This window comes from Pseudomonas sp. E6002 (assembly GCF_013385565.1).
Taxonomy (GTDB): Bacteria; Pseudomonadota; Gammaproteobacteria; order Pseudomonadales; family Pseudomonadaceae; genus Aquipseudomonas.
Genome location: NZ_JACAPT010000044.1, coordinates 1 through 53,996 on the forward strand (window position 1 = coordinate 1; position 53,996 = coordinate 53,996).

Annotated in this window: 59 protein-coding genes and 1 tRNA gene (1 of these 60 running past the window's edge); 39 read left to right on the forward strand and 21 right to left on the reverse strand. The window is 60.5% G+C overall.

Features of this window, described 5'->3' with window-relative positions; all coding sequences use genetic code 11:
• Positions 1-189: 189 nt before the first annotated feature.
• The 4 genes from HX815_RS28105 to HX815_RS28120 all read right to left on the reverse strand — a co-directional run bounded on the left by HX815_RS28105 (position 190) and on the right by HX815_RS28120 (position 3,086).
• The gene (locus HX815_RS28105; protein WP_102368142.1) at positions 190-1,092 is read right to left on the reverse strand and encodes an alpha/beta fold hydrolase; all 903 of its coding nucleotides are present in this window, start codon (positions 1,090-1,092) and stop codon (positions 190-192) included.
• The gene (locus tag HX815_RS28110; protein ID WP_003208491.1) at positions 1,092-1,874 is read right to left on the reverse strand and encodes a class II aldolase/adducin family protein; all 783 of its coding nucleotides are present in this window, start codon (positions 1,872-1,874) and stop codon (positions 1,092-1,094) included. Before HX815_RS28110 ends, HX815_RS28105 begins: the two co-directional genes overlap by 1 nt.
• Positions 1,875-2,023: 149 nt before the next feature.
• Complete coding sequence (locus HX815_RS28115) at positions 2,024-2,710, reverse strand: LrgB family protein (protein ID WP_177029267.1); 687 nt, start codon at positions 2,708-2,710, stop codon at positions 2,024-2,026.
• The gene (locus HX815_RS28120; RefSeq protein WP_008432321.1) at positions 2,700-3,086 is read right to left on the reverse strand and encodes a CidA/LrgA family protein; all 387 of its coding nucleotides are present in this window, start codon (positions 3,084-3,086) and stop codon (positions 2,700-2,702) included. The genes HX815_RS28115 and HX815_RS28120 overlap by 11 nt, the downstream gene beginning before the upstream one ends.
• A 99-nt stretch (positions 3,087-3,185) precedes the next feature.
• On the opposite strand from HX815_RS28120, the gene HX815_RS28125 reads away from it, so the two are divergent.
• Positions 3,186-4,082, forward strand: coding sequence for a LysR family transcriptional regulator (locus HX815_RS28125; protein WP_003208487.1), 897 nt, complete (start codon positions 3,186-3,188; stop codon positions 4,080-4,082).
• Here HX815_RS28125 and HX815_RS28130 read toward each other — a convergent pair.
• Positions 4,063-4,518: a flavodoxin gene (locus HX815_RS28130; protein ID WP_003208486.1), complete on the reverse strand. Its 456-nt coding sequence runs from the start codon at positions 4,516-4,518 to the stop codon at positions 4,063-4,065. The genes HX815_RS28125 and HX815_RS28130 overlap by 20 nt on opposite strands.
• Positions 4,519-4,631: 113 nt before the next feature.
• Between HX815_RS28130 and HX815_RS28135 the strand changes: the two genes are divergently transcribed.
• Positions 4,632-5,099, forward strand: coding sequence for a PAS domain-containing protein (locus HX815_RS28135; protein WP_003208484.1), 468 nt, complete (start codon positions 4,632-4,634; stop codon positions 5,097-5,099).
• 58 nt (positions 5,100-5,157) lie between these two features.
• A complete protein-coding gene (locus tag HX815_RS28140; protein WP_003208483.1) occupies positions 5,158-5,763 on the forward strand; it encodes a hypothetical protein in 606 nt (201 codons plus the stop codon).
• Positions 5,764-5,765: 2 nt separating this feature from the next.
• Here HX815_RS28140 and HX815_RS28145 read toward each other — a convergent pair whose 3' ends face one another.
• Positions 5,766-6,722 carry a MerR family transcriptional regulator gene (locus tag HX815_RS28145; protein WP_371136011.1) on the reverse strand — a complete coding sequence of 319 codons (957 nt, stop codon included), beginning with the start codon at positions 6,720-6,722 and terminating at the stop codon, positions 5,766-5,768.
• A gap of 215 nt (positions 6,723-6,937) precedes the next feature.
• Here HX815_RS28145 and HX815_RS28150 point away from each other — a divergent pair, with 215 nt between their 5' ends.
• From HX815_RS28150 to HX815_RS28175, 6 genes are read left to right on the forward strand one after another with little or no spacing between them, the layout of a single operon-like run.
• Positions 6,938-7,498 (forward strand): antibiotic biosynthesis monooxygenase, encoded by a 561-nt coding sequence (locus HX815_RS28150; protein WP_008432309.1) that lies wholly within the window; start codon positions 6,938-6,940, stop codon positions 7,496-7,498.
• A 57-nt stretch (positions 7,499-7,555) separates the two neighbouring features.
• On the forward strand, positions 7,556-8,266 hold the full coding sequence (gene folM, locus HX815_RS28155) for a dihydromonapterin reductase (RefSeq protein ID WP_177029268.1): 711 nt from the start codon (positions 7,556-7,558) through the stop codon (positions 8,264-8,266).
• A 20-nt stretch (positions 8,267-8,286) separates the two neighbouring features.
• A complete protein-coding gene (gene folE, locus HX815_RS28160; protein WP_010176988.1) occupies positions 8,287-8,847 on the forward strand; it encodes a GTP cyclohydrolase I FolE in 561 nt (186 codons plus the stop codon).
• Between the two features lie 2 nt (positions 8,848-8,849).
• A complete protein-coding gene (folX, locus tag HX815_RS28165; RefSeq protein ID WP_003208474.1) occupies positions 8,850-9,221 on the forward strand; it encodes a dihydroneopterin triphosphate 2'-epimerase in 372 nt (123 codons plus the stop codon).
• Between the two features lie 23 nt (positions 9,222-9,244).
• Positions 9,245-9,541, forward strand: coding sequence for a DUF1244 domain-containing protein (locus HX815_RS28170; protein ID WP_008432302.1), 297 nt, complete (start codon positions 9,245-9,247; stop codon positions 9,539-9,541).
• Positions 9,534-9,875, forward strand: coding sequence for a HopJ type III effector protein (locus tag HX815_RS28175; RefSeq protein WP_177029269.1), 342 nt, complete (start codon positions 9,534-9,536; stop codon positions 9,873-9,875). Before HX815_RS28170 ends, HX815_RS28175 begins: the two co-directional genes overlap by 8 nt.
• Positions 9,876-10,057: 182 nt before the next feature.
• Here the strand turns inward: HX815_RS28175 and trxB are convergent, their stop codons facing one another.
• The gene (gene trxB / locus HX815_RS28180) at positions 10,058-11,020 is read right to left on the reverse strand and encodes a thioredoxin-disulfide reductase (RefSeq protein ID WP_003208470.1); all 963 of its coding nucleotides are present in this window, start codon (positions 11,018-11,020) and stop codon (positions 10,058-10,060) included.
• A 293-nt stretch (positions 11,021-11,313) separates the two neighbouring features.
• Between trxB and cysZ the strand changes: the two genes are divergently transcribed.
• The 3 genes from cysZ to HX815_RS28195 all read left to right on the forward strand — a co-directional run bounded on the left by cysZ (position 11,314) and on the right by HX815_RS28195 (position 13,726).
• Complete coding sequence (gene cysZ / locus HX815_RS28185; protein WP_003208468.1) at positions 11,314-12,069, forward strand: sulfate transporter CysZ; 756 nt, start codon at positions 11,314-11,316, stop codon at positions 12,067-12,069.
• 64 nt (positions 12,070-12,133) lie between these two features.
• Positions 12,134-13,321 carry a glycosyltransferase family 1 protein gene (locus HX815_RS28190; RefSeq protein ID WP_102368138.1) on the forward strand — a complete coding sequence of 396 codons (1,188 nt, stop codon included), beginning with the start codon at positions 12,134-12,136 and terminating at the stop codon, positions 13,319-13,321.
• A gap of 216 nt (positions 13,322-13,537) precedes the next feature.
• Positions 13,538-13,726 (forward strand): hypothetical protein, encoded by a 189-nt coding sequence (locus HX815_RS28195; RefSeq protein WP_177029270.1) that lies wholly within the window; start codon positions 13,538-13,540, stop codon positions 13,724-13,726.
• Between the two features lie 82 nt (positions 13,727-13,808).
• Here HX815_RS28195 and HX815_RS28200 read toward each other — a convergent pair whose 3' ends face one another.
• From HX815_RS28200 to HX815_RS28210, 3 genes are all read right to left on the reverse strand, one after another.
• Positions 13,809-14,912 (reverse strand): NADH:flavin oxidoreductase, encoded by a 1,104-nt coding sequence (locus HX815_RS28200; protein ID WP_003208465.1) that lies wholly within the window; start codon positions 14,910-14,912, stop codon positions 13,809-13,811.
• 231 nt (positions 14,913-15,143) lie between these two features.
• Positions 15,144-15,626, reverse strand: coding sequence for a glutathione peroxidase (locus HX815_RS28205; RefSeq protein ID WP_087693757.1), 483 nt, complete (start codon positions 15,624-15,626; stop codon positions 15,144-15,146).
• A 135-nt stretch (positions 15,627-15,761) separates the two neighbouring features.
• Positions 15,762-16,247 (reverse strand): peptidylprolyl isomerase, encoded by a 486-nt coding sequence (locus tag HX815_RS28210; RefSeq protein WP_003208457.1) that lies wholly within the window; start codon positions 16,245-16,247, stop codon positions 15,762-15,764.
• Here HX815_RS28210 and HX815_RS28215 point away from each other — a divergent pair.
• From HX815_RS28215 to HX815_RS28225, 3 genes are read left to right on the forward strand one after another with little or no spacing between them, the layout of a single operon-like run.
• Positions 16,216-16,554 carry a DUF3565 domain-containing protein gene (locus HX815_RS28215; RefSeq protein ID WP_003208456.1) on the forward strand — a complete coding sequence of 113 codons (339 nt, stop codon included), beginning with the start codon at positions 16,216-16,218 and terminating at the stop codon, positions 16,552-16,554. The two genes, HX815_RS28210 and HX815_RS28215, sit on opposite strands and share 32 nt — an antisense overlap.
• Before the next feature lie 60 nt (positions 16,555-16,614).
• Positions 16,615-18,714, forward strand: coding sequence for a phosphate acetyltransferase (gene pta / locus HX815_RS28220; RefSeq protein ID WP_003208454.1), 2,100 nt, complete (start codon positions 16,615-16,617; stop codon positions 18,712-18,714).
• Positions 18,715-19,614: an acyltransferase gene (locus HX815_RS28225; RefSeq protein ID WP_003208452.1), complete on the forward strand. Its 900-nt coding sequence runs from the start codon at positions 18,715-18,717 to the stop codon at positions 19,612-19,614.
• A 169-nt stretch (positions 19,615-19,783) separates the two neighbouring features.
• Here the strand turns inward: HX815_RS28225 and cysN are convergent, their stop codons facing one another.
• From cysN to HX815_RS28240, 3 genes are all read right to left on the reverse strand, one after another.
• Positions 19,784-21,682 (reverse strand): sulfate adenylyltransferase subunit CysN, encoded by a 1,899-nt coding sequence (gene cysN, locus HX815_RS28230; protein WP_008432291.1) that lies wholly within the window; start codon positions 21,680-21,682, stop codon positions 19,784-19,786.
• Positions 21,683-21,691: 9 nt separating this feature from the next.
• Positions 21,692-22,609: a sulfate adenylyltransferase subunit CysD gene (gene cysD / locus HX815_RS28235; RefSeq protein WP_003208447.1), complete on the reverse strand. Its 918-nt coding sequence runs from the start codon at positions 22,607-22,609 to the stop codon at positions 21,692-21,694.
• 256 nt (positions 22,610-22,865) lie between these two features.
• A complete protein-coding gene (locus HX815_RS28240; protein WP_003208444.1) occupies positions 22,866-23,624 on the reverse strand; it encodes a Nif3-like dinuclear metal center hexameric protein in 759 nt (252 codons plus the stop codon).
• 103 nt (positions 23,625-23,727) lie between these two features.
• On the opposite strand from HX815_RS28240, the gene algW reads away from it, so the two are divergent.
• The 3 genes from algW (at position 23,728) to HX815_RS28255 (ending at position 27,834) form a co-directional block, all read left to right on the forward strand.
• The gene (gene algW / locus HX815_RS28245; RefSeq protein ID WP_003208442.1) at positions 23,728-24,882 is read left to right on the forward strand and encodes a Do family serine endopeptidase AlgW; all 1,155 of its coding nucleotides are present in this window, start codon (positions 23,728-23,730) and stop codon (positions 24,880-24,882) included.
• Positions 24,883-24,990: 108 nt separating this feature from the next.
• Positions 24,991-27,102, forward strand: a complete 2,112-nt coding sequence (locus HX815_RS28250) for a TonB-dependent siderophore receptor (RefSeq protein ID WP_177029271.1) — start codon at positions 24,991-24,993, stop codon at positions 27,100-27,102.
• 12 nt (positions 27,103-27,114) lie between these two features.
• Complete coding sequence (locus HX815_RS28255) at positions 27,115-27,834, forward strand: DUF4198 domain-containing protein (protein WP_177029272.1); 720 nt, start codon at positions 27,115-27,117, stop codon at positions 27,832-27,834.
• Positions 27,835-28,178: 344 nt separating this feature from the next.
• On the opposite strand, the gene hemH is transcribed toward HX815_RS28255, so the two are convergent.
• Both hemH and HX815_RS28265 read right to left on the reverse strand, forming a co-directional pair.
• Positions 28,179-29,204, reverse strand: coding sequence for a ferrochelatase (gene hemH, locus HX815_RS28260; protein WP_003208438.1), 1,026 nt, complete (start codon positions 29,202-29,204; stop codon positions 28,179-28,181).
• 14 nt (positions 29,205-29,218) lie between these two features.
• Complete coding sequence (locus HX815_RS28265) at positions 29,219-30,118, reverse strand: TIGR01777 family oxidoreductase (RefSeq protein WP_177029273.1); 900 nt, start codon at positions 30,116-30,118, stop codon at positions 29,219-29,221.
• 209 nt (positions 30,119-30,327) lie between these two features.
• Between HX815_RS28265 and HX815_RS28270 the strand changes: the two genes are divergently transcribed.
• The 12 genes from HX815_RS28270 to HX815_RS28325 all read left to right on the forward strand — a co-directional run bounded on the left by HX815_RS28270 (position 30,328) and on the right by HX815_RS28325 (position 40,332).
• Positions 30,328-31,314: an NAD(P)/FAD-dependent oxidoreductase gene (locus HX815_RS28270; RefSeq protein WP_003208434.1), complete on the forward strand. Its 987-nt coding sequence runs from the start codon at positions 30,328-30,330 to the stop codon at positions 31,312-31,314.
• Positions 31,311-31,526, forward strand: coding sequence for a TIGR02450 family Trp-rich protein (locus tag HX815_RS28275; protein WP_008432289.1), 216 nt, complete (start codon positions 31,311-31,313; stop codon positions 31,524-31,526). Before HX815_RS28270 ends, HX815_RS28275 begins: the two co-directional genes overlap by 4 nt.
• Positions 31,527-31,638: 112 nt before the next feature.
• Complete coding sequence (locus tag HX815_RS28280; RefSeq protein WP_008432288.1) at positions 31,639-32,610, forward strand: DUF523 and DUF1722 domain-containing protein; 972 nt, start codon at positions 31,639-31,641, stop codon at positions 32,608-32,610.
• Positions 32,611-32,613: 3 nt separating this feature from the next.
• On the forward strand, positions 32,614-33,543 hold the full coding sequence (locus HX815_RS28285; RefSeq protein WP_008432286.1) for a MerR family transcriptional regulator: 930 nt from the start codon (positions 32,614-32,616) through the stop codon (positions 33,541-33,543).
• Positions 33,544-34,989 (forward strand): deoxyribodipyrimidine photo-lyase, encoded by a 1,446-nt coding sequence (gene phrB, locus HX815_RS28290; protein WP_177029274.1) that lies wholly within the window; start codon positions 33,544-33,546, stop codon positions 34,987-34,989. It abuts the gene before it with no gap.
• Positions 34,982-35,404 carry a nuclear transport factor 2 family protein gene (locus HX815_RS28295; protein ID WP_008432282.1) on the forward strand — a complete coding sequence of 141 codons (423 nt, stop codon included), beginning with the start codon at positions 34,982-34,984 and terminating at the stop codon, positions 35,402-35,404. The genes phrB and HX815_RS28295 overlap by 8 nt, the downstream gene beginning before the upstream one ends.
• Complete coding sequence (locus HX815_RS28300) at positions 35,401-36,183, forward strand: SDR family oxidoreductase (protein WP_177029275.1); 783 nt, start codon at positions 35,401-35,403, stop codon at positions 36,181-36,183. Before HX815_RS28295 ends, HX815_RS28300 begins: the two co-directional genes overlap by 4 nt.
• On the forward strand, positions 36,180-37,427 hold the full coding sequence (locus tag HX815_RS28305; RefSeq protein ID WP_177029276.1) for an FAD-dependent oxidoreductase: 1,248 nt from the start codon (positions 36,180-36,182) through the stop codon (positions 37,425-37,427). Before HX815_RS28300 ends, HX815_RS28305 begins: the two co-directional genes overlap by 4 nt.
• A complete protein-coding gene (locus tag HX815_RS28310; RefSeq protein ID WP_087693766.1) occupies positions 37,424-38,230 on the forward strand; it encodes a DUF1365 domain-containing protein in 807 nt (268 codons plus the stop codon). The genes HX815_RS28305 and HX815_RS28310 overlap by 4 nt, the downstream gene beginning before the upstream one ends.
• Positions 38,217-39,488 (forward strand): cyclopropane-fatty-acyl-phospholipid synthase family protein, encoded by a 1,272-nt coding sequence (locus tag HX815_RS28315; RefSeq protein ID WP_003208420.1) that lies wholly within the window; start codon positions 38,217-38,219, stop codon positions 39,486-39,488. The genes HX815_RS28310 and HX815_RS28315 overlap by 14 nt, the downstream gene beginning before the upstream one ends.
• On the forward strand, positions 39,481-39,972 hold the full coding sequence (locus tag HX815_RS28320; protein WP_177009580.1) for a DUF2878 domain-containing protein: 492 nt from the start codon (positions 39,481-39,483) through the stop codon (positions 39,970-39,972). The genes HX815_RS28315 and HX815_RS28320 overlap by 8 nt, the downstream gene beginning before the upstream one ends.
• 54 nt (positions 39,973-40,026) lie before the next feature.
• Entirely contained in the window at positions 40,027-40,332 is a 306-nt protein-coding gene (locus HX815_RS28325) for a YkgJ family cysteine cluster protein (RefSeq protein WP_003208416.1), read from the forward strand.
• A 136-nt stretch (positions 40,333-40,468) separates the two neighbouring features.
• Here the strand turns inward: HX815_RS28325 and HX815_RS28330 are convergent, their stop codons facing one another.
• From HX815_RS28330 to hemA, 6 genes are all read right to left on the reverse strand, one after another.
• Complete coding sequence (locus HX815_RS28330; RefSeq protein ID WP_003208415.1) at positions 40,469-40,987, reverse strand: acyloxyacyl hydrolase; 519 nt, start codon at positions 40,985-40,987, stop codon at positions 40,469-40,471.
• 112 nt (positions 40,988-41,099) lie between these two features.
• A complete protein-coding gene (murI, locus tag HX815_RS28335) occupies positions 41,100-41,894 on the reverse strand; it encodes a glutamate racemase (protein ID WP_008432270.1) in 795 nt (264 codons plus the stop codon).
• Entirely contained in the window at positions 41,887-42,642 is a 756-nt protein-coding gene (locus HX815_RS28340) for a molybdopterin-synthase adenylyltransferase MoeB (protein ID WP_177029277.1), read from the reverse strand. Before HX815_RS28340 ends, murI begins: the two co-directional genes overlap by 8 nt.
• On the reverse strand, positions 42,639-43,466 hold the full coding sequence (gene prmC, locus HX815_RS28345; RefSeq protein ID WP_177029278.1) for a peptide chain release factor N(5)-glutamine methyltransferase: 828 nt from the start codon (positions 43,464-43,466) through the stop codon (positions 42,639-42,641). The genes HX815_RS28340 and prmC overlap by 4 nt, the downstream gene beginning before the upstream one ends.
• Positions 43,467-44,549 carry a peptide chain release factor 1 gene (prfA, locus tag HX815_RS28350; RefSeq protein ID WP_003208405.1) on the reverse strand — a complete coding sequence of 361 codons (1,083 nt, stop codon included), beginning with the start codon at positions 44,547-44,549 and terminating at the stop codon, positions 43,467-43,469.
• Positions 44,546-45,835 (reverse strand): glutamyl-tRNA reductase, encoded by a 1,290-nt coding sequence (gene hemA, locus HX815_RS28355; protein ID WP_008432265.1) that lies wholly within the window; start codon positions 45,833-45,835, stop codon positions 44,546-44,548. Before hemA ends, prfA begins: the two co-directional genes overlap by 4 nt.
• A 274-nt stretch (positions 45,836-46,109) precedes the next feature.
• Between hemA and HX815_RS28360 the strand changes: the two genes are divergently transcribed.
• The 9 genes from HX815_RS28360 to HX815_RS28400 form a co-directional block, all read left to right on the forward strand.
• Positions 46,110-47,834, forward strand: coding sequence for a tetratricopeptide repeat protein (locus HX815_RS28360; RefSeq protein ID WP_177029279.1), 1,725 nt, complete (start codon positions 46,110-46,112; stop codon positions 47,832-47,834).
• Positions 47,835-47,838: 4 nt separating this feature from the next.
• Positions 47,839-48,456: a lipoprotein insertase outer membrane protein LolB gene (gene lolB / locus HX815_RS28365; RefSeq protein ID WP_008432261.1), complete on the forward strand. Its 618-nt coding sequence runs from the start codon at positions 47,839-47,841 to the stop codon at positions 48,454-48,456.
• 1 nt (position 48,457) lies between these two features.
• Positions 48,458-49,309 carry a 4-(cytidine 5'-diphospho)-2-C-methyl-D-erythritol kinase gene (gene ispE / locus HX815_RS28370; RefSeq protein WP_003208395.1) on the forward strand — a complete coding sequence of 284 codons (852 nt, stop codon included), beginning with the start codon at positions 48,458-48,460 and terminating at the stop codon, positions 49,307-49,309.
• A gap of 36 nt (positions 49,310-49,345) precedes the next feature.
• Positions 49,346-49,420: transfer RNA gene (locus HX815_RS28375), tRNA-Gln, on the forward strand.
• A gap of 45 nt (positions 49,421-49,465) precedes the next feature.
• Positions 49,466-50,407 carry a ribose-phosphate pyrophosphokinase gene (locus HX815_RS28380; RefSeq protein ID WP_003208392.1) on the forward strand — a complete coding sequence of 314 codons (942 nt, stop codon included), beginning with the start codon at positions 49,466-49,468 and terminating at the stop codon, positions 50,405-50,407.
• Positions 50,408-50,545: 138 nt separating this feature from the next.
• The gene (locus tag HX815_RS28385; protein ID WP_003208391.1) at positions 50,546-51,145 is read left to right on the forward strand and encodes a 50S ribosomal protein L25/general stress protein Ctc; all 600 of its coding nucleotides are present in this window, start codon (positions 50,546-50,548) and stop codon (positions 51,143-51,145) included.
• 165 nt (positions 51,146-51,310) lie between these two features.
• Complete coding sequence (gene pth / locus HX815_RS28390) at positions 51,311-51,895, forward strand: aminoacyl-tRNA hydrolase (RefSeq protein WP_003208389.1); 585 nt, start codon at positions 51,311-51,313, stop codon at positions 51,893-51,895.
• A gap of 23 nt (positions 51,896-51,918) precedes the next feature.
• Positions 51,919-53,019 carry a redox-regulated ATPase YchF gene (gene ychF / locus HX815_RS28395; protein WP_010177033.1) on the forward strand — a complete coding sequence of 367 codons (1,101 nt, stop codon included), beginning with the start codon at positions 51,919-51,921 and terminating at the stop codon, positions 53,017-53,019.
• Between the two features lie 402 nt (positions 53,020-53,421).
• Positions 53,422-53,996, forward strand: the 5' portion of a protein-coding gene (locus HX815_RS28400; protein ID WP_177009586.1) for a sigma 54-interacting transcriptional regulator. 358 nt of this gene lie beyond the right edge of the window; the window shows 575 of its 933 coding nt (coding positions 1-575); it begins with the start codon at positions 53,422-53,424; its stop codon lies beyond the right edge, outside the window.

The following is a 53,996-nucleotide window of genomic DNA, read 5'->3' on the forward strand; positions in this document are numbered from 1 at the left end:
GGGCCATGGATGGCCCGTCGCGGCGGCCCGCTTCGCGGTGCCGGAGTGAGGGAACGCCGAGCCCTAGCGAGGCGCCGACAGGCGGGGCAGAGCGTTTTGGTTACTTTTGCGCTTTTCAAAAGTGACCCGCTGTAAGAGCGGAACCATAAGCCGCCGTTACCTAAATAACGGATATGTACTCAACCCCAATCAAGAATAAGCCACCCGAGCAGCCCCAACCCCAAGCCCCTCCCGAAACGCCAAATAATGCTTCAACACCTGCACCGGCGCCTCAATCTGCGGGTAGTGCCCTATATTGGCCAGCAACACCGTATCCGCGTGCGGCACCAGCTCACGATAACGCTGAACCATATGCCCCCCGGAAATCGGATCAACCTCCCCATCGATCACCCGCAACGGCACCTCCCCCCGCTGCATGGCCGCCACCCATCGATCCCGCTGCCGCCGACGCTGAGGAATATACGCAATCAACTTGTGCAAAATCCGCGGCCCATCCTGGCTCTCGATCAAGCTCCAGAAATCATCCAGCGCACTCTCACTGGGCCGAGTCGCCGGCCCGAAAATCTGCCCAAAACTGTTAGCCAGGGCATTACGCCCAAACGCCCGCCCGATCATCCAACCCAATGGGCTCAGCAACAGCTTCTGCACCAACGCCGGACGATGCGTCTCCGGAAACAACCCACCGTTGAGAAACACACAACTGCCCATCCGAAACCGGCCTTCGTAATGCCGCGCCAACAACTCCTGCGCAACACTGTCACCGTAATCATGGGCCAACACATGCACCGGCTGCTGCACCCAAAGATGCTCCAGCAACGCCTGTTGCAAGTCCGCCTGCTCCAGCAGGCAATAGGTGTGGTCCAGCGGCTTGGCCGAATCGCCAAACCCCAGCATGTCGCAGGCAATCACTTGATAGCGCTGGGCCAACGGCTGCCAGAGGTAATGCCAATCCCAACTGGCCGTGGGAAAACCATGGATCAGCAGCAACGGCTCGCCCTGCCCCGCCACCCAGTACCGAATGGTGCGGCCGCGAAACTCAAAGCTCTGGGCACGCTGGCGCCAGATGCGCAGCGGGATCTCGGCGAGTGGCATCAGCTTTTATACCCGGGGTCGAGTGCATCGAGTTTGCGCAGCAACGCCGGCCACGCCAGCGCGCCGCCCATGCCCTGAGCGCTTTTGGTGACCCCAGCGATCATCGCCCGGGCACCGGCCAATATCTGCGGCGCAATGCTGATCAGTTCAGCGCCACCGTTCTGCGCCATCACCTGGATATCGCAGGTGCGCTGGAAGATGAACATCATCAGGAACGTATCGGCGATGCTCCCACCACAAGTCAGCAAACCGTGGTTGTGCAGCATCAGGAAATTGTTTTCGCCAAGGTCGGCCTGTAAGCGGGCCTTTTCCTCGTGGTTCAGCGCCACACCTTCGTAGGCGTGATAGGCCAGGCTGGACAACACGAACAACGATTGCTGGCTGATGGGCAGCACGCCCTGTTTCTGCGCGGAGACGGCAATGCCGGAGGCGGTGTGGGTGTGCAGCACGCAGACCACATCGTGCCGCACTTCGTGCACCGCACTGTGAATGGTGTACCCGGCAGGGTTGACCTCGTAGGGACTGTCCATCAGCTTGTTGCCGGCCTGATCGACCTTCACCAGGCTCGACGCGGTGATCTCGTGGAACATCAGCCCGTAGGGGTTGATCAGGAAGTCTTCGGTGCCCGGCACCTTGGCCGAGATGTGGGTGAAAATCAGGTCGTCCCAACCATGCATCGCCACCAGGCGATAGCACGCGGCGAGGTCGACGCGGGCCTGCCATTCGGCCGCGCTGACCTGGTCTTTTACACTGTGTGTTGATTGAACAGTGGCTAGGCTCACGGCAATGACCTCCTTGGCGCGCTTATTATTGTTTTTTTGAGTGAAGAGGCAGTCTAGTCAGACCTCGAGGCCGCCGTAGTTGCATTGGCAGCCAGCTTGATGACCGAACGGGTCAGTCCTGAGGATAGTTCGATTTTGTTCTGCGCGTGTCAGAGAAGCGACGCCAATAAAGGCGCGGCGAACAGGTTGAGCAAGCCGGTCAGCACCATTACCAGGCCCGCCACGGAGCCTTCCTCACCGCCCACCTCATGAGCCCGGCTGACACCCGCGCCATGAGCGCCCACGCCAAACAATGCGCCACGGGCCAATGGCGTGCGCAACGGCAGCCACTTGAGCAGTACACCGCCGAGCATGGCGCCGAACACTCCGGTGAACATCACGAATACGGCCGTCAGCTCCGGCACGCCACCCAGGTCGGAAGACACCGGCATGGCGAACGGCGTGGTGATCGAACGGGGCACCAACGACATTGTCACCAAGCTGTCGAGCGCCAAGGCTTTGGCCAGGCCATACGAAGTGGCGATGGACGCTGCGCTGCCCGCCACCATCCCCAGCAATAACGCTGACCAATGACGCATCAGCAACTGGCGCTGTTGCCAGATCGGAATGGCGAACGCCACGGTCACCGGGCCCAGCACCAGCATCAGCCAGTGGGTGTCGGTGGAGTATTCGGCATAGGCCGTCTTCATCGGCACGGCCACGGCCAGTAACAGCGCGGGCACCAGGATCAGCGGCGACAGCAGGTAACGCCCGGTGCGCCGGTAGATCCAGCGGCTGAAGGCGTAGGCGCCGAGGGTCAGCGCCAGCCAGAACATCGGCATCAGCTCAAGCTTCATGGCGCAGCTTCCAGCGGCAGACGAATTCCACGGTAAACGCAGTCACCAGCATCACCGACAAGGTGCTGAAGCCGATCACCAACATGATCCGCCAGCCGTCGTGCTTTACCAGGCCACCGTAGTCCAAAAGGCTCATCAAGGCAGGAATAAAGAACAGCAGCATCTCGGCCATCAGTACACCGGCGCCCAGTTGCAGAGCCGCCGGCTTGACCAGGCCAGTGGCGAAGGTCAGCAACAACAGGCCCAGGCCGATCACACCACCGGGAATAGGCCAGCTCAGCCAGGCGGCCAATTGGCAGCCCAGAAAATATATGGCCAGCAGCACAATCAGTTCAGTCAACAACCGACCGACGACTTTGAAGGTGAAACGTTTCATGAGCTTTGGGTCCTCGCAGGGCTCCCATTTTAAAGAGGCCCCTGGCATCCCCACAGCGAATTGTTAGACTGCAAGCTATTCCAAACTGGAATCATGTCGATGGAATTTAAACAACTGCGCAGCTTTGTCGAAGTGATCCACCGCGGCGGCTTTACCCAGGCCGGCAAAACCCTGCACATCAGCCAGTCCGCCGTCAGCAAGCAGGTGGCACAACTGGAGCAAAGCCTGGGCACGCCGCTGCTGGATCGCCTGGGTTCGCAGATTCGCCTGACGGCTGCCGGACAAGTGGTGCTGCAGCGGGCGGAGGCCATGCTGCGCCAGCAAACCGAATTGCTCAGTGAGCTGGATGACTTGAATCAGTTGACCCGTGGCGAGTTGCGCATGGGCCTGCCGCAGTTGGGCGGCGACACGTTGTTCGCCGGGCTGTTTGCCGAATACCGCCGCCGTTATCCGAACGTCACCATCCAGTTGCTGGAAGGCGGCAGCCGCAATATCGAGCAGGCGATCTTGAGCGGAGAGCTGGAAGTGGGCGGCAGCCTGATGCCCAGCGACCCGGCATTCGCCTGGCAGGCATTCTGCGATGAACCGCTGGATGCCCTGCTGCCGATGGACCATCCATTGGCCGATAACGCGCAGATCCGCCTGGAGGAGTTGGCTGACACGCCGTTCCTGATGTATCAGCGCAGTTTTGTGTTGAACGACCGCCTGCTACAGGCCTGTCAGCAATTGGGCTTCACCCCGAAGGAAAGCGGGCGCAGTGGCCAGGCGGATTTTCTCGCCGCATTGGTGGCCGCCGGCCAAGGCGTGGTGCTGCTGCCCAGCGTAGTAGCCCGGGGCCTGATAAGGCCCGGCGTGGTGCGCCTGACGCTCAAGGCGCCGGACTACCTGCGCTGGGACATTGCCTTTATCTGGCGTGAGGGTGCCTACCTGTCGAAAGCCGCCCAGGCCTGGCTGGCGTTATTGCGCGAGTTCCCGGTCAACCGCGCAGTGCAGTAACCAACTCGGCCAGCCACGGCTCGGCGTCGGCTTCCGGGGTCACGCTTTCGCTGGCGTCCAGGCGCAGCATCGGCAGCACTTCGTGCACGCCCAACTCGGCAAACAGCTCGCGCATTTGCTCGCCGCCGCCGCAGAACGTGTCGCCATAGCTGGCGTCGCCCAGGCCGATCACCGCGCCGGGCAAGCCTCGCCAGGCGGCCGGCAGTTGGTCGCGAATGGTCGAGTAAAGCGGCTGCAGGTTGTCGGGCAGTTCGCCCATGCCAGTGGTGGACGTCACGGCCAGGAAGGCTTCCGGAGCAAAGCCCTGTACGTCGGCGAGGGTTGCCCGCGGGTTGTGCCAGGCGTCGAAGCCGGCAGCGTTGAGGATGCTTGCAGCATGACGGGCGACTTCTTCAGCCGTGCCGTACACCGAGCCGGAAAGGATGGCGACTTTCATCAATCTGATCCTGTAGCTGACTAAAAGCCTGGGATATTAACAGCTGGGGCCCATGGACAGGCTGCCGGCATGTCTTAAACTGCAAACTCCAACTACAAGCCATGGACCGCTCAATGATTAACGCCAAGCTGATGCAACTGGTGATCAACGCTTCCAACGACGGCATCGTTATCGCCGAGCGCGAAGGCAAGGACAAGCCACTGATTTATGTGAACCCGGCCTTCGAGCGCATGACTGGCTACACCCTCGACGAAATCCTCTATCAGGACTGCCGCTTCCTGCAATCGGGCGATCGTGACCAGCCGGGGCTGATGGCGATTCGCGAAGCCCTGGAGAGTGGCGGCGCCTGCCGGGAAATCCTGCGCAATTACCGCAAGGACGGCACACATTTCTGGAACGAGCTGTCGTTATCGACGGTTTATAACCCGGCCGACAAGCAGACCTACTTTGTCGGTGTGCAGAAGGATGTGACCGTTCAGGTCAAGGCCCAGCAGCGTGTCGCGCAACTGGAAGCCCAGTTGGCTGACCTCAAGGCGGAGCTTGCGGCACTCAAGGCGACGAGCGGATCTAACAAAAACTAGAAAACGCGGTCTTTAAAGAGATAATGGCGTTTTAATACCTTTTTCTTGAGCAAGATCAATGCAACGCGACGCGCTTTTGACGCAGGACGAGCTGGATTTTATTCAGACCATGCACCATAACCCGCAACTCAATGTGCGGGACGCGTCGTCGAGCCTGACGGTCAATGGCGGTGCGCAGATTCGTGATCTGCTCACCCGCCTGGCCGCCCATGACCATGTCACCCTCCAGGCCCAATTCGACAACCAGCAAATGACGTTTCCGCTGCAATTGGTGGAAGACGAGTTTCATGCCGTGCATCTGCGGCTGGGTGTACCGAGTATTTTCGAAGACGGGCCGATGATCCGCCCGTGGCGCCTGGCGCTCGAAGAGCCGGTACCCCTGGAAAACATCAAGGGCCAGCCCGGTGCGCTGTGGGTGCATGAGGTGTCATTCAAGGGATTGCTGGTGGAAATTCGCGGGCGGATCAAGGCGCCAAGAACCTTTTCGCTGTGGTTCAGTCCGTCCGGGTACGAGCGCATTTCGGTGCGGGGCACGCTGGAACGGGAAACTGCCCGAGGATTGTTCGCCTACCGCCTGAGCCAGAACGATGTGGATGAGACCGAGCGCCTGCGCCAGTTTATCCTGCAGCAACATCGCCTTTTTCACCCCGAAGTCCACGCCTGAAGTCAGGTATCCAGGTTACCGCGCAGAAACTGCTGCAAGCGGCGCTGCATCAATCGCCCTTCGTTACCCAGGCAGCCGACGGATGAACCCGCCAGTTGTTCCTGCGCCAACTCCGCCGCATCGCCGGCCAGCAACAGCGGGCAATCCAGGGTCAGGGCCAACCGTTCAAGGCGCCGAGGCAAGCCATTGGCCGGCGAGTGATTGGAGAACACCACAAGGGCTTGTGGCCTGGTTTTTTCACAGACAAGGGTCAATTCATCCATCGGCTGGCCCACAGCCAGAACCTTGACCGCCAACTCGTCACCGCTCATCAACAGGCCTGCGACCAACAACTCCAGCTCTCGGCACTCCCCCGCAATGGCCGCCAGCAATACCCGCGGCGCCGCTGAGGCACAGCCTATCTGCAGGCGTTTCCAGGTTCGGCTGCGCAGGAATCCATCAAAAAACAGCCATTCACTGGTTTGGCCAAACAACCCCTGATGTCGCAACAGTTGCTGCCAGAGGGGCATCAGGATGTCCTGGAACACCACCGCGACCGGGTAGGCAGCGAAAATCTGGCCATACAACCGGTCCAGTTGCCGGTCGTCGAAGGCACCGACGGCCATTCGCAACTGCGCCTGCCATTGGCTCCATTCATGCTCTGCACCTGCCGGCGAAGCAGCCGCCGCTTCGACTTGATGATCGTCGCGGGCGAGGATCTTGCCGACCTTGCTCACGGCCACGCCACGCTCGATCCAGTCAAGAATGCGATGAACGGTCTCGATATCGGTGCGCGAATACAGGCGATGCCCACTTTCGGTGCGAACCGGGTGGATCAGCCCGTAACGCCGTTCCCAGGCACGCAAGGTGACAGGGTTGATGCCTGTCAATCTCGCGACTTCGCGAATCGGAAACAGCTCATCGGAATCGGCAGGGTTGCCAAGGGCCATTTCGGGACGTGGAGCAGTCATTACAGACATCAGGGCATCAATATACTGTCAGGAACTTGGATCCCATTTAACGCCCATACAGCTGTCCGATTCAAGGTCTTCGACAAGCCGACCAATGTCGCTGGTGTATTTCTGCAAAACAGGAATAATCCTTGCCTGTTTTTTCAACGTGGCTGCTTACCCCGCAGCTTCGTTCGTGCGCCGCCTACCCGGCCCAGTGCACCTGATCCTTATGGAGATACACAATGTCTACCTCCCCCGTCACCCTGATGGTTGCGCGCCGCGTGGCCAAGGGCCGCTATGAAGAGTTGATGGCCTGGCTGCGCGAAGGCGAGCAATTGGCCACGGACTTCCCCGGTTACCTGGGTTCAGGCGTGCTTGCACCGCCGCCCAACGATGACGAGTTCCAGATTATTTTCCGCTTCGCCGACGAAAAAACCCTGCATGCGTGGGAGTTTTCCGCCTCCCGTGGTGCATGGCTCGGGCGTGGCAGTGAGCTGTTTGCTGCGCCGTCGGAGCATCGCGTACGCGGTATCGACGGCTGGTTTGGCGCCGCCGCCGCACGTCCGCCGCGCTGGAAGCAGGCCGTGGCCATCTGGCTGGCATTTTTCCCGGTGTCGCTGCTGTTCAACTTCGGCCTTGAGCCGCTGCTCAGCGAGTTGGGGTTGTTGAGCCGTGTGCTGGTCAGCACCCTCGCGCTCACGCCATTGATGGTTTACTTCTTTATCCCGTTGTCGACCCACCTGCTGGCCGGCTGGCTGCATCCGGCGCCAGCCCGGGTAAAGGCCACCGAAGCCGCTGCTTGAGTACAAGGGAGGCCGCTCGCTGGTATAGTTTTAGCCTGCCAGCGATTCGAGCCTCTCATGTCTTCAACACCCGCCCCGATCCTGATCACCGGTGCCGGCCAGCGCGTCGGCCTGCATTGCGCCCAGCGCCTGCTGGACGAAGGGCAGCCAGTGATTTTCAGCTACCGCACCGAACGTCCCGGCGTGCAAGCCTTGCGCGAACGCGGTGCGATCGGTGTGTTTGCCGACTTCTCCAATGAGACCGGTATTCTCGCCTTCATCGACGAACTGAAGACGCACACCCAAAGCCTGCGGGCGATCATTCATAATGCCTCGGCCTGGGTGGCGGAAGCGCCCGGCGACGAGAGCCGCGCCTTTACCGACATGTTCAGCGTGCACATGCTTGCGCCGTACCTGATCAACCTGCATTGTGCTTACCTGCTGCAACGCTCCACGCCTGCGGATATCGTGCACATCAGCGATGACGTGACCCGCAAGGGCAGCCGCCAGCACATTGCCTACTGCGCCACCAAGGCCGGGCTCGACAGCCTGACCTTGTCGTTTGCCGCGCAGCTTGCACCGGATATCAAGGTGAACGGCATTGCCCCGGCAATGGTGATGTTCAACGAGGGCGACGACGCGGCTTACCGCGCCAAGGTCCTGGCCAAGGCGGCACTGGGCATCGAGCCCGGCCCCGAGGTGATTTACCAGAGCGTGCGCTACCTGCTGGATAACCCGTATGTCACCGGTACCACCCTGACCGTCAACGGCGGGCGGCATATCAAGTAAGCCGTTTGCGAGGATGTTGTATGACTTTGTCCCTGCCCCACCACTACCGCGAGATCCTCAAGGGCCTGGGTGAAGACCCCGAGCGCGAGGGTTTGCTCGACACGCCAAAGCGTGCCGCCAAGGCCATGCAGTACCTGTGTCACGGCTACGAGCAGAACCTGGAAGAAATCGTCAACGGTGCGCTGTTTGCCTCCGACAACGACGAGATGGTGATCCTCAAGGACATCGAGCTGTATTCGCTGTGCGAGCATCACCTGCTGCCCTTTATCGGCAAGGCCCATGTGGCCTATATTCCGACCGGCAAGGTGCTCGGCCTGTCGAAGCTGGCGCGTATCGTCGACATGTTCGCCCGTCGCCTGCAGATCCAGGAAAACCTCACGCGGGAAATCGCCGACGCCATCCAGACGGTGACCCAGGCCGCCGGCGTGGCGGTGGTGATCGAAGCCAGGCACATGTGCATGATGATGCGCGGTGTCGAAAAACAGAATTCAACCATGAACACCTCGGTGATGCTCGGCGCCTTCCGCGAGTCGAACACCACGCGCATGGAGTTCCTGCAACTGATTGGACGGAGCAAGTAGCAATGCCACAACTTCAGCCAGGCATGGCGCGCATCCGGGTCAAGGACCTGTGCCTGCGCACGTTTATCGGGATCAACGAGGATGAAATCCTCAACAAGCAGGATGTGTTGATCAACCTGACCATCCTGTATGCCGCCCAGGAAGCCGTGCGCGACAACGACATCGACCACGCGCTGAACTACCGCACCATCACCAAGGCGATCATCGCCCATGTGGAAGGCAACCGCTTTGCCCTGCTGGAGCGCCTGACCCAGGAGATCCTCGACCTGGTGATGAGCAATACATCGGTGCTGTACGCCGAAGTCGAAGTCGACAAACCCCATGCGTTGCGTTTTGCCGAATCGGTGTCGATCACCCTGGCGGCCAGTCGCTAACCCTTACCTTTGCAGTGAGCATCATGAACGATCAACAACGCCTCGAACTCGAAGCCGCCGCCTTCCGCCGGCTGGTGGCCCACCTGGACAGCCGCAAGGATGTGCAGAACATCGACCTGATGAACCTCTCGGGCTTCTGCCGCAACTGCTTGTCCAAGTGGTACAAGGCCGAGGCCGACGAGCGCCAGATCGAGCTGAGCCTCGATGACGCCCGTGAAGTGGTGTACGGCATGCCGTACGCCGAGTGGAAAGCCCAATACCAGCAAGAAGCCAGTGCCGAACAGCAAGCGGCATTCGCCAAAGGAAAAACCCATGACTGACCTGAATACCCTGCGCGCCAGCCTCAACAGTGGCAAACATGTTTTTGCCGATACCCTGGCCTTTGTGGCTGCCGGTTACGACTACCAGCCACAAGCGTTCACCAATGGCAGCGTGGAAAACGCCGCCGGGCAGAACGAAGGTTCGTGCAAGACCCTGGGCCTGGCGCTGCTGGAAGGCTTGAGCGACCAGGAAGCGCTGTTGGCGTTTGGCGAGCATTACCGTTCGGTGCTGGCCACGCCTGAAGGCAGTGACCATGGCAACATTCGTGCGCTGATCGAGCATGGGTTGGCGGGTGTGAAGTTTGCCGCACAGCCACTGACCCGCAAATCCTGAGTCAGACATAGATCAAAATGTGGGAGCGGGCTTGCTCGCGAAAGCAGAGTGTCAGTCAATACATCGGGTGACTGACACACCGCTTTCGCGAGCAAGCCCGCTCCCACATTTGGACTGCGGTGATCATCAAATCCCGTGCATAAAAAAACCGGCCTCGCAGCCGGTTTTTTTGTTTCTGCGGTTTAGAACGAAGCGTCCTTCAAACCGTCGAGGTAACGCTCGGCATCCAGGGCCGCCATGCAACCGGCGCCGGCGGAGGTGATCGCCTGGCGGTACACGTGGTCGGCCACGTCACCGGCAGCGAAGATACCTTCGATATTGGTGGCTGTCGCATTGCCTTCACGGCCGCCCTGCACGATTAGGTAACCGTCTTTGGCATCCAGCACGCCTTCGAACAACGAGGTGTTCGGAGTGTGGCCGATGGCGATGAACACGCCGTCGACTTTCAGCTCGTCGAAGCTGCCGTCGTTGTTCTTCAGGCGAGCACCGGTCACGCCCATATTGTCGCCCAGAACTTCATCCAGGGTGGCGTTGAGCTTGAGGATGATCTTGCCTTCGGCCACGCGGGCATGCAGCTTGTCGATCAGGATCTTCTCGGCGCGGAAGGTCTCGCGACGGTGAACCAGGGTCACGGTGCTGGCGATGTTGGCCAGGTACAGCGCTTCTTCCACCGCGGTGTTGCCGCCACCGACCACAGCCACTGGCTTGTTGCGGTAGAAGAAACCGTCGCAGGTCGCGCAGGCGGAAACGCCCTTGCCCATGAACGCTTCTTCCGACGGCAGGCCCAGGTAACGAGCGCTGGCGCCGGTGGCGATGATCAGCGCGTCACAGGTGTACACGCCGCTGTCGCCGGTCAGGCTGTAAGGCTTCTTGGAGAAGTCGACCTTGTTGATGTGATCAAACACGATCTCGGTTTCGAAACGCTCGGCGTGCTCTTTCATGCGCTCCATCAGCACCGGGCCGGTCAGGCCGTGGACGTCGCCCGGCCAGTTGTCGACTTCAGTGGTGGTGGTCAACTGACCGCCCGCTTGCATGCCGGTGATCAGCAACGGCTTGAGGTTGGCCCGGGCAGCGTAGACGGCAGCGCTGTAACCGGCAGGGCCGGAACCGAGAATAATCACTCGCGAATGACGGGTATCAGACATGACTCACTCCTATCGACCGCCCGGACTACAGAACGGCTGGAATAAAAAAGGACCGCGAAGCACTTGGGGAAGGCTTGAACTCGCAGATCCTGAAAATAATGGGTGCAGAGTATAGAGGGAGGCAAGATAAAGGAAATACGGATTAACAATCCAGCTCATAGGTGGTCTCTATCCCATGCCTTCTATTAATCGACACCTTTGTTACCGTTAATGTCGCGATGCGGGCCGTGCTTTCCCGGTACTCCCAAAGCCGGTAAGGTCGGCGCGTTCGCCCCTATTGCCCGGAGTTATCCATGCCCGCCCCCGTTCTTTCAGGCCCACAGTACCTGCGCGAAGGTCTCAAACTGGTACTCAGCCCCGGCCTGCGGCTGTTTGTGCTGCTGCCGCTGGCAATCAACCTGATCCTGTTCGTCGGATTGATCTACTTCGCCGGCCATCAGTTCAGCCTGTGGGTCGACACACTCATGCCGACGCTGCCGAGCTGGCTGAGCTTCCTCAATTATCTGCTGTGGCCTTTATTTGTGGTGCTGGTGGTGCTGATGGTGTTTTTCACCTTCACCATGCTTGCCAACATTATCGCCGCGCCGTTCAACGGCTTTCTGTCGGAAAAGGTCGAAGTGGTGGTGCGCGGCACCGATGATTTCCCGGCGTTCAGCTGGGGCGAACTGGCGGCCATGGTCCCGCGCACCCTGGCCCGGGAGATGCGCAAACTGGGTTACTTCCTGCCCCGGGCCATCGGCCTGTTTATCCTGTCGTTCATCCCGGTGGTCAATCTGGTGGCAGCACCGCTGTGGCTGCTGTTTGGTGTGTGGATGATGGCGATCCAGTACATCGACTACCCGGCGGACAACCACAAGCTGGGCTGGAACGAAATGCTCGCCTGGCTGCGCCAGAAGCGCTGGCAGAGCATGAGTTTTGGCGGGATCGTTTACCTGGTGTTGCTGGTGCCGGTGGTCAACCTGCTGATGATGCCGGCAGCGGTGGCCGGGGCGACGTTGTTCTGGGTGCGTGAGCAAGGCGCCGAGGCCATGGCCATTAAAAAGGCCTGAGCCGTCACAAATCCATCATCCAAAAGACACAATGACGACATGGCCCACGCCGACACTGTGGGTCATGACGACAGCTTCGCTCCACATCACCCTGATCACCGAAACCTTCCCGCCAGAGATCAACGGGGTGGCCAATACCCTTGGCCGCCTGTGTGACGGTTTGCGCGCGCGTGGGCATCAAGTCGAACTGGTTCGCCCGCGCCAGGGCAGCGACCAGAGCCGGCCCAGTGACGATGGCCTGATGCTTTGCCGCGGCTGGCCTTTGCCGGGTTATCCGGGGCTGCAATGGGGCCAGTCGTCGATGCACAAATTGCTGCGGCGTTGGACCCGCCAGCGCCCGGATGTGCTGTATATCGCCACTGAAGGGCCGCTGGGTTTGTCGGCGTTGCGGGCGGCGCGGCGCCTGGGGATCAGCGTGGTGAGTGGCTTCCACACCAACTTCCAGCAGTATTCCAACCAGTACGGCCTGGGCATGCTGAGCCGGGTGCTGACCCACTATCTGCGCTGGTTCCATAACCGCTCGACCTTGACCCTGGTGCCCAGCGCCAGCCAGCGACTGGAGCTGGAGCGGCGCCATTTCGAGCGCCTGGGCATGCTCGCGCGCGGTGTCGACAGCCAGCTGTTTCACCCGGCCAAACGCGACCCAGCCCTGCGCGAGCAGTGGGGGCTGAGCGATGAAGACATCGCCGTGCTGCACGTCGGACGCCTGGCCCAGGAAAAAAATCTCGGGCTGCTCAAGCGCTGCTTCGACTCGCTGCAAACCACTTACCCACAGCGCCGGTTGAAACTGATCATTGTCGGCGATGGCCCCCAACGGACAATGCTTGAGAAATCGCTGCCTCAGGCAATTTTTTGCGGTACCCGACGCGATGAGGAGCTGGCTCGGCACTACGCCTCAGGGGATCTGTTTCTGTTCCCCAGCCTGACCGAAACCTTTGGCAATGTAGTGTTAGAGGCCATGGCCGCAGGGCTGGGGGTGGTGGCTTACGACCAGGCAGCTGCAACCCAGCATATTCGCCATGGTTACAACGGTGTGCTGGCGATGCCTGGGGACGAGGAGGCATTTTGTGATGCCGCCAACTGGTTGTTGGAGGAGCGTGAAAGTTTGCGCAGGGTCAGGCTCAATGCCCGACAACACGCCAGTCGCCAGGGCTGGCCGGCAATTATTGAGCAGTTTGAAAGCAAGTTACTGGATGTATGCAGGGGCATATCGAGTGTGTACAAAGTCAGCAGCAACACTATGAATGTCTAGTATTCGATGTAGATATTTTTGATCTGCCCAAGCGAACACCCTTGAATGACCAGTAGACAAGCCAACTCAGTGCTGCGTGAGGGGGAATGTTGCGAGTTGCAGTTGGGAACTAGTGCGCAGGTGAACGCCACAACATCAGTGGCGGTTGTTCAGGGTCATAGGAAGAACCAGCCATAAAGCCCAAATACTCTTAGATAAAATATGTGGAGTTCTCCCATGTCGATGCCACTCAACAGCATCCAGCCTTCGTCGTTCAGTCTGCCTCCTGCGCCTTCGGGCTTAGAGAACGGGGGTATTCGCGGCAAGCGGCCTGACGATCAACAAGCAGGCCTCCTTGCATTGCAGCAGCAGCAGAAGCAGCAGGAGCAGGAGCAGGAGCAGGAAAAAAACCAGCTGAAGTTTTAATACAACTCAAGGCAACTTGGCAAAAATGCCTGGAAACTGGTTCCAGGCATTTTTTGCAGCCACGCAGTTAAACGTGTGCGCGTCAAACGAGGGTCGTCAACGCCTCACGACTGAAAGGCAGGATGTCGCCTTCACGGCCTTCGCGAACCTTCAGCGCCCAATCCGGATCCACCAGCAGCGCACGGCCCACAGCGACCAGGTCGAACTCGTCGTTGTTCAGGCGCTCCAGCAGTTTTTCCAGGCTGGCGGGTTGCGCCACTTTGTCGGTGTTGACCATGAACTGCAGGAACTCGCCATCCAGGCCGACGCTGCCCACGGTGATGGTCGGCTTGCCGGTGAGCTTGCGGGTCCAGCCGGCCAGGTTCAGCTCGGAGCCTTCGAATTCCGGTTCCCAGAAACGGCGGGTGGAGCAGTGGAAAATATCCACGCCAGCGTCAGACAGCGGCTTGAGGAATTCACCCAAGGCTTCCGGGGTTTGCACCAGGCGCGCGGTGTAGTCCTGCTGCTTCCACTGGGAGAAACGCAGGATGATCGGGAAGTCCGGCCCCACGGCGGCGCGGACGGCCTGGATCAATTCGATGGCGAAACGCGAACGGTTGGCCAGGCTGCCGCCGTATTCGTCGGTGCGCTGGTTGGTGCCTTCCCAGAAGAACTGGTCCACCAGGTAGCCATGGGCGCCGTGGATTTCAACGCCGTCCATGCCGATGCTCTGGGCATCCTTGGCAGCCTGGGCGAACGCGGCGATCACGTCCTTGATGTCTTGCACGGTCATGCCGTGGACGACGACATTGCCGTCCTTGAGTTTTTCGGTGGGGCCGTAAGCCGGGACGCTGGCATCCGGCTCGGTGCCGATGCGCCGAACGCTGCCCACATGCCACAGTTGCGGAACGATCTTGCCGCCTTCGGCATGTACCGCGTCGACTACTTTCTTCCAGCCGGCCAGGGCGGCTTCACCATAGAAATGCGGGACGTTCGGGTAGCCGTTGGAAGCCGGGTGGCCGACCACGGTGCCTTCGGTGATGATCAGGCCGACACCGGCGGCGGCGCGGCGGCGGTAGTACTCGATCACTTTGGAGTTGGGCACGCCACCCGGAGAAAAGGAACGGGTCATCGGCGCCATGACCACGCGGCTCGGCAGTTGCAGTGCACCGAGTTGGAACGGTTTGAACAAGGCTTGGACAGGCATGGGAGCACTCCATCGGAAAGGAATTTATGATGTGGATAATATGGAGTGTGCAGCGTGTTGGATAGCACTATTGATTGGGGTGATTAAGGGGTAAAAGCGGGAGGGCATGGGGCTGCTTCGCAGCCCAGCGGGAGCAAGCTCCCTCGCCACAGCAAGCTCCCTTGCCATAGGAAACTCCCTGCCACAGGAAGCTCCCTTGCCACAGAAACTCACTCGACAATGCTGAAAGTATCAGCTCAATGCTTTTTCGATCGCCTGAATAATGGAGGGGTCATCCGGCGGTGTACGCGGCGAGAAACGCGCCAGCACCCGGCCGTCCTTGCCCAACAGGAACTTCTCGAAGTTCCAGGTGATGTCCCCGGGAAATTCGGCGCCCTCGCCCGCCAGCAATCGATACAGCTGGTGGCGATCGTGGCCATTCACCTCAAGCTTGCTGCCCAGGGGAAAGGTCACGCCGTAGTTGAGGCTGCAGAATTCCTGGATTTCTTCTTCAGTACCCGGTTCCTGCCCGGCAAATTGATTGCACGGCAGCCCGAGTACGGTGAAACCCTGGTCTTTGTATTGCTGATAGAGGTTTTCCAGCGCGGCGTACTGTGGGGTCAACCCACATTTGGAGGCGACGTTGACCACCAGCACGACTTGCCCCTTGAAGGGCGCCAGAGACAGCTCCTGACCATCCAGGGCTTTGAGTTTAAGGTCGTGGAAAGCACTCATGACGAACTCCAGATATCCCATGTTCTTCGTAACGGCCATTCGAGATTACAGCCGCCAAGTCGGCAAGAATAGCCGCCAAATGAAAAAGGCGCCCGAAGGCGCCTTTTTCCAACTGACAGAGCGTCGCTCAGTCAATTAATGGTGGTGACCACCTTCGCCGTGCACGTGGCCGTGGGCCACTTCTTCCTGGGAAGCGTCACGGATAGCGACGATCTTCACCTGGAAGTTCAGGCGCTGGCCAGCCAGCGGGTGGTTGCCGTCGACGGTCACGTCGTCGCCGTCCAGGTCACGGATGGTGACGATTTGCATCTGGCCGTCCGGAGCGGAAGCGTGGAACTGCATGCCCACTTCCAGCTCGTCGACACCTTCGAACATGCTGCGGCTCAGGGTGCTGACCAGTTCGGCAGCGTATTCGCCGTAGGCATCTTCAGGTTCTACGGCAACGGTCAGTTCGTCACCGACCTCTTTGCCTTCCAGGGCCTTTTCCAGGCCCGGGATGATGTTACCTGCACCTTGCAGGTAGACCAGCGGCGCGCCGCCGGCAGAACTGTCGATGACCTCACCAGCGTCGTTGGTCAGGGTATAGTCAATGGAGACAGCCTTATTGGCGGCGATCGGCATGGGGCGAGACCTTTTGCAGAAGAATGAAGAACGGACAAGTCTAAACAAGGATTTGCCCGAAAGCGAACACAACCCGGACGGACGGGGTCGAACAACTGACCCGACGGTCGTCGGATTTCACCAGGACGAAGACCGGCACTGGGTCGTCGAGCTTTCCTGCGGCCACACCCAGCACCTGCGCCACCAGCCACCCTGGCAATCCCGGGCCTGGGTCACGGACCCGGCGCAACGCCTTGAAAAAATAGACAAGCCCTTTACGTGCGGCTGGTGTGCGCAAGGCTCAGATAAAGATAACCTTGGCACCTGATTCCCGGTAGGCAGCCAGCCATAGGCCGCCACCGAAGCCATGCACCTCCAGAGAATTCGCATGCAGACTTTTTTTATCGCGCCCACCGATTTTGGTGTGGGTCTGACCTCCATCAGCCTTGGGCTGGTGCGCACCCTTGAACGGGCCGGGCTGAAAGTCGGCTTCTTCAAACCGATTGCCCAGCCGCACCCCGGCGACACCGGCCCCGAGCGCTCCACCGAGCTGGTGGCCCGCACCCACGGCCTGAAACCGCCCCAGCCTCTGGGCCTGGCCCATGTCGAACGGATGCTCGGCGACGGCCAGCTCGACGAGCTGCTGGAAGAAATCATCACCCTTTACCAGCAAGCCGCCGTGGGCAAGGACGTGCTGATCGTCGAAGGCATGGTGCCGACCCGCAGTGCCAGCTATGCGGCCCGGGTCAACCTGCACCTGGCCAAGAGCCTGGACGCCGAGGTGATCCTGGTCTCGGCTCCGGAAAACGAAGTGCTGACCGAACTCTCCGGCCGCGTGGAATTGCAGGCCCAGCTGTTCGGCGGCCCGAAAGATCCAAAAGTGCTGGGTGTGATCCTCAACAAGGTGCGCACCGACGAAAGCATGGAAGCCTTCTCGGCGCGGCTCAAAGAGCATTCGCCTTTGTTGCGCAGCGGCGATTTCCGCCTGTTGGGCTGCATCCCCTACCAGCCGGAACTCAACGCCCCGCGCACCCGCGACGTGGCCGACCTGATGGGCGCGCAGATCCTCAACGCCGGCGATTATGAAACCCGGCGCATGACCAAGATCATCATCTGCGCGCGCACCATGCGCAACACCGTGGAGCTGCTCAAGCCCGGCGTGCTGGTAGTGACCCCCGGCGACCGCGACGACATCATCCTCGCCGTCAGCCTGGCCGCCATCAACGGCGTGCCGCTGGCGGGCCTGTTGCTGACCAGCGACACCCTACCCGACCCACGGATCATGGACCTGTGCCGTGGCGCGTTCCAGGCCGGGCTGCCGGTGTTGTCGGTGAGCACCGGCTCGTATGACACGGCCAACCAGCTCAACAGCCTGAACAAGGAAATCCCGATTGATGACCGCGAACGTGCGGAGATCATCACCGACTTCGTCGCCAGCCACCTCGACGCCCGCTGGCTGCACCAACGCTGCGGCACGCCGCGGGAGATGCGCCTGTCGCCGGCGGTGTTCCGTTATCAACTGATCCAGCGCGCCCAGGCGGCCAACAAGCGCATCGTGTTGCCCGAAGGCAGCGAGCCGCTGACCGTGCAGGCCGCCGCCATCTGCCAGGCACGCGGGATCGCCCGTTGCGTACTGCTGGCCAAGCCAGCGGACGTGGAAGCGGTGGCCCGCGCCCATGGCATCGAGCTGCCCGAAGGCCTGGAGATTCTCGACCCCGACCTGATTCGCCAGCGCTACGTGGAGCCGATGGTGGCCCTGCGCAAAACCAAAAGCCTCAACGCGCCGATGGCCGAGCAGCAACTGGAAGACACCGTGGTGATCGCCACCATGATGCTCGCTCTGGATGAAGTGGACGGCCTGGTCTCCGGCGTCATCCACTCCACTGCCAATACCATTCGCCCGGCCTTGCAACTGATCAAGACCGCGCCGGGCTGCACCCTGGTCTCGTCGGTGTTTTTCATGCTGTTCCCCGAGCAAGTGCTGGTATACGGCGACTGCGTGATGAACCCGCACCCCAGCGCGGCGGAGCTGGCGGAAATCGCCCTGCAAAGCGCCGACTCGGCCGCCGCATTCGGTATCACGCCACGGGTGGCGATGATCAGTTACTCCAGCGGTGATTCGGCCACGGGCGAGGAGGTCGAGAAGGTCCGCGAAGCTACCCTGCTCGCCCACGAAGCCCAAAGCTCGCTGCTGATCGACGGCCCGTTGCAGTACGACGCCGCCGCCAACGAAAGCGTGGCCCGGCAACTGGCGCCCAACAGCCTGGTGGCGGGCAAGGCCACGGTGTTCGTGTTCCCGGATCTCAACACCGGCAACACCACCCACAAGGCCGTGCAGCGCAGTGCCGATTGCGTGAGCCTGGGGCCGATGCTGCAAGGCCTGCGCAAACCGGTGAACGACCTGCCCCGCGGGGCGCAGGTGGACGACATCGTGTACACGATCGCATTGACCGCGATTCAAGCCGCCAACCGACCTATGGATGTCTAAATGCTGGATTTTCTACCTGCCGCCGTGCGCGGGGTGATCGCCTCGCTGTTGCTGGCGTTGAATACGATTTTGCTGTGCTCGTTCCTGTTTATCGTGGCGCTGTTCAAGGCGCTGCCGTTTGCCAAGCGCTTCAGCGAATGGCTGATGAACCAGACCCACGAGGCCTGGATCAGCAACAACAAGGCCTGGATGAACCTGGTGCGACGCACCCGCTGGCACCTGAAAGGCCTGGAAGGCCTGGACTATGAACACTCATATCTGGTGACCAGCAACCACCAGAGCTGGGTCGATATCATGGTGCTGCAATACGTGCTCAACCGGCGCATTCGCCCGCTGAAGTTCTTCCTCAAGCAAGAGTTGATCTGGGTCCCGGTGATTGGCTTGGCGTGGTGGACGCTGGGCTTCCCGTTCATGAAGCGCTACACCAAGGCGTACCTGGAAAAGCACCCGGAAAAGAAAGGCAAGGACCTGGAAACTACCCGCAAGACCTGCGCGAAGTTTCGCCACAACCCGGTGGGAATCTTCAACTTTGCCGAAGGCACGCGGTTTACCCCGGGCAAGCATGCACAGCAACAGTCACCGTTTCGCTACCTGCTCAAGCCCAAGGCCGGCGGCATTGCCTTTGTGCTGGATGCCATGGGTGAGCAGCTGAAGTCGCTGGTGAACGTGACCATTCACTATCCTGGTGGGCGCCCCGGTTATTGGGATTTGCTGTGCGGGAATGTGAAGGACGTTGTCGTGCAGTTTGAAGAGGTGCAGATTCCGGCCGAGTTTATCGGCAAGAATTATGAGCAGGATGGGGAGTATCGGTTGGCGTTCCAGGGCTGGATCAACCGGTTGTGGGAAGAGAAGGATGTGCTGCTCGCCAAATTGCACACAGATTATCCCGCCAGTCACTGATCAAAATGTGGGAGCGGGCTTGCTCGCGAATGCGGTATGCCAACCTATACATGTGGCGGCTGACACTCTGCTTTCGCGAGCAAGCCCGCTCCCACATTTGACCGAGTTGTTTCCAAGGCCCCATAAAAAAAGCCCGCCAACATGGCGGGCTTTTTTGTGCGCGGGACGCTTAGATCGCGCCGCGCTGGCGCAGCAGCTCCAGCACTTGCTTGACGCTGTCTTCCAGCGACAACGCCTGGGTGTCGATCACCAGGTCCGCATTCAACGGTACGTCATACGGGAACGACTCACCCGGGATGTTATCGCCGCCCGCCGCGTACAAACCTTGCGGGTCACGCTCGGCACACACCAGCGGCGAAGCCTGCACGTACACGGTCAGCAAACGATCACCGCCGATCAGCGCCTTGGCCTGTTCACGCCCTTCAGCATCCGGGGCAACAAACGCCGCCAACGTCAGCAAGCCGGCCTCGTTGAACTGACGCGCCACGTGCGCGGCACGACGCCAGTTCTCGGTACGCCCGGCACGGTCCTGCGGCAAGCCCTTGTTCAGGTCGTGGCGCAGGTTCTGGCCGTCCAGCACAAACACCGCACGGCCCATGTCGAACAGCTTGCGTTCAACCGCGTAGGCCAGGGTGCTTTTGCCGGCGCCCGACAAGCCGCTGAACAACACGGTCGCCGGTTGCTGGCCGAAGCGCTGGGCGCGTTCTTCGGTGGCCACGTGAGCCAGTTTGCCGTGCTGCGCCGCGCTGCCATGGGTCACCGGCGGCGCGATGATCATGCCCGCAGCCACGGTGCCGTTGGTCAAACGGTCGATGACGATGAACGAACCGGTGGTGCGGTTGCTCGCGTAACCGTCCAGGGCGATGACCGTGTCGAGGCTGACCTTGACCCGGCCAATCTCGTTCAACTGCAAGGCGCTCGCCGGGCCTTCTTCCAGGGTGTTCACATCCACGCGATGCACAATGCTGGTGATGGAACCCGGCACGTAGCTGGTGGCGCGCTTGATGTCGTATTTCTTGCCCGGCAGCATCGGTTCTTCAGCCATCCACACCAGCATGGCGTCGAAAGCATCGGTCACTTGCGGCACGTTGTCGGCATGCACCAGCAGGTCGCCACGGGAGATGTCGATTTCGTCTTCCATGGTCAGGGTCACGGCCTGGCCGGGACCTGCGTTTTCCAGTTCACCTTCAAAGGTGACGATGGATTTGACGCGGCTGCTCTTGCCCGACGGCAGCACCACGACTTCGTCGCCCTTGTGCACGATGCCGCTGGCCAGGGTGCCGGCAAAACCACGGAAGTTCAGGTTCGGACGGTTGACGTACTGCACCGGGAAACGCAGGTCGGTGTAGTTGCGGTCGTTGGCGATCTCGACGGTCTCGAGGATCTCCATCAGCGACTGGCCGGTGTACCAGGGCGAACGCTCGCTCTTGTTCACCACGTTGTCGCCCTTGAGCGCCGACATCGGCACGAAGGCCAGGGTGCTCGGCTTGAACGCGATACCGTCGGCAAACTTCAGGTAATCAGCCTTGATCGACTCGAATACGCTTTGGTCAAAGCCATTGATGTCCATCTTGTTGACGGCCACCACGATGTGCTTGATGCCCAGCAACGAGGCGATGAAGCTGTGGCGACGGGTCTGGGTCTGCACGCCGTAGCGGGCGTCGATCAGGATGATCGCCAGGTCACAGGTGGAGGCACCGGTGGCCATGTTGCGGGTGTACTGCTCATGGCCGGGGGTGTCGGCGATGATGAATTTGCGCTTGGCGGTGGAGAAGTAGCGGTAGGCAACGTCGATGGTGATGCCCTGCTCACGCTCGGCCTGCAGGCCGTCGACCAGCAACGCCAGGTCGATGTCGTCACCGGTGGTGCCGGATTTTTTCGAATCGCGGGTGATGGCTTCCAGGTGATCCTCGTAGATCATCTTGGAGTCGTGCAGCAGGCGCCCGATCAGGGTGCTCTTGCCGTCGTCGACGTTGCCACAGGTCAGGAAGCGCAACATTTCCTTGCGCTCGTGCTGGCCCAGGTAGGCGAGGATGTCCTCGCTGATCAAATCAGATTGATGCGACATGACAGCCCCTTAGAAATAGCCTTGACGTTTTTTATCTTCCATCGAGCCTGCACCATCGTGGTCGATGACACGGCCCTGGCGCTCGGAAGTTCGCGTCAGGAGCATTTCCTGAATGATGTCCGTCAGCGTCTCGGCTTCGGACTCCACCGCGCCCGTCAACGGGTAGCAGCCAAGGGTACGGAAACGTACTTTCTTTTTGACGATTCGGGCTTTGTCTTCGTCGGACAGGTGCTCGAGGATGCGGTCGTCGTCGATCATGATCAACGTGCCGTTCTTCTCGATCACTTCGCGTTCGGCGGCGAAGTACAGCGGGACGATCGGGATGCCTTCCAGGTAGATGTACTGCCAGATATCCAGCTCGGTCCAGTTGGACAGCGGGAACACACGGATCGACTCGCCTTTGTTGACGTTGCCGTTGTAGACGTTCCACAGCTCCGGGCGCTGGTTTTTCGGGTCCCAGCGGTGCTTGCTGTCGCGGAACGAGTACACGCGCTCTTTGGCACGGGATTTCTCTTCATCGCGACGGGCACCGCCGAATGCAGCGTCGAAACCATACTTGTCGAGCGCCTGTTTCAGGCCCTCGGTCTTCATGATGTCGGTGTGCTTGGCGCTGCCGTGGGTGAACGGGTTGATGCCCTGCGCCACCCCGTCCGGGTTGACGTGAGTGATCAACTCAAGACCAAGCTCTTCGACCATCTTGTCGCGGAACTTGTACATTTCCTGGAATTTCCAGCGGGTGTCGACGTGCATCACCGGAAACGGCAGCTTGCCCGGAAAAAAGGCCTTGCGTGCCAGGTGCAGCATCACGGCGGAGTCTTTACCGATCGAGTAGAGCATCACCGGGTTATCGAACTCGGCGGCGACCTCGCGGATGATGTGGATGCTTTCCGCCTCCAGCTGTTTCAGATGCGTCAGTTTGTCGACCATGGTTACTCACGGAAAAACGATCTTATGGACGGCCAGCGGGCCGTGTTCGAGCGGGGCATGCTAGCACAGCGCCTGATTCTATTGAGGGGGCTGGCTAGATCGAAACGGTATATCAATATACCGCTGGGTTTGGCCCGCAGAACGCGGTCAATGTGGGAGCTGGCTTGCCTGCGATGGTATCGCCTCGGTGTATCTGACAGACCGAGCTGTCTGCATCGCAGGCAAGCCAGCTCCCACATTTGATTGGTGGTGTTCGTTAGATCGGGTTTGGGCAATCGATGAAGAGGTGTTCGAGGGCGAAGCGCCGTGCGAGGTAATCGCCCAAGGCTTGCACGCCGTAACGCTCGGTGGCGTGGTGCCCGGCCGCGATAAAGCTGATGTCGTTTTCCCGGGCGCTGTGGAAGGTCTGCTCCGAGGCTTCGCCGCTCAGGTACAGGTCAACCCCGGCGAGCACCGCCTGGTCGATATAGCCCTGGCCGCCACCGGTGCACCAGCCCACGCGGCGGATCATCTCGCTGCCTTCGATCAGCAGGGGCTCGCGGCCCATGGCTTCCTGCACGCGGCGGGCAAAATCACGGGGCGACGCCGGCTCGGCCAGGGAGCCCACCAGGCCGACGACCTTGAGGTTGTCCGGGTCCAGCGGGCCTTCGACGGTGATGTCCAGTTGCCGGGCCAGTTGCACGTTGTTGCCGACCTCAGGGTGCAGGTCCAGCGGCAAGTGATAGGCCAGCAGGCTGATGTCGTGCTTGAGCAGGGTTTTCAGGCGGCGCTGCTTCATGCCGGTGATGCACGGGCTTTCGCCTTTCCAGAAATAACCGTGGTGCACCAGCACCAGGTCGGCCTGGGCTTCGACCGCCGCGTCCAGCAATGCCTGGCTGGCGGTCACGCCGCTGACGATGCGCAGCACTTGCGGTCGGCCCTCGACCTGCAGGCCGTTGGGGCAGTAATCGGCGATTTTGGCACTATTAAGGTAGCGGTCCGCTTCCTCGACTAAGGTGCTCAGGGCAACGGCCATAAAAGACTCCTAAATATCCCGTTCAGAGGCGCTCACGGCCTCGTATAATGCGCGACATTATGGGCGCTCTCCCGCCCCCTGCAACCTGTCAGGATTTTTCTTCATGCTCAAGGCACTGCGTTTTTTTGGATGGCCATTGTTGGCTGGCGTGCTGATCGCGATGCTGATTATTCAGCGTTATCCACAACTGGTCGGCCTGCCGACCCTTGATGTCAACCTGCAACAGGCACCGCAAACCAGCGCGGTGGTACAAGGCCCGGTGACTTACGCCGATGCAGTGGTGATCGCCGCCCCCGCCGTGGTCAACCTGTACACCACCAAGGTCATCAACAAACCGGCGCACCCGCTGTTTGAAGACCCACAGTTTCGTCGCTATTTCGGCGACAACTCGCCCAAGCAGCGGCGCATGGAATCCAGCCTCGGCTCCGGCGTGATCATGAGCCCGGAAGGCTACATCCTCACCAACAACCACGTGACCACCGGCGCCGACCAGATTGTGGTGGCCCTGCGTGATGGCCGGGAAACCCTGGCCCGCGTGGTCGGCAGCGACCCGGAAACCGACCTCGCGGTGCTGAAAATCGATTTGAAAGGCCTGCCCTCGATCACCATCGGGCGCTCCGAAGGGCTGCGCGTAGGTGACGTGGCACTGGCCATCGGCAACCCGTTCGGCGTCGGCCAGACCGTGACCATGGGCATCATCAGCGCCACCGGGCGTAACCAGTTGGGCCTCAACAGCTACGAAGACTTCATCCAGACCGACGCGGCGATCAACCCGGGCAACTCCGGCGGCGCGCTGGTGGATGCCAACGGCAACCTGACCGGCATCAACACCGCGATCTTCTCCAAGTCCGGCGGCTCCCAGGGCATCGGTTTCGCGATTCCGGTGAAGCTGGCCACTGAAGTGATGAAGTCGATCATCGAGCATGGCCAGGTGATTCGTGGCTGGCTGGGGATTGAAGTCCAGCCGCTGACCAAGGAACTGGCCGAGTCGTTTGGCCTGACCGGGCGCCCTGGCATCGTGGTCGCCGGGATCTTCCGCGACGGCCCGGCGCAGAAAGCCGGCCTGCAACTGGGGGATGTGATCCTCAGCATCGACGGCGAGCCGGCCGGAGATGGTCGCAAGTCGATGAACCAGGTGGCGCGGATCAAACCCACCGACAAGGTGGCGATCCAGGTGATGCGCAATGGCAAGGAAATCAAGCTGTCGGCGGAAATCGGCCTGCGTCCGCCGCCTGCACCGGTGAAAGAAGAGGAATAACGGCTTCGGGAGCCCGTTCGCGGGCTCCTGTTACCTAATATTTCGAAAGAAATTCATTCTCATTAGTCATGTTATATTGTTTCAATATCGCTATTGGAACGCTCTATCATGCCGTCTCGAAGATTTGCCCCGCTGGCGGGAATCGCCCTGGGTTTGCTGGTGGACCCGGCCTACGCCGAAGACACCGCCCCCGTTGAACTGGAAGCCACCCGCATCACCAGCGAGGCGTACGAATCAGCCACCGGCCCGGTCAAGGGCTATCGCGCTACCCGCTCCGCCAGCGCCACAAAAACCGACACCGCCTTGCGGGATATCCCACAGTCCATCAGCGTGATTCCCGCTTCGGTACTCAACGACCTGGGCAGCACCAACGTCGAGCGTGCCCTTGAGTTTGCCGGCGGCGTGTCCAAACAGAACAACTTCGGCGGCCTGACGCTCTACGAATACAGCGTTCGCGGCTTCACCACGTCAGAGTTTTACGTGGACGGTTTCAGCGCCAACCGCGGTTACCCGAGCACGCCGGACGCGGCGAATATCGAGCGCATCGAGGTGCTCAAAGGCCCCGCCGCCAGCCTGTATGGCCGTGGTGACCCAGGCGGCACGGTGAATATCGTCAGCAAAAAGCCGCAGCCCGAGGCCTTCACCACACTGCAGACCAGCGCCGGCAGTTGGGACCGCTACCGCACCGCGCTGGACGTGAACACGCCGCTGGACAGCGAGGGCAACGTGTTATCGCGGGTCAACCTGGCGGTGGAAGACAACCACAGCTTTCGCAACCACGTTGAGGCCAAACGGGTCTTCGTCGCGCCCTCCATCAGTTGGCAACTGGACCCGGACACCCGCCTGCTGGTGGAAAGTGAATTCGTGCGTCACCGCTCCACTTTCGACCGCGGCATCGTCGCGCCCAACAACCGCTGGAGCGGCGTCTCCCGCTCGACCTTTCTCGGCGAGCCCGACGACGGCGATATCCGCAACCACAACAACCGCCTGCAAGCCAGCCTCGAGCATCACCTCAACGATGCCTGGCAACTGCGCCTGGCCAGCCATTACAAACAAGGCAGCCTGTGGGGCAACGCCTCGGAAAACCGCGCGCTGGATGCCGATGGCCACACCCTCAGCCGCCGCTACCGCGAGCGCTCCACCGGTTGGCATGACAGCATCACCCAGCTCGAACTGCGCGGCCGGTTCGACATCGGCAGTTGGCAGCACGAATTGCTGATCGGCACCGAGTACGAGGACTACCGCAAGAAAGAACGGGTGACCGCCATCGCCGGCGGCGATTACGCCATCGACATCTATGACCCGGTCTATGGCCAGCCCAAACCGAACGGCAAGCGCTCCGGCACTGACTTTTTCGAACAGGTGAAAAGCCAGGCGCTGAACCTGCAGGACCAGATCATCTTCACCGACCGCCTGCGCGGGATGATCGGCGCGCGGTTCGAACACTTCGAGCAGCGCACCGACGACTTCAGCCGCAACCATGCCAAAAGCCGGCAGACCCACGACGCCCTGACCCAACGCGCCGGCTTGCTCTACCAACTGACGCCTGAAGTGGGCCTGTTCGCCAACGCCTCCACCTCGTTCAAACCCAACAATGGCCTGGACGCCGGCGGCAAATCCTTCAAGCCGGAAGAAGGCGTGGGGTATGAAATCGGGATCAAGAGCGAGCTGTTCGACGACCGCCTGAGCACCACCCTCGCCGCCTTCCATATCGAGAAAGAAAATGTCCTGGCCCTGGACCCGGCTACCGACACACAGCGCGCCATGGGCAAGGCCCGCAGCCAGGGTTTTGACCTGCAACTGACCGGCCAGGTGACTGACGCCTTACGGGTTATCGGCGCCTTTGCCTACATCGACGCCGAAGTGACCAAAGGCGACAAAGCCATCCCCACTGGCAGCCGGATTCTCGGCGTAGCCAAACGCAGCGCCAGCTTGCTCGGAGTGTATGAATTCCAGGACGGCTTGCTGCGCGGCTCCGACCTCGGCGCGGCCTTTACCTACGTCGGCGACCGCTCCGGTGAAGCCGGGGGCCGCTTTGAATTACCGGCCTACCACACCGTCGATTTACTGGCCCATTACAAGGCCAGCGACAACGTCACCGTGGGCCTGAACCTCAACAACCTGTTCGATGAAAAGTACTACGAGCGCTCCTACAGCAATTACTGGGTCAATCCCGGCGAGCCGCGCAACTTCACCGTCAGCCTGACCCTCAACCTGTAAAAGGACGTCACCATGCAAGCCTTCAAATCCCTGGCCGTGCTCGGCCTGCTGTTTGCCACCCAAGTCTCGGCCCACGGACTGTGGACCGAACAACGGCGCGGCAATATCGAAGTGATCTACGGCCACGGCGCCGAAGACAACGCGTTCAAGGCGCAGAAAATCAGCGGCGCCTGGGCTTATGACGCCAGCGGCAAAATGATCCCGGTGACCGTGGAACGTCTGCCCGACCATGCGCGCCTGAAGCCGCTCAAATCGCCGGCTGTACTGGCGGTCGCCCTGGATAACGGGATGTGGTCACAGACGCCTGACAAGAAGTGGATCAACGAGGGCCGCAGCAAGGTGCCGGGGGCGATTGAGTCGACCCAGACCTTCAAGTACAGCCTGGCGATCTACCAGCCGGGGGCGAAGTTGCCGAAGCTGGATCAGATCAAACTGCTGATCTTGCCGGAAGTTGATCCGCTGACGGTCGGCCCGGGTAAATCACTGCCGGTACGGGTGCTGCTGGATGGCAAGCCGGCGGCTGGGGTCAAGCTGATCGGAGACTATCGCAACGCACCGAACACCCTGAGCACCGAGACCGATAAAGACGGTCGCGCCCGGGTGCTGGTGAGAAATGAAGGATTGAATGTGATTGCGGCGCAGGTGGAAATCCCGCTCAAAGACAATGCTGATGTCGCGACTCGCGGACTGTTCAGTTCCCTGACTTTCCTGGGCGAGCCGCATCACGAGTAACCCCGCAAATTCAAAGTGGGCACAGTCAATGTGGGAGCGGGCTTGCTCGCGAAAGCGGTGTTTCAGTCGCTATCTTCATTAACTGACCCACCGTCTTCGCGAGCAAGCCCGCTCCCACATTTAGTCCTCACTCGGCTTGATTACAGTGCAACCGGCGCTCTTTCCAGTTCCCTGAGCTTTCAGGGCGAGCCGCATCACGAGTAACCCCGCAAATCCAGAGTGGGCACAGTCAATGTGGGAGCGGGCTTGCTCGCGAAAGCGGTGTTTCAGTCGCCATCTTCATTAACTGACCCACCGTCTTCGCGAGCAAGCCCGCTCCCACATTCAGTCCTCACTCGGCTTGATTACAGCGCGACCGGCGCTCTTTCACACAGGGTATTGAGCGCCGCCGCCCACTGCGGGTCATCGTTCAGGCACGGCACCAACACCAACTCCTCGCCCCCCGCCTCGCGGAATTGCTCCAGGCCGCGATCACCAATTTCCTCCAGTGTCTCGATGCAGTCCGCAACAAACGCCGGGCACATCACCAGCAGCTTCTTCACGCCCTGTTGAGCCAACGCTTCAAGGCGTGCCTCGGTGTACGGTTCGATCCACTTGGCCCGGCCCAGCCGCGACTGGAACGCCACCGACCATTTGCCATCCGGCAAGCCCAGGCGCTCGGCAAAATCCCGCGCAACGCTGAAACACTGCGCGCGATAGCACGTGGCAAGCACCTCGGGAGAGGCGTTCTGGCAGCAGTTGGCGTCCTTGAAGCAGTGTTGCCCCGTAGGGTCGAGCTTTTTCAGGTGGCGCTCGGGCAACCCATGAAAGCTCAGCAGGAGGTGATCGAAATCCTCTTCCACATAGGCTCTGGCGCTGTTGGCCAAGGCGTCCAGGTACTCCGGTTCATCGTAGAACGGCTGCAGAATCGAAAACTCGATCGCCAGCTTTTTGTGCCGCACCACGCGCCGGGCCTCTTCGATTACCGTGGTCACGGTGCTGTCGGCAAACTGCGGGTACAACGGCGCCAGGGTCACTTTCTTGATGCCTTGGGACGCCAGCCGGGTCAGTACGCTTTCAATCGACGGCTCGCCATAGCGCATGGCCAACTCCACCGGCCCCTGGGTCCACTGTGCAGTCATCTGTTGTTGCAAGCGACGGCTAAGAACGACCAGCGGCGAGCCTTCGTCCCACCAGATCGAGGCGTAGGCATGGGCCGATTGCTCCGGGCGCTTGATCAGGATCAGCGACACCAGCAAACGCCGAACCGGCCATGGCAGGTCAATGACGTAAGGGTCCATCAGGAACTGATTGAGGTAGCTGCGCACATCCGCCACCGAAGTGGACGCCGGTGAACCCAGGTTGACCAGTAACAACGCGTGATCCGTCATGCAACATCCTATCTCTAGAGGCGGCTGGACAAGTCGTCCAGGGCCGCATGCAACTCAGTGAACTGGAAAGTGAAACCGGCCGCCAACAGCCGCTGCGGCAAAGCCCGCTGGCCACCCAGCAACAAACCGGACAACTCGCCCAGGCCGATGCGCAAGGCAAACGCAGGCATGGGCATGAACGCCGGGCGGTGCAGCACCTTGCCCAGGGTCTTGGCGAACTCCAGGTTGCGTACCGGGTGTGGCGCGCAGGCATTATAAGGACCGCTGGCATCGGTCTTGTGCAGAAGAAAATCAATCAGGGCGATTTGATCCTTTATATGGACCCATGGCATCCACTGCCGACCATTGCCGATAGGCCCGCCCAGCGCCAGTTTGAACGGCAGCAACAGCCGCGACAAAAAGCCGCCCTCCGCCGCCAGCACCAGCCCGGTACGCACCAGCACCACGCGGATGCCCAATGCCTCGGCACGCTGGGCGGTTTCTTCCCAGGCAATGGATAACTGGCTGCCGAAATCGTCCTGCACCGGGCCGCTGTCTTCGGTCAGCTCGCGCTCACCGCCGTCGCCGTACCAGCCCACCGCGGAACCGGAGATCAACACCGCCGGTTTGTGTTCAAGGCCCTCAAGCCAGGCCAGCAGCGTTTCGGTGAGGCCGATACGGCTGCTCCACAACAGCGCCTTGCGTTTATGCGTCCAGGGCCGGTCGGCAATCGGCGCGCCGGCCAGATTGACCACCGCGTCCACCGCCTCGTTTATGTCTTGCAGGCGGGCGACGCCACTCACCTGGGCGCCGCACAATTTAGCCACTTGTTCGGGATGGCGGCTCCAGACCGTGAGGCGATGGCCCTGGGCAAGCCAGTATTGGCAAAGTTGAAGGCCGATCAAACCGGTACCGCCGGTCAGCAAAATGTGCATGAGTTGTTCCTCGTGTAACGTTCGCCGACCACCGTTAGTCTATTTTATAAACAGGGATGTTTTAATCGGGCGCAACGCTGGTTAAACCTTCAGGTTTAACCATAGGTCACGCCAAACGATCAGGTACGCCAAAACTTATACCAAAAAACAATATTGTACAGCTATTGGTGTCGGCGTAGTCTGTACCCAACGGTAAAACGAGGCCTCCCATGACTGTTCCCATCGCGATCATTGGCACCGGCATCGCCGGTCTCTCCGCCGCCCGAGCGTTGAAAGACGCGGGGCACGTTGTACAACTCTTCGATAAAAGCCGCGGCAGTGGCGGTCGCATGTCCAGCAAGCGCAGCGATGCGGGCTCGCTGGACATGGGCGCACAGTACTTCACCGCCCGCGACCGGCGCTTCGTCAACGAGGTGCAACGCTGGCAGGCCAATGGTTGCGCCGAGCAATGGAAGCCACAGCTGTACAACTTCAAGTCCGGCCAACTGACGCCCTCCCCCGATGAACAGATCCGCTGGGTCGGCACGCCGCGCATGAGCGCGATCACCCGCGCCCTGCTCGATGACTTGCCGGTGCAGTTCGGTTGCCGCATCACCGAGGTGTTCCAGGGTAAACATCACTGGAACCTGCTGGACGCCGACGGCGAAAGCCACGGCCCGTTCAGCCACGTGATCATCGCCACCCCAGCGCCCCAGGCCACTGCCTTGCTGGCCGCTGCGCCCAAGCTGGCGAGTGTCGCCGCCGGGGTCAAGATGGACCCGACCTGGGCCATTGCCCTGGCCTTCGACAAGCCGCTGGATACGCCCATGGAAGGCTGCTTCGTCCAGGACAGCCCGCTGGACTGGCTGGCGCGCAACCGCAGCAAACCGGGGCGCGACACCACCCTCGACACCTGGGTTTTGCACGCCACCAGCACCTGGAGCAAGCAACACCTGGACCTGTCCAAGGAAGCCGTGATCGAACACCTGCACGGCGCCTTCGCCGAACTGCTGCACAGCGCCATGCCGGCGCCTTCCTTCACCCTCGCCCACCGCTGGCTGTACGCGCGGCCGTCCACCAGCCATGAATTTGGCGTGCTGGCCGACGCCGACCTGGGCCTGTATGTATGTGGCGACTGGTGCCTGTCAGGCCGCGTGGAAGGTGCGTGGCTCAGCGGCCAGGAGGCGGCGCGGCGGTTGATCGAGCACCTGCGATGAACCGCATCAATCCCGCCAAGTTGCTGCTGTCGAAGTGGACAGCAGCCCGCCCGCAGTACAAGGAAAAACATTTTCTGGTGACCAAACTGCTGCGTGATGACGAAGGCGATGTGCAGGAAATCGAGCTGGAAGCCGTGATGAGCCATCGCGTGCAGCGCCTGGCCTGGCAAACCCTGCAAAACGCCGAAGACTGGAAAATCGGCTGGAAATAGCCATTCTGCAAATACTTGTACAAATTATTTGACTTGTACAGCTTCAAACCTATGATGAGATTAAGTTGTACAGAAATTTAACTCTGTACAGGAATTTCATCGAGGTTTGGCCATGTCCAGCACCCTGCCCGCCACCGGCAAACCGAAAATCGCCATCAGCGCCTGCCTGTTGGGCGAGAACGTGCGCTTCAACGGCGGGCATAAACAATCCCAGCTGTGTAGCCAGACCCTGGCCGATTATTTCGACTTCGTGCCGCTGTGTCCTGAAGTCGCCATTGGCCTGGGCATTCCCCGCGAGCCGATTCGCCTGGTGGGCGACCCGCTCAATCCCCAGGCCGTTGGCACCGTAAACCGCGAACTTAACGTGACCCAGCCGCTGGACGATTACGGCCAGCAAATGGCTGCTGAACACACCGACCTCTGCGGTTACATCTTCATGCAGAAATCCCCGTCCTGCGGCCTGGAACGGGTCAAGGTCTATCAGGACAACGGCATGCCCATCGACGGCGGCGGGCGCGGCATCTACGCCCAGGCGTTTTGTGCGCGCCACCCCAACCTGCCGGTGGAAGAAGACGGTCGGCTGAATGACCCGGTGCTGCGGGAAAACTTCCTGACCCGGGTGTTCGTCTACGCCACCTGGCAGCAACTGCTCGCCGAAGGCCTGACCCGTCACCGCCTGCTGGAATTTCACTCGCGCTACAAATACCTGCTGATGGCCCACAGCCCGGTGCATTACAAAAGCCTCGGCAACCTGCTGGGCAGCATGCCCAGGGACGTCGACCTGGGCGCCTTGGCCGCCGGCTACTTCAGCGAACTGATGAGCGCCCTGACCCAGTGCGCCACACGCGGCACCCACACCAACGTGCTGCAACACATCAGCGGCTACCTCAAGCAAGCCATCAGCGCCGAAGACAAACAGGAAATGCAGACCATCATCAGCCAATACCGCCAGGGCATCGTGCCGCTGGTGGTACCGCTGACGCTGCTCAAGCACCACTTTCGCCAGCATCCGGACCGCTATATCGCGCAGCAGGCCTACCTGCAACCGCACCCGGAAAACCTCAGCCTGCGTAATGCGATTTAACCTATGACTTTTCCCCTGCAAGAACCTGGCGAAGACATCGCCGAGGCCATCGAACAAGGCTGGCTGCCGATCCGCGAAGTGGCGCGCCAGACCGGCGTCAACGCCGTGACCTTGCGCGCCTGGGAGCGGCGCTACGGCCTGATCGTGCCCCAGCGCACGCCCAAGGGGCACCGCCTGTTCAGTGCCGAGCACGTGCAACGCATCCATACCATCCTGACCTGGCTCAACCGCGGTGTGCCGGTCAGCCAGGTCAAGAGCCTGATCGACACCGCGCAAGCCACCAGCGAACCGCCGGTGGAAAACGAATGGCACAACCGCCGCCAGCACCTGGTGCAGGCCATCAGCGAACTGGCCGAGCGCCGGGTGGATGATGCCTTCAACCAGGCCATGGCGCTGTACCCGCCGCGCACCTTGTGCGAGCAACTGTTATTGCCGTTGCTCAAGGAGCTCGAACTGCGCTGGCAAGGCCAGTTCGGCGCGCAGATGGAACGGGTATTTTTCTATTCCTGGCTGCGCAGCAAATTCGGTGCGCGGATGTATCACAACAACCGCCAGCTCAACGGCGCCCCCCTGCTGCTGATCAACCATTCCGACCTGCCGCTGGAGCCGCACCTGTGGCTCACCGCCTGGCTCGCCAGCAGCGCCGATTGCCCGGTGGAAGTTTTCGACTGGCCATTGCCGGTGGGCGAACTGGCCCTGGCCGTCGAGCATCTGCAACCCCGCGCGGTACTGCTGTATTCGAGCAAGGCACTCCATACCTCGGTGCTGGGCAAACTGTTGAGCGGCTTCAGTTGCCCAAAACTGATAACCGGACCAACGGTATGCATCCACCAGGCGGAGCTGTCCGTATTAACCCAAGAGATTCCTGAATTGCTCCTGGCCGAAGACCCGTTGTCGGCCCATCAGGTACTGATCCAGCGTGGACTTATTTAAATGCACTTGATCTGGCTGCGCACCGACCTGCGCCTACATGACAACACCGCCCTCGCCGCCGCCGCACAGCGTGGCCCGACAGCGGCCGTCTACCTGATCAGCCCCGGGCAATGGCTGGCCCACGATGACGCGCCGTGCAAGGTCGATTTCTGGCTGCGCAACCTGCAGCGCTTGAGCTCGGCGCTGGGCGAGTTGAACATTCCGTTATTGATCCGCCATGCCGACACTTGGGATCAAGCACCTGAAGTCCTGGCAGGCCTGTGCCAGGAACTGTCGGTGGAGTCGGTGCACGTCAATGACGAATACGGCATCCACGAAGAGCGCCGCGACGCCGCCGTGGCCAAGGCCCTCGAAGCTCAAGGCATCACGTTCCACACCTATCTGGACCAGTTGTTTTTCCAGCCCGGCAGCGTGCTGACCAAGACCGGCACCTACTTCCAGGTGTTCAGCCAGTTCCGCAAGGTCTGCTACAGCCGCCTGCATGGCGCCTTGCCGCGTTTGGTCGCCACTCCCAAGGCGCAGGCGCCGCTCACACTCAAAAGCGACGAGGTTCCGGATCACGTCGAGGGCTTCGCTACCCCGAGCGAAGCCTTGCGCGCCCTGTGGCCTGCCGGCGAAGCCGAAGCCCGGCGCCGTCTCGACCAGTTCGCCGACGCACAAATCAGCTACTACAAGGACGAACGCGACTTCCCGGCCAAGCCCGGTACCAGCCAGCTTTCGGCCTACCTTGCAGCGGGCGTGGTTTCACCGCGCCAGTGCCTGCATGCCGCGCTGCAAAGCAACCAGGGTGAATTCGAAAGCGGCGACATCGGCGCGATTACCTGGATCAACGAGCTGCTGTGGCGCGAGTTCTACAAACATATTCTGGTGGGCTACCCACGGGTCTCGCGCCACCGCGCATTCCGCCCAGAGACCGAAGCCGTGGCCTGGCGCAACAGCCCGGAAGACTTGAAAGCGTGGCAGGAAGCACGCACCGGCCTGCCGATCATCGACGCCGCCATGCGCCAGCTGCTGGAAACCGGCTGGATGCACAATCGCCTGCGCATGGTGGTGGCGATGTTCCTGACCAAAAACCTGCTGATCGACTGGCGCGAAGGCGAGCGCTTTTTCATGCGTCACCTGATCGACGGCGAACTGGCAGCCAACAACGGTGGCTGGCAGTGGAGCTCCTCCACCGGCACCGACTCGGCCCCGTACTTCCGGATTTTCAGCCCCTTGAGCCAATCGGAAAAATTCGACGGCGAAGGTGTGTTTATCAAGCACTGGCTGCCGCAACTGGCGGCGCTGAACAAAAAGGAAGTGCACAACCCCGACGCCGTGGGCGGCCTCTTTGGTGTGGCCGACTATCCTCGTCCTATCGTCGATTTGAAAAAATCCCGCGAGCGCGCCCTCGCCGCTTTCCGCAGCCTGCCTTCACGCCAGGCGGTCGGAGGTGCTTATGAGTGATTTCCTGCGCCGCTTCGCCCAGGTGTTCGCCAGTGTGGACAAGCACAACCTGCACCTGCTCGACGGCCTGTACAGCCAGGACATCAGTTTCACCGACCCACTGCACGAGGTGCACGGGCTGCCGGCGTTGCACCGCTACTTCGCCGAGCTGTACGACAACGTTACCCAATTGCGCTTTGACTTCCATGGCTTTGATCAAGTGGCGGAAGGCGAAGGCTACCTGCGCTGGACAATGAGCTTCTGCCACCCGCGCCTGGCCAAGGGCGAAGTGATTCGTGTGGAAGGCTGCTCGCACCTGCTGTGGCGCGACAAGGTGTATCGCCACCGGGATTATTTTGACGCTGGACAGTTGCTGTATGAACACGTGCCGGTCCTTGGCGGTGTGGTCAGCTGGCTGAAAAGGAGAATGGGATGAGCCTTAACCTTCCACGTCGTTACTGGTTGACCGGTGCCAGCAGTGGCATCGGGGCCGAACTGGCCAAGACGCTGCTCGAAAGCGGTGCCCATGTGGCCCTCAGTTCCCGCTCCAAGGCGCCCCTGGAACAGCTTGCCCAGCAATATCCCGGGCAAGTGCTGGTGGTGGCCGGCGACCTGACCAACAGCCAGACCGTACGCGAGATCGGTGAACACATCGCGGTGGCCTGGGGTTCGCTGGATACGGTGATCCTGAATGCCGGCACCTGCGAATACGTGGATGCCAGGCAGTTCGACGCCTCGATCATCGAGCACGTGGTGCGCACCAACCTGCTGGCCAGCAGTTACTGCATCGAGGCCGCGCTGCCGCTGTTGCGTGCCGGTCATACACCGCACCTGGTCGGTGTGGCCAGTGCGGTGACCTACCTGCCGATGCCCAGGGCGGAAGCCTATGGTGCGTCGAAGGCCGGCCTGCGTTACCTGTTCGAGTCCCTGCGTATCGACCTGTCGCCTGAAGGGATCGACGTCACCGTGGTCAGCCCGGGGTTTGTCGACACGCCGCTGACCGCCCGCAATGATTTCCCGATGCCCCTGAGCTGGCCGGCAGACAAGGCCGCGCGACATATCTTCGCCAAGCTGCAGAGCCGCCCATTGGAAATTGCCTTCCCTGCCCTGTTTATTGCCGCCTTGTGGCCACTGTCGAAACTGCCGAACCGCGTCCAGTTGATCATTGGCAAACGCATGCTGCGCAGCCCGCCGCCGAGAAAGGACGACCTGTGAAGATCGCCATTATCGGCAGCGGCATTGCCGGGCTGACCAGCGCCTACCTGCTCAGTCGCCGCCACGACATCACCCTGTTCGAAGCGGGCGACCGCATCGGCGGGCACACTCACACGGTGAATGTCACGGTGGAAGGCAAAAGCCATGCGGTGGACACCGGCTTTATCGTGTTCAACGACTGGACCTATCCCAACTTCATCAAGCTGCTGGGGCAAATTGGCGTGACGTACAAACCCACCGAGATGAGCTTTTCGGTGTGCGACCCGAACGCCGGGTTCGAGTACAACGGCAACAACCTCAACAGCCTGTTTGCCCAGCGCCGGAATATTCTGTCGCCGGGGTTCTGGGGCATGTTGCGCGATATCCTGCGCTTCAACCGCCAGGCGCCGCTGGACTTGCAAGAGCAACGCATCAGCGCCGAGATGACCCTGGGCGAGTACCTGCAAGCGGGCGGCTACGGCCAGCGATTTATCCAGCACTACATCGTGCCGATGGGCGCGGCGATCTGGTCGATGTCCCTGGCCGACATGCTCGGGTTTCCCCTGCAATTCTTCGTGCGGTTCTTCAAGAACCATGGCTTGTTGTCGGTGAGCAACCGGCCGCAGTGGTGCGTGATCGAAGGCGGTTCCAGCCGCTATATCGAACCGCTGACCCAGTCCTTCCGCGAAAATATCCGCCTCAATTGCCCGGTCACCCGGGTTGAGCGTTCAGCCATCGGCGCAGTTATCCACAGCGCCGCCGGCAGCGAGGCATTCGACAAGGTGGTGTTCGCCTGCCACAGCGACCAGGCTCTGGCCTTGCTGGGGGATGCGAGCCTGGCCGAGCAACAGATCCTTGGCGCCCTGCCCTACGCCGACAATGACGTCGTCCTGCACACCGATACCCGTTTGCTGCCCGACCGCAAACTGGCCTGGGCCAGCTGGAATTACCGCCTGGATGGCCGCGCGCAAAAACAGGCGGCGGTGACCTACGACATGAACATCCTGCAAGGCATCGACAGCACCACCACCTTTTGCGTGAGCCTCAATCAAACGGCGCTGATCAACCCGCTCAAAGTCCTCGCCCGCTACACCTACGCCCACCCGCAATACAGCCTGGCCGCTGTGGCCGCCCAAGCGCGCTGGGAAGAATTGCACGGCACGCAGCACACCTATTACTGCGGCGCCTACTGGGCCAACGGCTTTCACGAAGACGGTGTGGTCAGCGCGTTGCGCGTGGCCAAAGCGTTTGGGGAAGCGCTGTGAACAGCGCACTGTACAGCGGCTGGATTGCCCATCGGCGGTTTACGCCCAAGGGCCATGCCTTCCGTTATCGGATTGGCCTGCTGTACCTGGACCTCAGCGAACAGGACGAAGTGTTCGGCTTGTCGCCATTGGCGGGCGAGCGCTGGGCGCCGTTCGCGTTTCGCCAGCAGGATTACCTGCGTGAATTGACCCGTCACGGCATGAGCTTGACCGATGCCGTACGCCAAGAAGTCGGCAAGGCCCTGGGGCGCATCCCCTCGGGCGTTATCTGCCTGCTGACCCAGGCCCGCAGTTGGGGCCTGGCCTTTAACCCGGTGAGTTTCTTCTACTGCTTCGAGGCCGACGGAACGCTGGCCGCGATCCTTTGTGAAGTGACCAACACCCCGTGGCGCGAGCGCTATCACTACGTGCTGCCAGCCCAGGCGCTGCCTGCCGGTGAGCATCAGCACTTCGCCGTGGCCAAGGCGTTTCATGTGTCGCCGTTCTTGCCCCGGGACCTGGAATACCGCATGAGCTTCAGCCCGCCCGCCGCCAGGCTCGGCGTGCATATGGCCGACTGGCAGGGCGAACTGAAAGTCTTCGACGCCACCTTGAGCCTGCAACGCGAAGCCCTGAACCGCGCCAGCCTGCACCGCTACCTGTGGCGCTTCCCGTGGATGACCGCCAAGACCTGCCTGGCCATTTATTGGCAGGCCTTGCGCCTCTTGCTTAAACGCACGCCGATTTTTTCCCATCACGCCGCCGAAGGCGCTTCTCGCACCGCAGTCGGTTACACCAAGGATCGCCGCCATGAAATCCCCTAGCTTATCGGTCAAATCCAACCGCTTGAACGTCAACGGCATGACCGCCGCGCTGCTGCGCAAAGCCGTGCTGCGCCAGCTCGGCCAACTGCGCCACGGCCAGTTGGTGGTGATCGAGGACGGCGAACGGCAAGTCTTCGGCGCACGGGAAGCGCACCTGCTGGGGGAGATCCAGATCCTCGATTCAGCCGTGTGGGGGCTGGTGGCGGCCAACGGCTCCATCGGCGCCGGCGAGGCATTTATCCATGGTTACTGGAGCAGCCCGGACCTGACCGCCGTGGTACGGGTGATGGTCAGCAACCTCGACGTGCTGGATGCGCTGGAAGGTGGGCTGGCGAAACTCGCGCGGCCCTTCACCCAGGGCCTGCACTGGCTCAACCGCAATACGCGCAAGGGCTCGCAGAAAAACATCGCCGCCCACTACGACCTGGGCAACGACCTGTTCGAGGAATTCCTCGACCCGACCATGATGTATTCGGCCGCGCAGTTCCTCACCGCCGATGACACACTGGAACAGGCACAACTGAACAAACTGGAACGCATCTGCCAGAAGCTCGCGCTGAAACCGTCCGACCACCTGCTGGAAATCGGCACCGGCTGGGGCAGCATGGCGATTTATGCCGCGCAGCAGTACGGCTGCAAGGTCACCACTACGACCCTGTCCAAAGAGCAGTTTGCCTACACCGAAAAACGCATCGAGGCCCTGGGTTTGCAGAATCAGGTGACGTTGCTGCTGGAGGACTACCGCGACCTGACCGGGCAGTACGACAAACTGGTGTCGATCGAGATGATCGAAGCCGTGGGCCACCGCTTCCTGCCGACCTATTTCAAACAGTGCGCGCAGTTGCTCAAGAGCAACGGCCTGATGTTGCTGCAAGCCATCACCATTCGCGAACAGCGCTACGAACAAGCCAAGAGCAGCGTGGATTTTATCCAGCGTTATATCTTCCCCGGCGGCGCCTTGCCGTGTGTACAGAAGATGCTGGAGGTCGTCAGCCGCGACACGGACATGAACCTGCTGCACATGGAGGACTTCGGCCTGCACTACGCGCGAACCCTGCGCATGTGGCATGAGAACTTTCGCCGCGCCCACAGCCGCCTGACGGAAATGGGCTACGACGAATACTTCCTGCGGCTGTGGGAGTTTTACCTGTGCTACTGCGAAGGCGGCTTTATGGAGCGCACCATCGGCACCGCGCAGATGCTGCTGGCCAAGCCGGCGGCGCTGACCCAGCCACTGCTCGGGCGCTTTGATGCTTAAACCACTGGCAAATGCCGTGCTGTTCCAGTGCGGCTGGTTTGCCTGTGTGCTGGGCGGCGACAGTCTGTGGCTGTTGGTGGGGTTGGCGGTGCTGGTAATCCACCTGCTGTGGATAAGTTCGTGGTCAGCGGAAGGCCAGGTGATTCTTGCCGTCACCTTGTTGGGCACCGTGATCGACACCGTGCTACGAGCATTCGGCGTGTTTCATTTCAGCCTGCCCGGACCGTTGGCACCATGGTGGCTGATCCTGTTGTGGGCATTGCTGGCGACCACGCTGCGCCATTGCCTGGCCTGGAGCGCCCAGCCCTGGTGGCGTGCGAGTTTGTTGGGGGCGGTGGGTGGGCCGTTGTCCTATTACGCGGGCAGCCAACTGGCGGGGGTGAGTTTCGGCTATGGCACCGTGCCGACCGTCATCGGTCTGGCGTTACTCTGGGGGATGATTTTTCCGTTGTTGCATTGGATTGCCAGGCAGTTGGCACATTGACGTCCGTCAGGCCTTTCACACACCTATGAGCCGCTTGCCTTACACTGCGCGCCTATGACCAACATCCCCCATACCCAAATCGCCGAACCTGCCGTCACCTGCTCCACCTGCGCCGCGTGCTGCTGCCAGCTGGAAGTCATGCTGATCACCGACACCGGCGTGCCCGATCGCTTTATCGATACCGACGATTGGGGCGGCGAAGTCATGCTGCGCCTGGATGACGGCTGGTGCGCGGCGCTGGACCGCGACACGATGATGTGCACGATTTACGAGAAGCGGCCGCTGATCTGCCGGGAATTCGAGATGGGCGCGCCGGAGTGCATCGATGAGCGCCAGGGGATTGCGACGGTGTATCGCTGATTTCGGAACCAATGAGTAGCAAATGTGGGAGCGGGCTTGCTCGCGAAAGCGGTGTGTCAGTCAACTGATTCGTGGCTGATATACCGCTTTCGCGAGCAAGCCCGCTCCCACAATGGTTTTGCAGTGTTCTGAGGAATTACAGTGGCAGCGTGTAGTGCAGCGAATAACTCTCTACACCATCGTTATTGCTGCTGATCCCGGCATTGGAGTAATGGGTGGCCCGAATGCCCACTTCACTGCCACCGACAAAGCGCAAGCCAAAGCCCAGCCGGTCTTCAAACTGGAAAGCCTGGCCGATATTGTTGTCTTCAACCCGCGTGCGGGAGAACACGGCCACACCCACGCCGGCCTCGATGTACGGCTTCACCCTCTCCCCGGCAAACTCATACACAAACACGGGTGAGAACGACAGGCTGCTGACGCTGGCCCGCTTGTCACCGTCCCAGTAGGTGTAGGCGCCGCTCCAGTACCCGGTCACGCGCCCCGTATCGGTCTGCCACCAGCTTTTATCCCAGTCCGAGGTCAGCCCCAACCGATAGGTCATGGTCGAATCGCTCGTACTTCCCACCCCAAGTTCCAGGCCTGCCGCCTGTGCGGAAAAAGAGTGCCCCAACATTGCGGCCGCAATCGCAGCCAAACAGAACAAGCGCTTCATAGAGAAACATCCCTTCCGAACGAAGTTGTATGATTTTGTACCGGCTAACTTGCTATAGAAGCCGCCGTATAGCCAGAAGTTCAGCGGATAAAGGCGTTATTTCACGTTTTTTTCACACGCCAAAACTACTCACAACTCCGGGAGATTTCCATAGGGTCGGTAGGATATTTCTTAGATGCTGCGGATCGCCGCTGGTCCAGAACTGTACAGGCGGCGGATTGCCAGTGGCCAGCAGTTCGCGATCACTCAAAAGACGCTGCAATTGACGCGCTACTGCCGCCCCGGTGTCGATCAAAATGATCGTCGGCGGGAGCATCTCGGCGAGCAGGGGCTTGAGGAACGGGTAGTGGGTGCAGCCGAGGATGATGGTGTCGCAACCGGCCGCAATCAGCGGCTCCACGTAGCCTTGCAACAGCAGGCGCAGGGCCGGGCTGTCCAGGTCGCCGGTTTCGATCAGCTCCACCAGGCCCGGGCAGGGTTGGGTGATCACCCGCACATCGGTGGCGAAGCGGTCGAGCAAGGCGGCGAACTTGGCGCTTTGCAGGGTGCCGGTGGTCGCCAGCACGCCGACGACGCCACTGCGGGTCGCGGCAGCCGCGGGTTTGACTGCCGGTTCCATGCCCACCAATGGCCAGTCGGGATAGTCCTGGCGCAAATCGGCAACCGCCGCAACGGTCGCCGTGTTGCAGGCAATCACAAACGCTTTGGCGCCCTTCTCACGGAAGAACGCCGCCACCTGTCGCGAACGATCGAGGATGAACGCCGGGGTTTTCTCGCCGTAGGGGATATTCCCGCCATCCGCCACGTACAGCAGCGACTCATGGGGCAGCAGACGCTGGATTTCGTCCAGCACCGACAGGCCGCCGACACCGGAGTCGAACACACCAATCGGCGCATCCTTAACCATGTTGGCTACCGCAGACGATGCAACCGGGATCGCGCTTGACCCGCAACTCGCGAAAACGCGTGGTCAGGGCGTCGATCAACAACAGCCGCCCCACCAACGGCTCGCCGAAACCGGCCAGCAATTTCAAGGCTTCCAGGGCTTGCAGGCTGCCGACCAGACCCACCAGCGGGCCGATGACACCGGCTTCGCTGCAGGTCAGTTCGGCGTCGCTGCCGTGCCCGTATAAACAGTGGTAGCAGGGGCTTTCGGCGCGACGAGGGTCGAACACCGACAGCTGGCCTTCGAGGCGAATCGCCGCACCGCTCACCAAAGGCTTGCCGGCAGCGACACACGCAGCGTTGACCGCTTCGCGGGTGGAGAAGTTGTCGCTGCAATCCAGTACCACATCGACCACCGCAACGGCGGCCGCGAGGGAATCCTCATCCAGCGCGCTGCGATGGGCAACCAGCTGTATGTCAGGATTGATCGCGCTCATGCGGCGAATCGCCGAGTCGACCTTGCTCAGGCCGACGCTGTCGGTGTCGTGAATGATCTGGCGTTGCAGGTTGGTCAGGTCGACAGTGTCGAAATCCGCCAAATGCAGCTCACCCACCCCCGCCGCCGCCAGGTACAGCGCCACCGGCGAACCGAGGCCACCCAGGCCGACGATCAGCGCGCGGCTGTTTTTCAGGCGCAACTGGCCTTCGATGTCGACATGCTGCAACAGAATCTGCCGGCTATAGCGCAACAGCTCCTGGTCGTTCATCACGGGCGGCGTCCCAACGTGATGCGTTCGTTGCCGCCCAGGTCGATGCGGCTGTGGACTTCTTCAAAGCCTTCCCCCTGCAGCAGGTCGCGCACGGCGGGCGCCTGGTCGTAACCGTGTTCCAGCAGCAACCAACCTGCGGCGTCGAGGTGCGCAGGTGCCTGGGCGATGATCAGCCGCAGGTCGTCCAGGCCGTCATGCCCGGATACCAGCGCGCTGGCCGGTTCAAAGCGCACGTCACCGGCCACCAGGTGCGGGTCGGTGTCGGCTATATAAGGTGGGTTGCTGATGATCAGGTTGTAAGTGTGGCCTTCGAGGGCACTGAACCAATGGCTGTTCAGCACCGTGGCGTTGTTCAGGTGCAGGCGCTGGCGGTTGCGTTCGGCCAGGGCCACGGCTTCCAGCACGCGGTCGACCGCCGTCACTTGCCAGGCCGGGCGTTCGCTGGCCAGGGCCAGGGCAATCGCGCCGCTGCCGGTGCCCAGGTCCAGGACCTTGGCCGGTGTGGCAGGCAGCAATTCCAGGGCGGCCTCCACCAGCATCTCGGTTTCCGGACGCGGGATCAGCGTGTGCGGTGCCACTTCCAGGTCGAGCTTCCAGAAGCCTTGCTGGCCGAGGATGTAGGCCACGGGCTCGCCGGCACGACGGCGTTGCAGGTAGTCGGCAAAGGTCAGCGCGTGTTCACTGCTGACGATTTTTTCCGGCCAGGTGTGCAGGTAGCTGCGGGACTTGCCCAAGGCGGCGGCCAGCAACAATTCCACGTCCAGGCGCGCAGTCGGCGAGTCCGGCAGGTCGGCGGCGCGTAACAAACTGGCAATAATGGTCATTTATTCACCTATCGCCGCAAGCTGGTCGGCCTGGTATTCGGCCAACAACGGCTCGATTACCGCATCGACGCCACCGGCGAGGATTTCGTCCAGGGAGTACAGCGTCAGGTTGACGCGATGGTCGGTGACCCGGCCCTGGGCAAAGTTGTAGGTACGAATGCGCTCGGAACGGTCGCCCGAGCCCACCAGCAACTTACGCTCGCTGGCAATCGCATTGGCGGCAGCGCTGGTCTGCTGGTCATTCAGCTTGGCCGACAGCCAGGACATGGCCCGCGCACGGTTCTTGTGCTGGGAACGTTCTTCCTGGCACTCCACCACGATGCCCGAAGGCAAGTGAGTGATACGGATCGCCGAGTCGGTCTTGTTGACGTGCTGGCCACCGGCGCCCGATGAGCGGTAGGTGTCGACCCGCAGGTCTGCCGGGTTGATCTCGATGGCTTCCTGCTCGTCGGGCTCGGGCAACACGGCCACGGTGCACGCCGAGGTGTGGATACGGCCCTGGGATTCCGTGGCCGGCACCCGCTGCACGCGGTGCACGCCGGATTCGAACTTCAGTTTGCCGTAGACATTCTCGCCCTCAACCCGGGCGATGACTTCTTTATAGCCGCCGTGTTCGCCTTCGTTCTCGGACAAAATCTCCACACGCCAGCCGCGACGCTCGGCATAGCGCGAATACATGCGGAACAGGTCGCCGGAGAAAATCGCCGCTTCGTCACCGCCGGTGCCGGCGCGGATTTCAAGGAACACGTTGCGCCCGTCGTTGGGGTCCTTGGGCAACAGCATGCGTTGCAGGTCGCCTTCCAGTTCGATCAGCTTGTCCTTGGCTTCTCGCACTTCTTCAACGGCCATTTCGCGCATGTCCGGGTCGCTGTCCTTGAGCAGCGCCTGGGCGCCTTCGAGGTCAGCCTGAACCTTGAGCAACTGTTTATAGGTGCCCACGATCGGCTCAACTTCCGCGTACTCCTTGGAATAGGTGCGGAACTTGGTCTGATCGGAGATGACCTCGCCATCGCCGAGCAAGGCGGTCAGTTCTTCGAAACGGTCCTGAAGGACGTCCAGTTTATTGAGCAGTGACGCTTTCATTGCGGTTTTTTATCCGAAGAGCTTTCTGTCGCGCCCTCACCGAGGGCAAAGAGTTCCTGGGCCATGGCCAGCGCATCGAGGCGGCCTTCGGCGGTAAGCTTTTTCAACTGGACACTGGGAGCGTGCAGCAATTTGTTGGTCAGGCCGCGCGCCAGTTGCATCAGCACGTCTTCGGCGCTGCTGCCGTTGGCGAGCATACGCTGGGCCTTGATCAATTCCTCGTCCCGCAGGCGTTCGCCTTGCTGACGGTAGGCCTTGAGCACGTCCACTGCCGCCAGTTCACGCAGGCGCACCATGAAATCGTCGGCACCGGTGCTGACCATTTCCTCGGCAGCCTGGGCAGCGCCCTGGCGACTCTTCAGGTTTTCGGCGACCACTTCGTGCAGGTCGTCGACGCTGTAGAGGTAAACATCGTCCAACTCGCCGACTTCAGGCTCGATATCCCGGGGAACGGCGATATCCACCATGAAGATCGGCTTGTGCTTGCGCAGTTTCAGGGCGCTTTCTACCGCGCCCTTGCCGAGGATCGGCAACTGGCTGGCAGTAGAGCTGATGACGATGTCGCTGCGCACCAGCTCGGCCGGGATGTCGGAAAGCAACACCGCGTGGGCACCGAACTGCTCGGCCAGGATGCTGGCGCGTTCCAGGGTACGGTTGGCGACGACGATGCGCTTTACGCCCAGCTCGTGCAGGTGGCGGGCGACCAGGGTGATGGTCTCGCCCGCGCCGATCAGCAGGGCCTGGCTGCGCTGCAAGTCACTGAAAATCTGTTTGGCCAGGCTGACGGCGGCAAACGCCACGGACACCGGGTTTTCACCGATGGCGGTGTCGGTGCGCACCTGCTTGGCGGAGTTGAAGGTGGCCTGGAACAGGCGCCCCAGCAGCGGGCCGATGGTGCCGGCCTCGCGGGCCACGGCGTAGGCGGACTTCATCTGGCCGAGAATCTGCGGCTCGCCCAACACCAGCGAATCCAGCCCGGAGGCGACGCGCATCATGTGACGAACTGCCGCATCCTCTTCGTGCACATATGAGCTTTGGCGCAGCTCATCGAGGCTCAAATGGTGGTAATCGGCCAGCCAGCGCAGCACCACATCCGCTGAAAGATGTTCCTGCTCTATATAGAGCTCGCTGCGATTACAGGTCGAAAGGATCGCAGCTTCGCGACTGTCGGTGAGCCGGCAGAGCTGCTGCAAGGCCTCAACCAACTGCTCGGGAGTAAAAGCCACGCGCTCGCGGACGTCTACAGAAGCAGTCTTGTGGTTAATACCGAGTGCAAGGAAGGCCATTCAATATCGCTGATGATGTCGGGAAGCCGACAATTGTCCTACTTCGAATGATTCAGAACAACCACCGTAGGCTATTGTCCTAGTAGCTTACGCCTATAAAGGCCATCTGTAGGAGCGAGCTTGCTCGCGATGGTCGTTAACGATAACGCTGGCTTACGGGATAAAACGCGTTGTCCTCTGGTTCTTCGCGAGCAAGCTCGCTCCTACACGGTTATGTTTGGCCGAAGGCTTGTGTCATGATGATCCGACCGCAGGTTAGTCGTCCTCTTCCTATATGAATAGATCTTCCGCGTTGCTCCTTGCTTTTGTCTTTCTCAGCGGCTGCCAGGCCATGGCACCCGTGTCGCCGGACGGTACGCCGCCGGTAGAAGACAGCACCCCCGCCCCTGAAAAGCCCAAGGTTTATTCCTCGTTCAGTGAAGAGACGATCTTCAGCCTGCTGAGCGCGGAGCTGGCCGGCCAGCGCACTCGTTTCGACATTGCCCTGGATAACTACGTGACCCAGGCCATCAATACTCAGGATCCGGGGATTTCGGAGCGGGCGTTTCGCATCGCCGAGTACCTGGGCGCCGATCAGGCGGCCCTGGACTCCTCGCTGATCTGGGCGAAAAACGCCCCGGACGATCTCGAGGCGCAACGGGCAGCGGCCATTCAACTGGCCCGCGCCGGGCGCTATGACGACTCCATGGTGTATATGGAGAAGGTCCTGCAGGGCAAGGGCGACACGCATTTCGACTTCCTCGCGCTGTCGGCCGCCGACACCGATCAGGACACCCGCAACGGCCTGATGAAGAGTTTCGACCGCCTGCTGCAAAAACACCCGAACAACAGCCAGCTGATTTTCGGCAAGGCGCTGTTGTTGCAACAGGATGATGAGCCCGAGGCTGCGCTGAAGCTGCTGGAGCAACACCCGCCGGAAGAGGGCGAGATTGCGCCGATCCTGCTGCGCGCCCGCCTGCTGCAAAACCTCAACCGCGGCAAGGAAGCGATTCCGCTGCTGGAAAAAAGCATCAAGAAGTACCCGGGCGACAAACGCCTGCTGCTGACCTATGCCCGCATGCTGGTTGAACAGGACCGCATGGAAGACGCCAAGGTGCAGTTCGCCAACCTCGTGCAGCAATACCCGGACGATGACGAATTGCGTTATTCCCTGGCGCTGGTGTGCCTGGAAGCCAAGGCCTGGGATGAGGCCAAGGGTTACCTGGAAGACCTGATCGCCCGCGAGAGCCACGTGGATTCGGCGCACCTGAACCTGGGCCGCATCGCTGAAGAGCGTAACGACCCGCAGGCTGCATTGCTTGAATACGCCCAGGTCGGCGCCGGCAATGACTACCTGCCGGCGCAACTGCGCCAGGCCGATATCCTGATGAACAACGGCCGCACCGACGAGGCGGAAAAACGCCTGGCTGCCGCACGGGATGCCGAACCGGACTACGCGATCCAGCTGTACCTGATCCAGGCCGAGACCCTGTCGGCCAACAAGCAGGGCGATCGCGCCTGGAAAATCCTCCAGCAAGCCTTGCTGCAATATCCGGACGACTTGAACCTGCTGTACACCCGCGCCATGCAGGCGGAAAAACGCAATGACCTGGCGCAGATGGAAAAAGACCTGCGCCTGATCATCAAGCGCGACCCGGACAATGCCATGGCACTGAACGCCCTGGGTTACACCTTGTCCGACCGTACAACGCGTTACGCCGAAGCCAAGGAGCTGATTGAAAAGGCTCACCAGCTCAACCCGGAAGACCCGGCCGTACTCGACAGCCTCGGCTGGGTGAATTACCGCCTGGGCAACCTGGACGAAGCCGAACGCTTGCTGCGCCAGGCGCTGGAGCGCTTCCCCGACCAGGAAGTCGCCGCACACCTGGGCGAAGTGCTCTGGGCCAATGGCAAGCAGCGTGAAGCGCGACAAATCTGGGAGAAGTTCCTCAAGGAACAGCCCGAAAGCCCAATCCTGCGCAGCACCATCAAGCGCCTGACCGGATCCGAGACCCTTTAACTTTATGTTTTTGCGCCACGTTATCGTTTTCAGCTTTATTGCCCTGCTTGCCGGCTGTTCCGGTCTTGGCACCCGTGAATCTGTCGAAGGCCCGGGCAACCCGGCGCAGTGGCAGCAGCACAAGGATCAACTGAGCAGCCTTGATGGCTGGCAGATCGAGGGCAAGGTGGGCATTCGCGCCCCGAAAGATTCGGGCAGCGGCACCTTGTTCTGGCTGCAACGCCAGGACTATTACGACATTCGCCTGTCTGGCCCGCTGGGCCGCGGTGCGGCACGCCTGACCGGCCGGCCGGGGCAAGTCAGCCTGGAAGTGGCCAATCAGGGCCGCTATGAAGCGCCAACGCCGGAAGCCCTGCTGGAAGAACAGATGGGCTGGAAACTCCCCGTATCGCACCTGGTGTGGTGGGTACGCGGTCTTCCTGCGCCAGACAGCAAGAGCCGCCTGAGCCTCAATGGCGACAGCCGCCTGGCTTCGCTGGAACAGGATGGCTGGCAGGTCGAATACCTGAGCTATGTGCAACAGAACGGTTACTGGCTGCCCGAGCGCATCAAGCTGCATGGCACCGACCTTGACGTCACGCTGGTGATCAAGGACTGGCAACCGCGCAAGCTGGGGCAGTGAGATGAACGAGCAACGCCTGACCCTGCCCTCCCCGGCCAAACTGAATTTGATGCTGCACATTCTCGGTCGCCGTGAAGACGGCTATCACGAGTTGCAGACGATTTTTCAATTTCTCGACTACGGCGATGAGCTGACCTTCGCCGTTCGCGATGACGGCGTGATCCAGTTGCACACCGAATTCGACGGCGTGCCTCACGACAGCAACCTGATTGTGAAGGCCGCGAAAAAACTCCAGGAACAATCCGGTTGCCCGTTGGGCATCGACATCTGGATCGAAAAAATCCTGCCCATGGGCGGCGGCATCGGTGGCGGCAGCTCAAATGCCGCAACGACATTGCTCGGCCTGAATCACTTGTGGCAACTGGGTTGGGACCACGATCGCCTGGCGGCGCTGGGCCTGACACTGGGCGCGGACGTCCCGGTTTTCGTGCGTGGGCACGCCGCTTTTGCCGAAGGCGTGGGGGAGAAACTCACCCCTGTAGACCCCGAAGAGCCGTGGTATGTCGTGCTTGTTCCGCAAGTATCTGTAAGTACAGCAGAAATTTTTTCAGATCCACTGTTGACACGTAACTCTCCTCCCATTAAAGTGCGCCCCGTTCCCAAGGGAAACAGTCGAAATGACTGCTTACCGGTTGTAGCAAGGCGTTACCCAGATGTACGTAACGCTTTGAATTTGTTAGGTAATTTTACCGAAGCAAAATTAACCGGAACTGGAAGTTGTGTGTTTGGGGGCTTCCCAAGCAAAGCTGAAGCTGATAAAGTCTCGGCCCTTCTTACAGAGACCCTTACAGGGTTTGTAGCAAAGGGAAGCAACGTTTCGATGTTGCATCGCAAGCTGCAAAGTCTGCTCTAAAGGAACCGAGTACTGGGTACTCGTTGCAACAGATACAGGGGCGTCGCCAAGCGGTAAGGCAGCAGGTTTTGATCCTGCCATGCGTTGGTTCGAATCCAGCCGCCCCTGCCATTTTCTATACTCATCCAGGTTACCCTCAGCCTCTAGGTACTGCGCGTGTCCAAGATGATGGTCTTTACGGGGAATGCTAACCCCGATCTGGCTCGGCGTGTTGTACGTCAGCTGCATATCCCTCTCGGTGACATCTCTGTCGGTAAATTCTCCGACGGCGAAATTACAGCCGAGATCAATGAAAACGTCCGCGGTAAAGATGTCTTCATTATTCAGCCGACTTGCGCTCCGACCAACGATAACCTGATGGAACTCGTCGTGATGGCTGATGCCTTCCGCCGCTCCTCAGCGACTCGAATCACAGCTGTAATCCCTTACTTTGGTTATGCCCGTCAGGATCGCCGTCCGCGTTCCGCACGTGTGGCTATCAGCGCGAAAGTCGTTGCTGACATGCTGACCGTGGTAGGTATCGACCGTGTTCTCACGGTTGACCTGCACGCTGACCAAATCCAGGGGTTCTTCGATATTCCGGTAGATAACATCTACGGCTCCCCCGTCCTGGTGGATGACATCGAAGACCAGCGCTTTGAAAACCTGATGATCGTGTCCCCGGACATTGGTGGCGTCGTGCGTGCACGGGCTGTTGCCAAATCCCTGGGCGTGGATCTCGGGATCATCGACAAACGCCGCGAGAAAGCCAATCACTCTGAAGTGATGCATATCATCGGTGATGTCGAAGGGCGTACCTGTATTCTGGTTGATGACATGGTCGACACCGCCGGCACCCTGTGCCACGCGGCGAAAGCCTTGAAAGAGCACGGTGCAGCAAAAGTCTTCGCCTACTGCACACACCCTGTGCTGTCGGGCCGAGCGATCGAGAACATCGAGAACTCAATGCTGGACGAACTGGTGGTGACTAACACCATCCCGTTGTCCGCTGCCGCTCAAGCCTGTTCGCGTATCCGTCAACTGGATATCGCACCGGTAGTTGCCGAAGCGGTTCGCCGCATCAGCAACGAAGAATCGATCAGCGCGATGTTCCGTTAAGGGTCAAACCTTAGCAGCATCAACCTGACGAAAAGCGCCCCGCCCCAGCATTCTGTTGGGGCGGGGCTTTTTTGCCCATATCGCCTTTAGCGCTGGTCGCAAACGCTAGGGCGAATGTGGTTATTTTGGAGATACAACATGAACGATTTTACTTTGAATGCTGAACTGCGTTCCGACCTGGGGAAAGGTGCGAGCCGCCGCCTGCGTCGTCTCGCAAGCCTGGTTCCAGCTGTAGTTTACGGTGGCGAAAAAGCCCCTGAATCCATCAGCATGCTGGCTAAAGAAATCGCCAAACTGCTCGAAAACGACGCGGCTTACAGCCACATCATCGAGCTGAACGTTGGCGGCACCAAGCAGAACGTCATCATCAAGGCACTGCAACGTCACCCAGCTAAAGGCCACGTGCTGCACGCTGACTTCGTACGCGTAGTAGCTGGTCAGAAACTGACCGCTATCGTGCCTGTGCACTTCGTTGGTGAAGAAGCTCCGGTCAAGAAAGGCGGCGAAGTTTCGCACGTTATCGCCGAGATCGAAGTGACCTGCCTGCCGAAAGACCTGCCTGAGTTCATCGAAGTCGACCTGTCGGCTCTGGAAATCGGCGCAATCGTTCACCTGTCCGACCTCAAGGCTCCTAAAGGCGTTGAGTTCGTTGCACTGGCTCACGGTGACGACAAAGCTGTTGCAAACGTACACGCTCCACGCGTTGCACCAGAAGCTGAAGAAGGCGCTGCAGAGTAATTCACTCTGTAATGCCGGAGCTTGAGGAAACATCGCGGACCGGAACGTAGCGAGAAAGCGGGCGAGAATGCGAAGTTGGCCTCTAACGGTTAATGAGTTTTTGTCGTCCACTTTCGCCGCACCAACGGCGATGTTATCCACAACTCCAAAGGAAGGGCCCCTGTCGTGACTGCCATTAAACTGATCGTTGGCCTGGGAAATCCAGGCGCCGAATACGAACAGACCCGGCATAACGCGGGGGCCCTTTTTGTTGAGCGTATCGCCCACGCCCAAGGCGTCAATCTTGTGGCCGATCGCAAATATTTTGGCCTGACCGGACGCTTTTCGCATCAGGGTCAGGATGTTCGTCTGTTGATTCCCACCACCTACATGAACCGCAGCGGCCAGGCTGTCGCGGCGCTTGCGGGCTTCTTCCGGATCAAACCCGAAGAAATCCTGGTGGCCCATGACGAACTAGACCTGCCACCCGGCGTTGCCAAGCTCAAGCAAGGCGGCGGCCATGGCGGGCATAATGGCCTGCGCGACATTATCGCGCAGTTGGGCAATCAGAATACGTTCTACCGCTTGCGGCTTGGCATTGGCCACCCGGGCGTTGCCAGTATGGTTTCAAATTTCGTCCTGGGTCGTGCGCCACGCGCCGAACAGGAAAAACTCGATGCCAGCATCGATTTTGCCCTCGGCGTGCTGCCGGATATCTTCGCCGGTGAATGGAACCGTGCGATGAAAAACCTGCACAGCCAGAAGGCCTGACTCTTTACCCGAGGGGAAACACCATGGGATTCAATTGCGGCATCGTCGGCCTACCTAACGTCGGCAAGTCCACCCTGTTCAACGCCCTGACCAAATCCGGTATTGCGGCGGAGAACTTCCCCTTCTGCACCATCGAACCGAACACCGGTATCGTGCCGATGCCCGATACACGCCTGGACGCCCTGGCGGCCATCGTGAATCCAAAGCGCATCCTGCCGACCACCATGGAGTTCGTCGACATCGCGGGCCTGGTAGCCGGCGCGTCGAAAGGTGAAGGCCTGGGCAACAAGTTCCTCGCCAACATCCGCGAGACCGATGCCATCGCCCACGTGGTCCGCTGCTTCGAAGACGAGAACGTGATTCACGTCTCCAACAGCGTCGACCCGAAACGCGACATCGAGATCATCGACCTGGAACTGATCTTCGCCGACCTCGACAGCTGCGAGAAGCAACTGCAAAAGGTCACGCGTAACGCCAAGGGCGGCGACAAGGACGCAGTGGTCCAGAAAGCCTTGCTGGAGCAACTGATTGCCCACTTCACTCTGGGCAAGCCGGCACGCAGCCTGATGAAGAACATGAGCACCGACGAAAAGGCGGTGATCAAGGGCTTCCACCTGCTGACTACCAAGCCGGTGATGTACATCGCCAACGTGGCTGAAGACGGTTTCGAGAACAACCCGCTGCTCGACGTGGTCATGGCCATTGCCGAAGAAGAAGGCGCGATGGTTGTTCCAGTGTGCAACAAGATCGAAGCGGAAATCGCCGAGCTGGAAGACGGCGAAGAAAAAGACATGTTCCTCGAGGCCCTGGGCCTGGAAGAGCCTGGCCTGAACCGCGTGATCCGTGCCGGCTACGAAATGCTGCACCTGCAGACCTACTTCACCGCCGGTGTTGAAGAAGTACGCGCCTGGACCGTCAAGGTCGGTGCCACTGCCCCGCAAGCGGCTGGCGTGATCCACACCGACTTCGAAAAAGGCTTTATCCGCGCCGAAGTCATCGCCTACAACGACTTCATCCAGTTCAAGGGTGAAGCCGGTGCCAAGGAAGCCGGTAAATGGCGCCTGGAAGGCAAGGAATACATCGTCAAGGATGGCGACGTGATGCACTTCCGCTTCAACGTATAAGCTTTACCTGCGGCCTATGCCGCAAAACAAAAAGCCGATGCACTGCATCGGCTTTTTTGTGGGCGATGTTTGCAACTTTCTACAAAGATCGACTTTGAAATATCCCCTGACATCTTAATACGGCAAACATATAAAACAACCACAGCCCTCAATACGTAAAAATACGCTAATCCTCCCTGACACCCCCGAGTTTAAGATTATTCCGACCCATTATCAGGCAATCACGAGCGAGCGCCCACTTGATAATATTTAACTTAAGATTTTTTGGTTTTTCACACATCACAAACGTCTATTTCGCACTCTCCGACAGAATGACAAATCAGCTAAATTCCGTTCTACTTATCCATATCAGCAGGGAAGCCCCTCAGTAAAACAATGAGACACAATAGGAGCAACAGCGATATGTCGGCCTCCTATCAAAGCACGTTTGAAACGGATGATCCATTTACTGAATGCCCAACCATTGAAGCCACTATCAACAATACTGCGGCTTTAAACATCGACATACTTTTGCTGGGGGAAACCGGCACCGGTAAAGATACCCTGGCCCAACGCATCCATCGCTTATCGGGCCGGCGCGGCAACTTCGTCGCCGTCAACTGTGCTGCAATTCCCGAAAGCCTGGCGGAAAGCCAACTGTTCGGGGTCAACAGCGGCGCCTACACCGGTGCGATGCAATCACGGGCAGGCTTTGTCGAAGCCGCACACTTGGGTACCTTGTACCTCGACGAAATAGACAGCATGCCCCTCACCCTGCAAGCCAAACTGCTGCGGGTACTGGAGTCCCGGGGCGTTGAGCGATTGGGTTCTACCCGCTTTATCCCGGTGGACATGCGCGTTATCGCGTCCGCCCAGCATTCGCTGCACGAAATGGTCGAGCAAGGATTGTTCAGGCGCGACCTGTATTTTCGCCTGAACGTAATCAGCATCAGCCTCCCTCCCCTGCGCGAACGTCGCGAGCAGATTATCCCCTTGTT

Excerpts from the sequence above, each read along its gene's own strand:
- HX815_RS28105 (WP_102368142.1), bottom strand. The coding sequence starts at position 1,092 with ATGCCACTCGCCGAGATCCCGCTGCGCATCTGGCGCCAGCGTGCCCAG.
- HX815_RS28115 (WP_177029267.1), bottom strand. The coding sequence starts at position 2,710 with ATGAAGCTTGAGCTGATGCCGATGTTCTGGCTGGCGCTGACCCTCGGC.
- HX815_RS28120 (WP_008432321.1), bottom strand. The coding sequence starts at position 3,086 with ATGAAACGTTTCACCTTCAAAGTCGTCGGTCGGTTGTTGACTGAACTG.
- HX815_RS28125 (WP_003208487.1), top strand. The coding sequence starts at position 3,186 with ATGGAATTTAAACAACTGCGCAGCTTTGTCGAAGTGATCCACCGCGGC.
- HX815_RS28130 (WP_003208486.1), bottom strand. The coding sequence starts at position 4,518 with ATGAAAGTCGCCATCCTTTCCGGCTCGGTGTACGGCACGGCTGAAGAA.
- HX815_RS28135 (WP_003208484.1), top strand. The coding sequence starts at position 4,632 with ATGATTAACGCCAAGCTGATGCAACTGGTGATCAACGCTTCCAACGAC.
- HX815_RS28140 (WP_003208483.1), top strand. The coding sequence starts at position 5,158 with ATGCAACGCGACGCGCTTTTGACGCAGGACGAGCTGGATTTTATTCAG.
- HX815_RS28145 (WP_371136011.1), bottom strand. The coding sequence starts at position 6,722 with ATGTCTGTAATGACTGCTCCACGTCCCGAAATGGCCCTTGGCAACCCT.
- HX815_RS28150 (WP_008432309.1), top strand. The coding sequence starts at position 6,938 with ATGTCTACCTCCCCCGTCACCCTGATGGTTGCGCGCCGCGTGGCCAAG.
- folM (WP_177029268.1), top strand. The coding sequence starts at position 7,556 with ATGTCTTCAACACCCGCCCCGATCCTGATCACCGGTGCCGGCCAGCGC.
- folE (WP_010176988.1), top strand. The coding sequence starts at position 8,287 with ATGACTTTGTCCCTGCCCCACCACTACCGCGAGATCCTCAAGGGCCTG.
- folX (WP_003208474.1), top strand. The coding sequence starts at position 8,850 with ATGCCACAACTTCAGCCAGGCATGGCGCGCATCCGGGTCAAGGACCTG.
- HX815_RS28170 (WP_008432302.1), top strand. The coding sequence starts at position 9,245 with ATGAACGATCAACAACGCCTCGAACTCGAAGCCGCCGCCTTCCGCCGG.
- HX815_RS28175 (WP_177029269.1), top strand. The coding sequence starts at position 9,534 with ATGACTGACCTGAATACCCTGCGCGCCAGCCTCAACAGTGGCAAACAT.
- trxB (WP_003208470.1), bottom strand. The coding sequence starts at position 11,020 with ATGTCTGATACCCGTCATTCGCGAGTGATTATTCTCGGTTCCGGCCCT.
- cysZ (WP_003208468.1), top strand. The coding sequence starts at position 11,314 with ATGCCCGCCCCCGTTCTTTCAGGCCCACAGTACCTGCGCGAAGGTCTC.
- HX815_RS28190 (WP_102368138.1), top strand. The coding sequence starts at position 12,134 with ATGACGACAGCTTCGCTCCACATCACCCTGATCACCGAAACCTTCCCG.
- HX815_RS28195 (WP_177029270.1), top strand. The coding sequence starts at position 13,538 with ATGTCGATGCCACTCAACAGCATCCAGCCTTCGTCGTTCAGTCTGCCT.
- HX815_RS28200 (WP_003208465.1), bottom strand. The coding sequence starts at position 14,912 with ATGCCTGTCCAAGCCTTGTTCAAACCGTTCCAACTCGGTGCACTGCAA.
- HX815_RS28205 (WP_087693757.1), bottom strand. The coding sequence starts at position 15,626 with ATGAGTGCTTTCCACGACCTTAAACTCAAAGCCCTGGATGGTCAGGAG.
- HX815_RS28215 (WP_003208456.1), top strand. The coding sequence starts at position 16,216 with ATGGAGACAGCCTTATTGGCGGCGATCGGCATGGGGCGAGACCTTTTG.
- HX815_RS28210 (WP_003208457.1), bottom strand. The coding sequence starts at position 16,247 with ATGCCGATCGCCGCCAATAAGGCTGTCTCCATTGACTATACCCTGACC.
- pta (WP_003208454.1), top strand. The coding sequence starts at position 16,615 with ATGCAGACTTTTTTTATCGCGCCCACCGATTTTGGTGTGGGTCTGACC.
- HX815_RS28225 (WP_003208452.1), top strand. The coding sequence starts at position 18,715 with ATGCTGGATTTTCTACCTGCCGCCGTGCGCGGGGTGATCGCCTCGCTG.
- cysN (WP_008432291.1), bottom strand. The coding sequence starts at position 21,682 with ATGTCGCATCAATCTGATTTGATCAGCGAGGACATCCTCGCCTACCTG.
- cysD (WP_003208447.1), bottom strand. The coding sequence starts at position 22,609 with ATGGTCGACAAACTGACGCATCTGAAACAGCTGGAGGCGGAAAGCATC.
- HX815_RS28240 (WP_003208444.1), bottom strand. The coding sequence starts at position 23,624 with ATGGCCGTTGCCCTGAGCACCTTAGTCGAGGAAGCGGACCGCTACCTT.
- algW (WP_003208442.1), top strand. The coding sequence starts at position 23,728 with ATGCTCAAGGCACTGCGTTTTTTTGGATGGCCATTGTTGGCTGGCGTG.
- HX815_RS28250 (WP_177029271.1), top strand. The coding sequence starts at position 24,991 with ATGCCGTCTCGAAGATTTGCCCCGCTGGCGGGAATCGCCCTGGGTTTG.
- HX815_RS28255 (WP_177029272.1), top strand. The coding sequence starts at position 27,115 with ATGCAAGCCTTCAAATCCCTGGCCGTGCTCGGCCTGCTGTTTGCCACC.
- hemH (WP_003208438.1), bottom strand. The coding sequence starts at position 29,204 with ATGACGGATCACGCGTTGTTACTGGTCAACCTGGGTTCACCGGCGTCC.
- HX815_RS28265 (WP_177029273.1), bottom strand. The coding sequence starts at position 30,118 with ATGCACATTTTGCTGACCGGCGGTACCGGTTTGATCGGCCTTCAACTT.
- HX815_RS28270 (WP_003208434.1), top strand. The coding sequence starts at position 30,328 with ATGACTGTTCCCATCGCGATCATTGGCACCGGCATCGCCGGTCTCTCC.
- HX815_RS28275 (WP_008432289.1), top strand. The coding sequence starts at position 31,311 with ATGAACCGCATCAATCCCGCCAAGTTGCTGCTGTCGAAGTGGACAGCA.
- HX815_RS28280 (WP_008432288.1), top strand. The coding sequence starts at position 31,639 with ATGTCCAGCACCCTGCCCGCCACCGGCAAACCGAAAATCGCCATCAGC.
- HX815_RS28285 (WP_008432286.1), top strand. The coding sequence starts at position 32,614 with ATGACTTTTCCCCTGCAAGAACCTGGCGAAGACATCGCCGAGGCCATC.
- phrB (WP_177029274.1), top strand. The coding sequence starts at position 33,544 with ATGCACTTGATCTGGCTGCGCACCGACCTGCGCCTACATGACAACACC.
- HX815_RS28295 (WP_008432282.1), top strand. The coding sequence starts at position 34,982 with ATGAGTGATTTCCTGCGCCGCTTCGCCCAGGTGTTCGCCAGTGTGGAC.
- HX815_RS28300 (WP_177029275.1), top strand. The coding sequence starts at position 35,401 with ATGAGCCTTAACCTTCCACGTCGTTACTGGTTGACCGGTGCCAGCAGT.
- HX815_RS28315 (WP_003208420.1), top strand. The coding sequence starts at position 38,217 with ATGAAATCCCCTAGCTTATCGGTCAAATCCAACCGCTTGAACGTCAAC.
- HX815_RS28320 (WP_177009580.1), top strand. The coding sequence starts at position 39,481 with ATGCTTAAACCACTGGCAAATGCCGTGCTGTTCCAGTGCGGCTGGTTT.
- HX815_RS28325 (WP_003208416.1), top strand. The coding sequence starts at position 40,027 with ATGACCAACATCCCCCATACCCAAATCGCCGAACCTGCCGTCACCTGC.
- HX815_RS28330 (WP_003208415.1), bottom strand. The coding sequence starts at position 40,987 with ATGAAGCGCTTGTTCTGTTTGGCTGCGATTGCGGCCGCAATGTTGGGG.
- murI (WP_008432270.1), bottom strand. The coding sequence starts at position 41,894 with ATGGTTAAGGATGCGCCGATTGGTGTGTTCGACTCCGGTGTCGGCGGC.
- prmC (WP_177029278.1), bottom strand. The coding sequence starts at position 43,466 with ATGACCATTATTGCCAGTTTGTTACGCGCCGCCGACCTGCCGGACTCG.
- prfA (WP_003208405.1), bottom strand. The coding sequence starts at position 44,549 with ATGAAAGCGTCACTGCTCAATAAACTGGACGTCCTTCAGGACCGTTTC.
- hemA (WP_008432265.1), bottom strand. The coding sequence starts at position 45,835 with ATGGCCTTCCTTGCACTCGGTATTAACCACAAGACTGCTTCTGTAGAC.
- HX815_RS28360 (WP_177029279.1), top strand. The coding sequence starts at position 46,110 with ATGAATAGATCTTCCGCGTTGCTCCTTGCTTTTGTCTTTCTCAGCGGC.
- lolB (WP_008432261.1), top strand. The coding sequence starts at position 47,839 with ATGTTTTTGCGCCACGTTATCGTTTTCAGCTTTATTGCCCTGCTTGCC.
- ispE (WP_003208395.1), top strand. The coding sequence starts at position 48,458 with ATGAACGAGCAACGCCTGACCCTGCCCTCCCCGGCCAAACTGAATTTG.
- HX815_RS28385 (WP_003208391.1), top strand. The coding sequence starts at position 50,546 with ATGAACGATTTTACTTTGAATGCTGAACTGCGTTCCGACCTGGGGAAA.
- ychF (WP_010177033.1), top strand. The coding sequence starts at position 51,919 with ATGGGATTCAATTGCGGCATCGTCGGCCTACCTAACGTCGGCAAGTCC.